The organism is Acinetobacter sp. UBA3106 (assembly GCA_002365595.1).
Classification (GTDB): domain Bacteria; phylum Pseudomonadota; class Gammaproteobacteria; order Pseudomonadales; family Moraxellaceae; genus Acinetobacter.
This window is the reverse complement of the sequence record DFAM01000009.1, coordinates 1-56,774: the sequence shown is the minus strand read 5'-3', so window position 1 is coordinate 56,774 and position 56,774 is coordinate 1. Positions and strand designations below refer to the sequence as shown.

Here is a 56,774-nt window from a genome sequence, read left to right as displayed (position 1 = left end):
CAGACTTTTCCTGTCCGCACTTATATGGCCTGCAGCTGGTTATTTGAAGACCGTACCGAAACCTGGCTGACCACTTCACGCAGCCGTATTGGTAATTTTCCTATCATTAATAACCGTAAGGGCATTCAGCAATATGGCTGGCGCCTGGTCAAAGGCATGCTGCAGTTGAAGACGGCTATTGCCAAGTTCTTTAAATCTAAAAACCAAGACATTACCTTGGCTGAATTCATTAATAATAATGATATTGAAGAAGTTTTCTGGCATGGCGCAGTGATGCCGGTGCTGTATACCATTTGTACCTGTCATCCCAAAACCATTGGCGAATGGCCGGCAAAACCCTTGCTGGTTTTCTTGCGTCAATTAACCGATGGCGATGCGTTATTGCGTCTACAGGGCGGTACACCGGCCTTGGTCGACAAGCTGGTTGAAGGCATTGAAATCCGTGGCGGTTCTGCCATTACCCATATTCAGCAACAAGAGCAGGGCGTACTGGTTGAAAATGCACAGGGCGAACAACATGTGTTTGACCGTGTGATTGTGGCTACCCCGACCAATAAAATTGAAACATTCCTCGATAATGAACAATTTGCTGATGATATTGCGCTGTTAAAGAAATTTAAATTTGAGCAGGGTCAGCTGGTGATTCATACCGATCAATCGGTGATGCCGCCAAAACGTAAAGATTGGGCTGTACTCAGCTACATGATGGACCGTAAATTTACCCGTCAGCAATTCACCGTCTGGCTGAATTCGGTTGAGCCAAGTTTAGTGGGTAAATCACCAGTATTCCAAACCTGGCAGCCGGTGACCGAAATTGATCCGAAAAAAATTATCTCATCGGTGACCTTAACCCGTGCTGTGGTGGATTCACAAACAGTGGCATTAAATAAAGAGCTGCAAGCCCGTCATAAAGATTTAAACCGTAAAGTGTTTTATTGCGGTTCTTGGTCTTGTGATGGCTTACCTGTACTTGAATCTGCCGTGACTTCAGCCATGCATATTGCAGAAATTTTAGGTGCGCCATTGCCGTTTGCCGGATTAAAACCTAAAGTTGAGGTTGCCCCACAACTCGGCTACTAAAATATGAAATGGCTTCAAGCGATTCGGCAAAAACTTCCTCAACATAAATATGCCATTAATGCAAAACAGTTAGGAGATGATGCCGTACTCGCCTGGAGCAATCTGGGCTATTGGGATGATGCAATGTCGTCCTATCCCACAGCTTGCCGTCAGTTGGCAAATCAATTGGCGCAAGCGGTAGCTTTAACTTCCAATGACCGCTTATTAGATCTGGGCTGCGGACAGGGTGCTAGTCTGCTGTACTGGCAACAGCACTATCGGGTTCAGCATATTGAAGCGGTGGAATTACAAGCCAGCTGTGTCATTCAAATTCAAAAATATTTTCCCCAAATTACGGCGATTTACCCGCAATCGTTTTTAAATTTAAAGCACATTCCTTTCAAGCAGCACTTTGATGTGGTGCTGTGTATCGATGCTGCCTATCATTCCAATCTAAATTCATTCCTAGATTCAGTGGACAATGTTTTAAATTCAAAAGGCCGGCTGGGTTTTCATTATTTAATGCTGTCCGAGCAATGGCTGAATTTGAACGCACTACAACAGCAGAAATATAAATGGCTGCTCAAGGCGGCTGATGTGAATCTGGAGCATTTGATGACGGCATCAATCTTAGAACAAACCTTGCAGCAACATGATTTTAGCGACATTGAAATTCGGGATATATCCAAAGCGGTTTTATACGGCTTTGCAAACTACTTTCAACATTTGCAGCAATTGCCAAAGCAGGGCACAGGCCTGGATACCTTTAAAATTCGCATGACCGCAAAACTCTGTCAGCAGCTTTATCAGGATGGCTTGGTCAATTATGTACAGATCAGTGCAAAGAAGAATGCCTGAGCATGGGAGAGTGTTCTAATTTTTAAAAGCAAAGGCTAAAAACAACAAAGCCTCACTAAAAAGCGAGGCTAAGTATAAAATGGTGCCGGCACACGGATTCGAACTGTGGACCTACTGATTACAAGTCAGTTGCTCTACCAACTGAGCTATGCCGGCAACGTGCAGAGAATAATAGCGAATTTTGTTGAAAACGCAAGCCAAAAAATGAGCGGTTGAAAGAGATGACTTGGTCTTGAGGGGTTCAATTTTTCCAGGTCATCTCGTCAATTCAATAAATGGTTCTCAATTTTAAAAAACTATTTACTCCTTAAAATCTGGTCCAGGTCTTGCGCACATTCTTCCAGGGTTAAAGCCATATCGATTTGCATTTGTGGTTTAAGTTCGCTGGCCAGTTTGCGCCATTGTTCGATCAGTCGGAGGGCTTTTTGAATTTTATGTTTATTAATATCCTTGGCAATTGTTGGAGTATAACCACCACGTTTAGCATTCTTGATTTGTTTGACATAATTATTGCTGGTATTCATATCTACTCCCGAATAGCAGTTTTTCTATGTGTTCAATGTGCTTTTATAGGTCGACTTAAGGCTCTGTTAGATGATTGTTATCATGGAAATATTGCATTTATATGATCATATTTCAATAGATTTATTGAGCTTCTGAACTTGCTAAATAATACCTTGCAGTAACTGTGCCATTTCTGTGGCATGTGAATACAACATCAGGCTTTGAAGGCTTTTGGTAAGCAATGTGAAGCGGATTTTATTGTAGTTGTTGCAGATCAATCATCTAGAGATATCACATTTACAATGATGGAAATTGACACATTGCTTGAGTTGGAAGATCAAATTTAAGGCGTAAATTAAAGCTGATGTAGTGCAAATGATCAATCGCAATGCACAGGACAGACAGCCCCATGACCGAACAAGATGACCAACAGCCAGACCAGCAAAAACAGCCAGTTCCTTTAATTCAAAATCCTGATCAGCAGGAACAACCCAATCCACCCCATCCTCAACCCGATCAACCCAAACCACCGACTCCTCAACCGGATCAACCAGATCAGCATATCGGGACATCCAATCCGCAAAGAAAGCCGAATGAAAATCCTGTCACGCGACAGAAATAAAGGATTTTTTTCCTTGAATCAGGAGCCCGGTTCTTATAACTTCATCCTGAGTGATAGATGATCGTTTTTGTAGCTTGAAGGTCGGAGGGGCTTAAGGGAAATAAGAAAATGATGACAAGACAGACCAAAATTATCAGTATGGTGGTGGTACTTATTCTTATCGCCATTGCGGCATTTTTGTATTTTCAGTCCATGAAAGAAGAGGAATTTGGAGGCTTCGAGGAGGGGACAGAGCAATACTATGGCTATCGCTATGCGCAAGACAATCTCAAATCTGTAGACCAATGCGATGATGATAAAGATGATCCTTCCATGAACTTCAATGAGGAATTTTTTCAGGGATGTCAGAAATATTTTGAAAATAAATAAGGTTTTAAAACCCGTTTAAATATAAAAAAACCTGTTTTGCTGAACTTGGCAGTTCGCTGTTGCCGCTTTTTTCTTCATTGCTTGCAGTGATTTTATTGATCGTTTCTACAACATTTAATCGCACAGGTTTCATCAGTAACTAAAAAATCTAATAATTGATGCACGATATCAAAGAATTTTAATCATTTTTTTAACAGGATAGAACAACAAAAAAGGCTTAAACCCTTTGGATCTAAGCCTTCTAAGACATCATGTGACTGCATGATTATGAGTCTTGGCGGTGAGAGAGGGATTCGAACCCTCGATACGCGCAAACGTATACACACTTTCCAGGCGTGCTCCTTCAGCCACTCGGACACCTCACCATTGCGTCGCGATAATAGCGAAAAAAACCCCCTCTGCCAAGTTGAAACAATTGATTTAGAGCAAAAGTTTTTGCTCAGTGATATGATTGCGAAAAAATAGTGTCTAAAACGAAGACGAAATATGCAAAGTACTGCACAAAAAGCCGCCTTGCCTGTGATTACCCTTGCAGCGCTTGGGGTGGTATTTGGAGACATTGGCACCAGTCCATTGTACGCCCTTCGACAATGTTTCCTCACTGCACATCTCGCCATTACTGAAGCCACTGTTCTTGGTATTTTGTCACTGATTTTTTGGTGCATCATGCTGACGATCAGTTTCAAATACGTCACCATCATTATGCGTGCAGACAACAATGGTGAAGGCGGGATCATGTCATTACTGGCATTGAACCTGCGCACCACACGTATTGCCGATAACAAGAAAATTTATCTGATTGCTCTGGGCTTTATTGGTGCTTCATTATTTTTTGGTGATGGTATTATTACCCCTGCCATTTCCGTACTATCAGCTATTGAAGGATTGAGCATTGCAACGCCGATGTTTAACCAGTGGCTGATGCCTCTGGCCATTGGTATTTTATCCGGATTGTTCCTGATCCAACGGCATGGTACAGCCACCATGGGGAAATTTTTTGGTCCTCTCACCTTGGTATGGTTTCTATCGATTGGTGCGGTGGGGATATGGAGCATTATCCAAACCCCTTTTGTCTTGACCATGATCAGTCCACACTGGGCTTTTAATTTTGTTGTGCATCAGCCTTATGTGGCTTTTCTGACTATGGGCGCGGTGATTCTGACCATGACCGGCGGGGAAGCTTTATATGCCGATATGGGGCATTTTGGTCGCTTACCGATTCGTCTGGCCTGGTTCATCATTGTTTTACCTTGTCTGCTTTTTAACTATGCAGGACAAGGGGCATTATTACTGCGTAACCCGGATGCGATTGCCAATCCATTCTATATGCTGGTGCCAGGCTGGGGCTTGTACCCGATGATTGGTCTGGCCACTGCAGCCGCAGTGATTGCCTCACAAGCCGTGATCACGGGCGTTTTTTCCATGACCAATCAGGCGATTCAGCTGCGCTATTTGCCACGTTTAACCGTGCATCACACGTCGGATGTTGAACAGGGTCAAATCTATTTACCCTTCATCAATTGGGTGTTGTATATTTCCGTCGTCATCCTGATTTTATTGTTTGAAAACAGTGCTAATTTAGCCAGTGCTTATGGTGTCGCCGTGACCATGACCATGCTCTGCGGAACCATTCTGATTTCATTTCTGGCTTATGGTTTTTGGCGCTGGTCAGTATGGAAAGTCTTATTATTTGCTGTGCCATTCTTGTTGATAGATCTGGTTTTTGTCGCATCGACCTCATTAAAAATTCTTTCTGGAGGATGGGTGCCAATTATGATTGGCGCTGCGGTATATACCATTTTAATGACCTGGAAAGCAGGCCGTGAAATTCTGCTGGCACGTTTGGAAAAAGATGCCTTGCCGATTGATCTGTTTATCAAAAGCATTGGCATGAGTGCTGAAACCCAATTTGTTCCAGGCACAGCCGTATTCCTGACCGGTACGCCGAATATTGTGCCGCATGCCATGTTGCACAATATTAAGCATAATAAGGTTCTGCATGAGCTGAATCTCATGGTGACTGTGAATACCCGTGATATTCCTTATGTGGCTCGGGAAGAGCGCTGTAAGATTGAAAAAATGGATAACCGTTTCTACCGTATTTCATTGTATTACGGTTTTAAAGATCAGCCGAACATTCCTGAAGCCTTAGAACAGGCCTATCAAGAGTTAGGTTTTGAATTCGACATGATGCAAATGAGCTTCTTTATTTCGCGAGATCGACTGATTCATACGGTCGGTGAAGGCTTATCACCATGGCGTGAAAAACTGTTTATTTCCATGCAGCGTAATACCAGTCCGGTCAGTGACTTTTACCAGATTCCTCCCAATCGTGTGGTTGAATTGGGCAGTCAAATTGAAATTTAACTAAATTTAATTTTTTTTTTGCGGACAATAAAAAACCAAGGTGGAAAATCCTTGGTTTTTTATTTGGAGGATGAAAGCCTGAAAAAGAGTGTGATTAGTTCTCTGTTGCTTCAGCCATTGGTGCTTCAGGAGCGGCATTTACTGGCGCATCTGTCACAACAGCTTCTGGTGCTGCTTGCACTGCATCATCTGGCTGTGTTGCTTCAGGAGTTGCTGCAAAGGCTTCCTGAGGTGCATTAGCTTCAGTCGTATCTGCCGGAGCTAAAGCAGCAGATTGATTGGTTGCACCTGCTTGAGACATATTCGCTGCATTCGCTTGTTGTACGTCAGCAGGAGACTCATTGACTGGTGCAGCTGCGATCTCTTGATCAGCAACTTGCTCTGCCTGTTGTGCGGCCAATTCAGTATTTGGTTGCATTGGATCTACATTTTCAGATGTAGCTTGAGCTGTTTGCTCAACAGCTGCCGTATTTGCTTGCGCTGTAGCCGGATCAACAGCTTGTGCCGCTGTATTCATCTCTGTACCTTGTACAGCAGTAGCATCAGAAACTGAGGTTGTCTGTACTTCGGTTTCAGATACAGCTTGAGTTGACTCAGCATTCTGTGCTGTTGTATTTAGGTCAGCATTTTGTGGGGCCGCTTGAGATGCAGTATTTTCTGCTACAGCACTGGTTTGCATTTCGGTCTCAGAACCAGCCGGATTAGCCGCAGCAGCAATTTGACCTGCATCCACAATACGGATTTGGCCACTGCTTACTAATTCTTCAATAGAACCCGCCTGACCATTTACCGTGGTGCTGAGTTTAACTTTAGATAAACTTTCTAAAGTATCGCCTGGTTGAATAGGCGGTTCTGCAAATGCCGTTGCACTCATCATTCCCGTCACTAGACTTAAACCTAAAAGCTTAAACTGCATAAAATACTCCGTAACAATCATTATTCAGATTTTTTGCGTATTTTTACCTTGTCATAAGCATCATCGGTTTTTCAATCAAACATACGTAAAGCTAGTAAGACTTGTTATAAAAGCTTTAGAAAATTAGACATACTGTTACAACAATTGTGCTTTTGTTGAACAATTTTAGCCTAAATGTTAAGCAAATAAAATTTGCTACATATACTTCATTTTCTCTGCTTGTTAAGCTCGTGAAAAATGGGGGTTGGTCTCAAAATGGCAATAAAGAAACGTAAAGCTGGTCAATCTTTGACGCAAATTCTAAAGCAGAATAGTTTAAAAATTATTTTGGGCGTAGTGGCGACTAGCAGTTTTGCAATTGCTTTTGGACAAGAAAAAATTCAACAGCTAGTTTCCTTGCCATCTTCATCCAACTCGGCATGTCTGGATCAGTTTTACCGCGATATTCCGCCTTATCTGTCCAAAGAAAGCCTGAATAAAAATGCCTTTCCGCTGTGCTTTAATGGCTTTAATGTCATGTATTCGGGAGTGTCTAAAACCCCTTTGTGGGTAGCAGAAGCTTTAACTCCGCAGCGCTTGAGCCAGAAAATTCCACGTGAAGACAACTTTCATGAAGAAACCGCTGTAAAAGCAGAATATCGCGCGACCTTGGCTGACTATAAAGCTTCAGGTTATGACCGTGGACATATGGCCCCGAATGCCGATATGCCAAATAAAAATGCGCAGTTTGACAGCTTCTCATTGGCCAACATGGTACCGCAGGCACCGAAGAATAATCAGCAGGTATGGCGAGAGCTGGAAGAGGCGACTCGTGCCATTGTCACCAAACAGAAGCAAGAGGTCTATATTGTCACGGGACCGGTGTATTCCGCTAAAAAGCTGAAGACAATTGGTAATGGGGTGATTGTCCCGACAGCCACCTATAAAGCCATCTACCTGCCAAAAACAGGCGCGGCAGGGGTGTACTATGCGGACAATACCCTGAAAGATACTGCGCCAAAAGTGCAGGTGATCAGTATTTGTGCCCTGGAAGATTTGACAGGAATTAATATTTTCCCGCAGTTAACTGAAGATCAAAAGCGCAATACTTATAATTTGCCGTTAAAGGCCAGTGCTGTGAAAGCAAGCCAGAAAATTGCCTATTCCCATTGGGATGCAGAAAGCCAATGTGCGGAAGAGGTCAGTGCAGATGAGCTTACTGCTTTGCAGAAAAAGTTTAAATCTTCATCTGTAAGTTCAACACCTTCCGCTGCTGCAGCATCGGGTGAGAATAAGGGCAGTGCGCCTACAATTGATCCAAACACTCAAGATGCGATAGTTAAGCAATTGATTGAAGGGTTGTTGCAGTACATTTTACAGTTGTTGAAATAAGCTCTTTTTAGGTAGGATGAGAATCATCATCCTACTTTTAAATAACAACAAAGATCAGTGAGAATACAATGTTTAAGCCTTTTGAAAATGGCACGGAATCGCATGCCATTCACGACCTCACCTTAGAGAACCAAGAAGACTGTGTCAGTATTTATGGCAATTTACAGCTCACCAAAGATCAGGCCGGACTGCAGGCTGCCAAAGCGTTGCAGACTTATATAAATGCCGTGGTCAGTGCTTTAGAAAATGAAGCTCATCTTCCGGAAAAAATTGATCGGCAAGATGAACAGGAAATTGAAAATCCATTTTTATAAGCCGTCGCATGTTCCATGTGGAACATAAAAAAGTTCACCGAGGTGAGCTTTTTTTATGGCGAGAATTTTTAGCTTTTTCCGAAGCCACTCCTTTATAAATGAGCGCGCCAAAAATGGCACCCAAAATCGGGACTACCTAGAGAATAGCCAGAGTTGACTTAAAGCTACAGTTTGTGCAAAAAAGGCCACTAAATTATTCTCCAGATGTAGTTATTCATTTTCTTTTTATCATTTAGGACATTTTCTATTAATCGATAAATTGAACATTTCTCAATTTCAACATAATCAGGAGAAATGACCTTTATACCAGCAGCTGGAAGCATTTTTATGCATATTGTTGTTGTCGCCATTGCTGCGGTGTCATGCTTGTCCACTGCTTAAATGCACGCTGGAATACACTTTGCTCGGAATAGCCCAGCAATAAGGCAATTTCTTGCAGGCTGAGATGTCGGTTCTTTAAATATTGCTCCGCCAATAAATGTCGTACTTCTTGCATGCGTTGCTGATAGGTGGTGTCTTGTTGTTGCAAATGGCGTTGTAGTTGGCGTACCGACATATGTAACTGTTTGGCAATAGGTTCGATTTGATACTGGTTTTTTTGCAGCCCGATAAGAATGGCTTGTTGCAGCCGATGATCCAGCTGGGTGGAATTGGGAAGCTTATCTAATAGCGCATGGGCTTGTTGCATCAGCAAATGCTGCAAAGTTTGGTCACCCTGACGTATAGGTTTAGTCAGCTGATGAATGGGGGCAATAAGTTGAGCCTTTGGTTGTGAAAATAGGACTTTGCAATTGAAGTATTGTTCATAGATGGCTACATTTTTGGGGGCAGGATGAATAAAGTGCACTTCATGTATATGAATATCTTTAAAATCCAGAAAATGTTTCAGAAACTGCACCATCAAGGCAATGGCGTTTTCATGCGTGATTTGTGTGGTCAAATGAAAGGGGATATATCCCCAGCCAATAGCAAGATAGTCATCCTGTATACTGAGTTCTAAGGTGCTGCCATCATAGATCAGTCGATGAAAATCATGATAACGGTATAGCGCTTCCCCCAAAGTGTTGCAGGACAGGGCAATATAGGCAATGATGCCTAAATGTTTAGGCTGAACATGTTCGGCAATATCCAGGCCTAATGCCGGAATTTGCAGATGCTGATCTACATCGGTCAGCAAATCACGCCAAAGACAGAAGTCAAAACGTTCTAGATTTTGAACTTGTTCAAGTTTTTCAGAAATAGCTAAGCCTTTGGCCTGACTATAGGCATATAGCAGATGCCCAAGTCCGCCATATACGGAGCCTGTGTAGTCTTTAGAATGTGGCATATAAATCTTTTTATTGTCGTAATTTATCAATTAAATTTTATTGTATATTTTATGGTCAATATTTAGCATATTTTATAACCTATATTCAATATAGGATAGGGAGAAATTAGATATGTGGAAAGGATTTTTGGTTGGGCTGGTGGTGGCCAATGGTTTTGAATGGGTAGCACACAAATATATTTTGCATGGTACACACCGCAGTGGGAAGCCGCGCTATAGCCCTGTGCCAGACAGTATGAAGTCGCATTGGGAACATCATCGTGAAGTCAGAAAAACGGCATTTCATGATCATGGCTATGTCGAAGGTCTTGCAAATTGGCGTACTAAGAATGAAGTTATTTCCCTGACTGTGGTTGCAGGTGTTTTTGGTGCGGTATTTTATCCGGTATCTAAAGGCATGGCTTTGTCTACGGTATATAGTGCCTGTAATTATTATTATATTCACCGTCGTGCTCATTTAGAGCCAGAGTGGGCGATGAAAAAAATTCCCTGGCATTATGATCATCATATGAACTCCAATCAGGATGCCAACTGGTGTGTGACCAAGCCGTGGTTTGATTACCTTTTGGGAACTCGAGTAATTTCATCACCAGATTTACAGGAAAAAAATCCATTAGGAATTATGCTTCCTCGCCCAGTATCAAATTTGTTGAACGGGATGGCTGATCGTTACTTTCCGGCAAAATGGGTGGACCAACAAGGTAGATAATTAATTTACTCAAAATGAAGTGTAAATTTTTTGAGCATGTATTCGTCACAAAAAATTAGCCAGAAGTCCCTGTTTTCAAGACCTTGTCGTAATTTGTCAATGTTTTCGGCACTAATCGTCAATGTATTGGTTATTTTTTTGTTATATATTTGTTTTCGTTATCAGGTCGGCCAAGTTAGCTTGATAAGTCACTGTATATGTCATTTTATTGTTGTTAATTTCAAGAAACCGCGCTGTAGTTTTCTTGGTTTATAGGGAGTCTTCAGGACTCCCTTTTTTTATCTGTAATTTTTATGCTGGTTTGATTGCAAAATTGCTCTATGAATAAAAAAGAGTGGGGGAACCACTCTTTTTTAGACCAACACGTATTTAGCCGGAGCACTTAGAGACGCATTTCAATCCCTTGTGCAGCCAGATATTGTTTGGCTTCCGGAATGCTGTATTGACCAAAGTGGAAAATAGAAGCCGCAAGGACAGCATCTGCGCCGCCTTTTAAAATACCATCGGCCAAATGCTGCAAGTTACCCACACCGCCAGAAGCAATGGTTGGAATAGTGACGCGGTCATTGATGTTGCGCATTAACGCCAGGTCATAACCGGCTTTGGTGCCATCGGCATCCATAGATGTAATTAAAAGTTCGCCCGCGCCGTAATCAGCCATTTTTACAGCCCATTCAATCGCATCAATCCCGGTCGGTTTACGGCCACCGTGGGTGAAAATTTCCCATTTGTTGTCGCCAGTTTTCTTGGCATCAATGGCGACCACAATACATTGTGCGCCAAAGCGCTGCGAAGCTTCCTGAACAAATTCCGGGTTAAATACCGCAGCCGAGTTAATGCTGACTTTATCTGCACCCGCATTCAGCAACAGGCGGATATCTTCCACCTTACGCACACCACCACCTACGGTGAGGGGAACAAAGACGCTTTCAGCCATGCGTTCAACAGTACGGTACGTGGTATCGCGGCCGCTTGAGGTTGCGGTAATGTCCAGGAAGGTAATTTCATCGGCACCTTGTTCATTATAACGGCGTGCTACTTCAACCGGATCGCCTGCATCACGAATATCAAGGAATTGTACACCTTTCACCACTCGACCATTATCTACGTCAAGGCAAGGAATAATACGTTTAGCAAGCATAATTTTTTCCAAAAATAACAGCCGATTATGAAACTTCGCCACGAAGGTGCTACACCTTGGTAGTTGTAGAAGGTATTCTATCAAAATTATGTAAGTTTTTTCGCAGGTTTTCTATGTCGGTTTATACCACTTTGACTTTACAGGAAGTTCAGGCTTTTGCAGCACCTTATGGATTAGAGGTGATTGACCTGATTCCGATTCAAGGAGGTATTCAAAATACAAACTATTTTTTAGTCTGTGAAAATGCAAAGCAGTATGTGTTGACCGTGTTTGAAGAGATGGATGAGCAAGGCGCAGGGGAGCTGGTTCCGGTACTTGAGCATTTGGGTCAACAGGGGGTAGCTGTACCTGTACCGTTAAATTATGCGGGTAAGGCCATTCATAGCCTTAAAAATAAGCCGGCGCAAATTGCACCACGTATGCTGGGTGAACATCCTATGCCATCAACCCTGGAACAAGCACAGGCCATTGCCGTGGCTCAGGCAAAAATTCATATTGCCTTACAGGATTTTCCCCTGGAGCGTGCCGAATATCGTAACCATGATTACTGGTTGCAAGTGGCCAAAGAATTAAAACCGACGTTAAATCCGGCAGATGCTATTTTGCTTAGTGAATTGTTGGGGCTGTATGATGCGCTCACTGCAGTCTATCCAAATCGTCCCAAGGGCTTTATTCATTCTGACTTGTTCCGTGACAATACCTTGTTTGACGGTAATGAGTTAAAAGGCATCCTGGATTTTTACGAGCTCAATAAAGACGAGTTCCTATTTGATATTGCGATTACCTTAAATGACTTCTGTACCGAATATCCGGAAGTATATTTAAATGAAGCGAAAGCCCAAGCCTTTTTAGAAGCCTATGAAACGGTGCGTCCACTGACCGAGGACGAAAAATCCTGTCTGGAAATCTACTTGGCCATGGCAGCAGCACGTTTTTGGTTGATGCGTTTACAAGTCGCACAAAAAAATGCACAACAAGGACGTACTGGAGATGATATTCTTCAGAAAAATCCTTTGGAAATGCGTAATATGCTGGTGGAACGACTAAAATTTGTGACGGCTTGAGATAGGACATAAAAATGCGTGATCAGGGGCGATTGGTCGAATGGTATGATGATAAAGGCTACGGCTTTATTCAGCCCAATGATGCCTCGAAAGATCGCGTGTTTTTACATATAAAGGATTTTATGCGTCAGGGACCACGTCCGATTGTAGGTTGTGCCCTTGAATATACCGTATTGCTGGATGGGGATGGACGTTATCGCGCCCAGCAGGTCATCTATCTGAAAGCCTCGCAAACTCAAAAAAAAGTAAACAAGCCGAAAAATTCCAATCAACCGGCACAAAAATTAAAACCGATGCAAATTGCCTGTGTTGGTTATATTTTGGCTTTGGCTGTGTTTACCATACTCGACTTATTAAGTGGCATGGTGCTGTTATTTATTAGCGTGATTAATGCCATAACTTACTGGATGTATGCCCAAGATAAAGAAGCTGCTTTACAGGGCAATCGCCGTGTACCTGAGCAAACTCTGCATCTGTTATCTTTTCTTGGTGGTTGGCCTACCGCATGGCTCGCGCAAGAAAAAATGCGACATAAAACACAAAAACAACCGTTTAGAAAAATTTATTTTTGTACCATAGCCTTAAACATACTTTTAATTTTATGGCTGATTTCTCCTTTAAATGTAATTAAATTTTAAAAGAGAATAATTACTTTAAAAGGTATAACAATGAATTATTCTATCGATCAAGATCCCAACCGTACCCTGACTCTAGTTCTGTATATACTTTATATTATTGCTATTTTTACCGGCGGTTTATTAGCAGTTATTGCGCTGATTATTAATTACATGAAACGTAACGATGTGCGCGGTTCCATTTTTGAAAGCCATTTTACCTGGCAAATTCGTACCTTCTGGTGGTATTTATTCTGGAATATTCTCGCTTTTATTCCTTTTATTTTTCTATTCTTTACCGGTGAAAACATGGATGTATTTACTGGAGTTGCCTTAGGCGCAAGTGCATTCTGCCTAGTGGTAATTGGTGTTGCCTGGATCTGGATTGTCTATCGGGCCATTCGTGGCATCATCCGTTTAAACGACAATCAGCCGATGTATCAATAATATAAATTGACCATAAAAAAGGCAGCAAAAGCTGCCTTTTTTTATGCACCTTAATGTACCACTTATTAAAAATTGTGCGTTACTTTAGCTACTTTATAAAAATCAACATTACCTTTTTAATTTTTATAACATACTTTTTTAATTAAAATATTTTACGTTTTTAATATTTATATTTTACATTTTTATTTTAATTATTATACGTTTTTAATATTTAAAAATTACTTTTTTAATAAAATAACTATACATTAATGTACATTTATTTTTATAAATTTAATTTCTGTTTTTATTTTGAATTTTGGTTAATTCTAGACTTAAGAATAAAAGCGACCGCGGCGACGACGTAGCCCTAAAATATGAATGGCACGTACCAGAACGGCATATGAAACTGCATAGCCAAAGCGTTGTTCAAACAAAGGTACAAGATCACTGATGTTTTGAAATTTTGTATTCTTTACAAATACTTGAAATTCATTCCAGTTCTTAATGTGGCTGGGAGCACCACGGTTTTTTGCTGGTTTTGGTAGTAAATCTCCTGTTTCTTCTTCCAGCTTAATCCAGGCATCTAAAGTCACACGAGAGATGTTGAATTCTTTACAAACTGCCACCTTGTAATCGGTTTTTTTATACATTTGAATGGCTGCTTTTCGAGTTTCTAAACTGTACTTTGGCATTTAATCTCGCCTGAGTTAAATATTTATATTTTTATTATATGGCATAGTCATTGCAAATGAACAAACAACTCAAATAAATAATGTTCAGGTGACATGCATGAAAAAAATGCAAGTTTCTTTCAAGAAAATGTCTTTATGGCAAGTGGTGATTATTGGTATCGCGTATATGACACCGATGGTGGTGTTTGATACTTTTGGTATTGTTTCAGGGATCACGGATGGACGTGTACCTCTGGCCTATATTTTAGCCTTGGCTGCAATGCTGCTGACTGCTTTTAGTTATGCACGTTTTAGTCGTATTAGTGATAAATCGGGTTCAGCCTATACTTATACAGCAGAATCTTGTGGTGCAAAGGCAGGATTTTTTGTGGGTTGGTGTTCCTTACTGGACTATATTTTACTGCCATTAGTCAATGCATTACTGGCAGGAATTTATTTGGAAGCAGTGATTCCAGATGTGCAATATTGGGTTTGGGTGAGTCTGTTTGCGGGACTTGTTACACTGATCAATTGTTTCCGTATTAATATCTTAGCCAATCTCAGCTTGATCTTTGTCTTGGCACCGCTGTTGTTGATGGGGCTATTTGTTTATCTGGTCATTCAAGGTGTTGGATCATCACAAGGTTATGAGCATGTGCTCACAGTTGCTCCGTTATTTAATGGTGATACATCAATTCTGCCATTGATTGCGGGTGCCTCCATTCTATGTTTCTCATTCTTGGGCTTTGATGCCGTGACCACCATGTCGCATGAAACCAAAGATCCAAAACGTACCATTCCGCGTGCAGTTATCTTGACCACTTTAATGGGTGGAACAATTTTCATCACTGCTTCGTGGTTTATCCAACTGTATTTTCCGAGTAACGTGCGTTTTAACAATCCGGATGAAGCATTACCGGAAATCGTGCTCTATGTCGGGGGAGCATTGTTCCAGTCGGTATTTCTGTGTGCACAAATTATGAATACCTTCGCTTCAGGTCTGGCAACCCATGCCAGTGCATCCCGTCTGATTCATATTATGGGTAAAGATGGTATTTTTCATAGAGAAACTTTTGGTCAACTGCACAGCAAATTAGGTACACCGCTGTATGCAGTCCTTACCATAGGCCTCATTTCCTTAACGGCGATTGTCCTCGATTTAGCCACTGTAGTCAGCATGATTAGCTTTGGCGCACTGATTGCTTTTACGGCAGTAAATTTCTCAGTTCTTATGAAATTCTATGTGCTAGAGAAACAACGCCAAGGCTTTAAAAATAAATTTATGAATCTGATTTTACCGCTGATCTCTGTGGCCGTAATCATGTGTTTATGGTTAAACCTGGAACGATCAGCCCTTCTTTTTGGCTGCGGATGGTTGTTTATCGGGGTAGTAATCTTCCTTTATAAAAAACTGAAAAAGCAAAATATTGTGATTGGTAACGCCTACTAAAAGATTGCCGCAAATTTTGAAATGAATTGAAGATGGGAAGAATGAACATGAATATACAAAAACCAGTATTTTTAAATGACGTAGAGTTTAAAGCCAGCGTAAACCAGCAAAGTGGCAAGGAATGGAACTGGATTAATCCAAAGCATGGTGCATTTGGGCATCCTGCGAATTACTATGAAAGTTCACTGGAACAATGGCGCCAGTTTGATAGCTTGAGTGCCGATATTGAATGTGATGTGGTGGTGATTGGCGGTGGTTTGTTAGGCGCTTCTACCGCTTTGCATTTATCCGAGCAGGGCGTAGAGGTTGTGCTGGTTGAGAAAAACCGGATTGGCAGCGCAGCTTCAGGTCGTAATGGTGGACAACTGACTCCCGGCTTGGCACGTTGGGAAGCTTCCGAGATGATTGAGCGTTTCAGTTATGCAGATGCCAAAAAACTCTGGCATTTCACCTCAACCGAAGCCATGGCTTTAATTGATTCGATTGCAGATCAATACGATCTGGATTTACAGCGTAAGCGTGGTCATATTACTGCCGCCGTGCATGAAGGGCATTTGGTGGGTTTGACTCAGGGGTCAGATGCCCGCAAATTTTTGGATGAATCGCATACTCAAGTGATGGGTAAACATGAATTGATGGGGCATATTAATTCTGACAACTACTGCGGCGGTTTACTGGATACATTGGGTGGACATATTCATCCACTAGCTTTAAACCGTGGTTTGGCTTATGGCTTCTGTAAAAATGGCGGCAAGATTTATGAGGAAACAGAAGTACTTTCTGTTGAAGAGCGGGAAGATGGGATTTATGTAACTACTTCTGGCGGTGTGATTAAAGCACGTAAAAGTGTGGTGATGGGCGTGCATCATGCGTCGTTTAAACTATTGAAAGAACATAACCAGACTACGATTCCATTCTATACCTATGTCTGTACCACCGCACCTTTGGAAGTTAATTTAAAAGAGTTGCTACCCAGCGATGCACCGGTGTATGACACACAATTCCAGATTGATTATTACCGTGGTGTATCTAAAAACCGTTTACTATTTGGTGGAGAAGGTACAGGTTCTTGTTGGAATCCTGAAAAAACCCATCAATATTTATTGGGTCGAATCAGACATGTGTTCCCACAGTTACAAAATGTAGAACTTGATTTTGTCTGGAGCGGCACAACTGATCTGACCATGAATGGTGCTGCGGACAGCCGTAAATTTGGCAATAAATTCCCGATCTATGCTGTGCAAGGATGGAGTGGTCATGGTGTGGCACAAACAGTGCGGATTGGGAAAGCTATTGCCGATGATTTCTGTGGAAAAGCCGATGATTTCAATATGCTGAGCAGTATTCAGCATCAAGATATTTTATTTGGTCGTGCTTTAGCACCTGTGGTGATTCCCATGGCAAAAAGTGCATATGGATTAGGGGCTTTAATTAATCCGGGGAAAATGGTGTCATTTTAAAGCTCTCTTTTTTACCAAAAACTAAGGGTTGATCTTCCTCTCCCAGTGGGAGAGGACTAGGATAAGGGTAGCAGAGAGCAATTAAACTTTTAGGAACTCACTTCTTTATTTTTCTTTAAAAACTTCGGTTTCCATTCACTCACAATCACACCTAACACGACTAAAGTTCCGCCAAGTATGGCCAGTAAAGGTAAACGTTCACCTGCGATACGGCCAATCAAGGCAGCCCAAACCGGCTCACCCGAATAGATAATTGCTGCTTGTGATGGGTCAACTTCACGCTGTGCCCAGTTCATCACTAATTGAATGGCTGCACTGGCAAACCCCAAGCCACATAGAATGCTCAGCAGAGGCCACGAAAACACCGGATTCCATGTTTCACCCGCCAGTGGCATCATGCAAAAGGCAAACAGCGAGGCAAAACCGAGTTGAATTACCGTGACACGGCGCACATTAACTTTACCGGCAAAAAAACCGATCAGAATAATTTCCAGGGCAATCGCGATTGAACCCAGAATGGTAATCAGCTGTCCAAAATTCAGCTGAATTTCCCCAAAGCCGTTGCCGGTTAAGAAGACCAGCCCTAAAAATGCCAAAGCAGCACCGCACCAAGTCATCATTTGCGGCGTTTTACGGAACAATAACCACAATAAAATTGGAACTAAGGGTACGTATAAAGCCGTTAAAAAAGCCGATTCACTGCTGCTGATCGTTTTCAGCCCAATGGTTTGTGTGCCATAACCCAGCGCAATGACCAATCCAATCAAAGCCCCTGCAGCAATTTCTTGAAGTCGGATTCCCGTTAAATCCTTCCAGGAAAAAAGACTGACAAACAGCATGGCCGCGGCAAATCGGCAGCCGACAAAAAACATCGGGCTGGCAAAGTTGAGTCCGTATTGCACGGTGATAAACGAACCACCCCAAATCACGGTAATCAAAATCAGGGCAAGTTGAGGAGCTCTAGATGTAATCCAGGATGGAGCATTTGACATAGCTATACGAGGGAGAAATTTATCTGATCATCTGAAAAATAAAAAAGAGGTCCGAAGACCTCTTAGAGATACTGCATGGAATTAAAGTGATTGTTCATCTAACAATAATTGCGCTTCACGAAGGTTCAGTGTGCCTTCGTAAATTGCACGACCCGTAATGGCGCCCAAAATACCCGGTTGATCTTTTAAGTTACGAACGTCATCCAGATTGGTTACACCACCAGAAGCAATGACAGGGAGACCTGAATATTGTGCAAGGTTTACCGTTTGCTCAATGTTTACGCCCTGCATCATGCCATCACGTGCAATGTCGGTATAAACAATGCTAGATACGCCAGCATCGGCAAAACGTTTTGCCAAATCGATTGCTTTGACATCAGTCACGTTTGCCCAGCCATCAGTTGCGACCATGCCGTTCATGGCATCAATACCGACAATAATGCGGCCTGCAAATTTCTTGCATGCTTCTTCAACAAACTCAGGATCTTGAACTGCTTTAGTGCCAATAATGACGAAAGAGACACCGGCATCCAAATAATGTTCAATGGTTTCAAGCGAGCGAATACCGCCACCAATTTGGATTGGAAGTTCAGGCTGTGCTTTGACAATGGCCTCAACCACAGGTTTGTGAATAGGTGTGCCAGCGAAAGCGCCGTTTAAATCCACTAAATGCAGGCGGCGTGCGCCTTCATTTACCCAATGCTGTGCAGTTGCAACTGGATCGTCAGAGAATACGGTATCGTCTTCCATACGGCCTTGTTTTAAACGGACACATTTGCCATCTTTCAGGTCAATTGCTGGGATGATCAGCATGCTTTCGCTCCTTGCCAAATCTTATTGAATTCATTGTGTTCCATCTTAACAAAGTATTGGCAAAACGCTAAGCATCAGTTTCAGCTTTTATTTTGTTTGGACGGAGGCGTAATTTTAATGAGGTATTGGGAATGTGTTTGGGTAATAAACCTAAGTGCAGCAATTTTTCAAACACTAAAACTGGAGCATAGGCATCGGCGGCTGCGTATTGAATTTGATGGGGTGTGAGGATTTTTCGTGCCCAGTTCGAGGTGCTTATTTTCTTGCTTTTGGGAAAATTGACCTGAAACAACAGTGCCATGGCATTTTTAAGTCCCATCGGATTGCTAAAGCCAAAGGCAGAGAAGCATTTAGACAATTCAATCACGCTGTTCAGCTCAATGCCTTTTTTACGGAAAAGATGGGCATCATTCTTTAAGCCAAAGCCGACTTTAATCTGGTCGCGATTTTCAAAAATGGGTTTCAGGAATTCTAATATCTGCGGGTTAATTTGAAATAAATAAGCGGTATCGTAAGTGGCTAACTGTATCAGATGCGGCCCGGTAGAGACTTCACCTTTGCTAAAGGTCGGTTTGGATTCGCTGTCAAAACCGAATAATGCACAGGCTTTTAACTCCTGTTCGAGGGCATGGCATTGTGCCAGGCTATGAATGACATGAATTTGCTGCATTGGAAGATTTTCAAATACAGGGAGTTGCTGAATCTGTTCTTTGCTCGGTAGCGTTTGCAGCAGAGGCTCTTCCATAATCATCAATAGGTTCCTGGGTCTGATCTCAGCTTAATCGCTTTTCAATGTTTAGGCAAAAATAAAGCCCGCATATTGCAGGCTCTAGTCATGTATATAGAGAAAACGGTTAGTTGTTTTGCCCGGTTTGCTGTTGTATGTCCATTTGTGCCACTTGCGCACGTTGCAGGTAATCCTGATAGGCAGGGATTGCAATAGCAGTCAGGATCGCAAGTGGAAAAACCAGTACATAGAACCATGCCAAAACTTTTTCCCAAGTTTTTGTGCTACGCGGTAGACCAAACTGATTTTCATGTTCATCACCTTTAGCAAAAGCTAAATACATTGTTAAACCCAAATTGATCAATGGGATCAGCGTCAGCAAGGACAGCCATCCGCTGTGATTGCGGTCATGTAGGCGTCGGATGGCGAAGATGAAAGAAAAATAAAGCACACCCATATATACAAAACTTAAAAATAGTATTGCTGAGGTAGGCAGTCTTTGATCTGGTGTTTGCAGTCCTGGAAGTCCAATAGCGACGAGGATGACGATAAGCATAATGAAGATACACAGCAGTCCGTTCCAGCCCAGATAGGATAATCGACCAAAACGCCCATCAGCAGTCAGTGCTGAGTCATTATTAATATTGTTCATTATTATTTTCCTATATTTTTAAATGGATATGTTTAATTATCAGTCAAATAATAATCAATTTTAACCCAAGTCCAAAGAGGAATCTTTCAGTTCAGCTCCCAAAATAAAAAAGCCCAACCAGAGTTGAGCTTTTAAAATATCTAAAAATAGATATTTAGATGTTCCATTCCACAAAGTTTTTCAGTAACTGTAAACCTGCGGTATGGCTCTTTTCCGGATGGAACTGGGTCGCAAACAGGTTTTCTTTATGCAATGCGGTGCAAAACTCTAGACCATAGTCACAGGTGGCAGCCACAATGCTTTTATCTTGAGGCTCAACATAGAAACTATGCACAAAATAGAAACGTGCATCCTGTTCAATATCTTTCCACATCGGATGGCTTGGGTCAGCCTGATGTACCTGGTTCCAGCCCATGTGCGGTACTTTTAAGCCTTCCATATCCGGGAAACGTTTCACTTCACCGGCAAATATACCCAGCGCATCTGTACCGCCATTTTCTTCCGAGCGCTGCATCAAAGCCTGCATACCGACACAAATGGCCAGTACAGGCTTGTTGAATACGGCATGGCGTACCACTTCATCAATCCCTGCTTCATGCATGCCCTGCATACAGTCACGCATTGCACCTACGCCGGGAAATACAATTTTATCGGCTTGCGCAATCAGTTTAGGATCATTGGTCACATCAACAGTTGCACCAACATGTTCTAAGGCTTTGGCTGCAGAGTGTAAATTTCCCATGCCATAGTCAAGAAGGGCGATACGGGTCATTACAAACTACCTTTGGTTGAAGCAACGGTATTTTCTGCACGTGGATCGACTTCACAAGCCATACGGAGTGCACGGGCAAATGCTTTAAATACGCTTTCGATCTGGTGATGGCTGTTTTTGCCTTTCAGGTTGTCGATATGCAGCGTCATTAAAGCGTGATTCACAAAACCTTGAAAAAATTCAGAGAATAGATCAACATCAAAGCTACCAATACGGGCACGAGTAAATGGAATATCCATCCATAAACCCGGACGGCCAGATAAATCAACCACAACACGGCTTAAAGATTCATCCAGTGGGGCATAGAAGTGACCATAACGGCGTAGACCCTTTTTATCACCCAACGCTTGGGCGAAAGCCTGACCGAGTGTGATACCACAGTCTTCTACGGTGTGATGATCATCAATTTCCAGGTCACCATCACAATGAATGTCTATGTCAAATAAACCGTGTCGCTTGATTTGATCAATCATATGATCTAAAAATGGAACACCTGTATTGAGAGTGCCTTGACCTGTACCATCAAGATTCACACGAACTCGGATTTTGGTTTCGTTAGTGTTTCTTACCACTTCACTGATACGTTGCGTCATAGACACGTTCCTCAAAAACGTCAAAAATGATGATGTAAACTGTTTTTCGCGATGACGAAATCATCGCATATTAGATTGCTCAGGAGGGTTAATCAATGCCTATTACCGTACATGCTTATACTTCATTAGAAAATGACGAAGTGCGCAGCCAGCTTGAGCGACTGTATGACACCAGCCCGGAATTTGGAGATGGGGCAGATGCCATTGAACAACTAGAGCAAAACTTGGCTCAGTATACATTAGTTTACACAGCAGAATTTAATACTAAACTGATTGGGGCAATTTGGTGTACCGGACAGGGGGAAAGCCGCATACTGGAAAATATTGTGGTCCATCCGGCCAACCGTGGACGCGGGGTTGCAGAACGACTGGTCAGTGAGGTCTGCCGGATCGAAGAAGAAAAAGGCGTGAAGACATTTGAACCGGGCTGTGGAGCAATTCATCGTTGCCTGGCGCATCTGGAAAAAATTTAACTCTATCGAGTACATAAAAAGCAGCCTCATGGCTGCTTTTTTATCGGTTAAAAATACTGACACTGCTGAATAATTATTTGAGTTTTAAATAAAAAATAAACAGATAAACGCCAATTTGCTGTAAAAATAAACGTTTGCTTTAAAAAGCCCAAAACTTGCTTGACTGAAAAACGCTGAGACTGTTTAATACGCGGCATCGGCGTGATAGCTCAGTAGGTAGAGCAACGGATTGAAAATCCGTGTGTCCCCAGTTCGATCCTGGGTCTCGCCACCATATTCAAAATCTGTTTCAAGATTTCAATCCCTGATCCCATCAGGGATTTTTTTTGGGTAAAAAATATTCGATCAAATAAAAATGTGATGAATTATATTGACTATTGAGAGCAGATACGGCTTAATACACGGCATTGGCGTGATAGCTCAGTAGGTAGAGCAACGGATTGAAAATCCGTGTGTCCCCAGTTCGATCCTGGGTCTCGCCACCATATTCAAAAAATCCTCAAACATTGTTTGAGGATTTTTTTTGTCTGTCTGTTGGGTATAGGCCTTATATCTGTATGCAAGCTGCGATAAAAGACTGATAAAAACCGAATATCATTAATAAATTGAGGATGAGTTAAAACACCGTTTATCTGAGTTAGGGTGAGCGAAAACGGAATTTTATGTAGGCTATAACCTATACGGTTGCAGTGAGAAGCATTTTCCTTGCATGGTGTAAAGCTGCATTGCCTTGAAATTATGTTACGAGTCAAGCTTATGAACCTTCTAAAAATCTCTGCTTTGGTGCTGATGTTCGGTGGTACAGGAAGCCTGATGGCCCACGCAGATGACACGGTGACCTTGCCAACCCTGCAAGTACTGGCTGAGCCAGAACTGCGTACAGAAACAGGGCTTGTGCCGTATCAGAATGATGAGATGAATCGCCGTGCTTTACAGCATCAAATGATTCGTAGTTCACGTGAAGCACAAAACTTTATGATTGATAGCCATATGGTTGCCAACCTTGAACTTCAGCCCCTACAATCACAGCCAGACCTAAACTCTTTAGCTCCCTTACTACAACAACATGTATTGAATATTGCTCAGGGTTTACAGTCGGGTGATCCTACGCAAGGCTTGTATATTATGTTGCAACCCTTTGGCATAGACCGGAGCAACAGTATGCAGCCCCTCGAACGTGGGACCCATATACAGATTGACCTGAACAGGATCAATATTGGTACGCTGGAACATTCTATAAATAACCCTCCTGCATCTGGGCTGATGACACCTAAAATGCAATAATTTTTCTTGTTTAATATCTCCATCGCTTGAGGTCTTTGTTTTTATAGAATCAAAGTAATAACAACTGGAGACTACGCAATGAAAACAATCGCTGTCCCCGTATTCACCTCTTTATCACTTTTACTCTCGGCTTGTGGTGGTAGCGGAAGCGGAGATTATTTTAACTCTTCTTATGAAAAAAGATTTATTTTCGGTAGCCAAACCTATATTTGCCGTAGCGAAAGAGCCGCCGATGCTTGTGGTGGCAGCAATCAGGACTGTTCAGCATGTGAACTGGAGTCACCTGCTTCAGTGGTCATTACCCAGTTATGTGTGCAGCCAGTCACCAATACCCATAAAGTAACCGTCAATGGCTGTGTAGTACAGCTGAGTAATGATACCCAAACCGGACTCTGTACTTCGGAAGGATTAAGACTGCTTTCAGGAACCAACCTGACTCGACAGCAAGTCAGTGCAGGGGCGTTATTTCCTAGTGGAAGCGTGAATATTCCTGTTGGAAGCCTGACAGAAACCATCACCTGTAACTAAGTGGTGGATTTAAGTCGCATGAAATTCTTTGCAGCACTGGTGATTGGCATATTCTGCTTTGGATTGGGTTATTTTATTGCCCGGTCCACGCCTGAATCTGAACCGACTGTTTCTGAGCCCAATCAGGATATTGCTGTGGAAAATTTCATCCAGACCATTCAGCAAAAAGCGCAGACTCAGCCTGAAGATCGTCCGGCATTGCAACAACAGCTTAAAAAACAGAAAACTCAGGTGAATAGCCTTATAGATCAAGCTACACCCGAGCAAATTAACAAGTATTTGCAGCAGGCCTTTCCGGATTATGATTTATCTAATATCCACGACAAGCACGCGTTTGCCAAACGCCTGGTCGAGGAATTTGTCGATGCAAAAAATGATCCGCATGAAAGCATGACTGGTCAGGCCAGCGTCACGGCGCAGCAACAATATATAGCGAATAACCTGCTGCCAAGACAGGTTTATGCCGGACAACAGTTATTCGCCCATTTTGATACGTTGGGAAAAACCCCAAATAACGAGCAGGTATTTGTGCGCTGGAGCAATCAGTCCACAGGCGAAGTGCTGTTTTTTATGCCGCAGCGCATCAGCGCCAATCGGGAACAGAACTGGGTTAGTTTTAAGCCCGCGAAAGGCTGGAAAGCAGGAAGCTATGATGTTAAATATTATCAATTGAATGATCAGCTGGTGCCGATTGCCCAGACCAGTTTCACAATTGATCAGGTGATTGATTAAATTGATTAATATTATGAGCATCGTTAAATGAAAGATCTTTTTTCCAGCAATAGTGTGCGTTATAAACAGGCCCGTCCTAGCTATTCCAGCCAAATAATCAAAGAAATTTTAAAGCATGTACCGGGACGAACTTTTGCCTGGGATTGTGCTGCGGGATCTGGTCAGTTTACTCAGCTTTTGGCACCGTATTTCGAGCAGGTACTGGCGACCGATATTAGCGAAGCACAGTTACAACAAGCGCCTTATTTTGAAAATGTCAGCTATCAGGTGCAGGCAGCAGAGCAGACTACCATTTCGGAACAGTCCGTAGATTTGGTTACCGTGGCACAAGCGATACACTGGTTTGACTTTAAGGCATTTTATAAAGAAGTCAAACGGGTGCTTAAACCTCAAGGGGTGCTGGCAGTCATTGGCTATGGCCTGATTCATGTTCAGGATGCGGCAATCAATAGTTTGGTCCAACAGCTGTATGCTGAAACCTTAAAAGATTATTGGGATAGTGAACGCCGTTATATTGATGAGCTGTATCAAAGCATTCCCTTTCCTTTTCATGAGCAGGCTGTTCCAGATTTGCAGTTGGAATATCACTGGACTCCGCAGCAGCTGCTCAGCTATTTACAGACCTGGTCTGCGCTCAAGCATTATCACGACCAAAACACCGATGATCCATTACAGCCCATTTCAGCGGCTTTACAAGCGGGACCTGAACACTTAGATGTAACATTTCCTGTACTTCTGCGCGTAGGAATACGAGAAAAATAGAGAGTATCGTGGAAATCTTGTATGGGTGGGACAATCAAGCCGAGGAATATAAAAAACTGATTTATAAAAATATGATCCAGAGTCAGGCTTTTTACAGCCACAGTTCTTGTATTTTTTAAGAGGTGAAAAGAGAGAATTTTTTAAAGAAAATTAGAATGTCCTGCAACACCACTGGTCCGGGTCAAGTGGCTGAAAGGCGCATAACCTATACAATTATAGCTGTCGACGGTTGTTTATTTACTTCAATTCATTGTTGAGTAGAACTGCCATGAAGCTCCTAAAAAATTTGTCCTGTGCAATTATAATGATTGCCGGAAGCTTTCCTATTTCCTCCACTTTTGCCGATATAGCGGATGCCCTTGGATTAAGCCCCTTAACTGAAGCCGAGTTAAGTGCTGAAGCCGAAACAGCACAGGTCATCTATTATCCACACGATTATCCAAGAGAGAGAGCCTTGCAGCATAGAATTATGCAGATCCAGATGGATACGCAAAACTTTGTGGTTGACCCGACTATTCTGATGACCATCGATCTGGTTCCTGAGGCCCCTATGCCAGATATCAACAGCTTGCCAGCGCCTTTGCAGCAATATGTTCTGGCCATTGCCCGAGGTTTACAGTCACCTGATCCGCGCGAAGGTTTGTATGTGCTGCTTGAACCTTTTGGTATAGACCGTAGTGCCACCAATGTGCAACTCGCTCGCGGACAAATTTCATTGGGTGTGCTGGATAGTAGTGCGCAGCGTGAAGCCATCAGACAGTTAGAAGGGCAGCAAAGAACTGCCTTGAGGAATGGTACTCCTTAGTTTGCCCTTTAAAATGGAAGATAAATATTTCCGGTATAACTAAAAAAGGATGCTCATGAATAGCATCCTTTTTTAAGGCTAACATACGTTAAAGCAGATTAAGCCGCAGATTTTTTAAACCAAGAAAAGAATGATTTTTTCTCAGCTTTTACTTCAGTTTTAGCAGCATCTGCCTTTACAGCAACTGCTTCTTTTAGGTCTGCAGTTTTTTCTACAGTAGCATCTTTAGCTTCAGTTGCTTGAGCAACAGTGGCATCTTTCACTTCAGCTGTTTTTTCTGCTACCGCATCTTTAGCAGCTACAGTTTTCGCAACAGTTGCATCTTTTGCTGCTACCACTTTTTCTAATACAGTATCTTTAGCAGCGACAGTGTTATGAGCTGCAGCTTCTTTTACTTGTTCAGCTTGAGCTACAGTTGCCTCTTTCGCTTCAACCGCTTTTGTAGCAGTTGCATCTTTAGTGGCTGCTGTTTTAGCTACTGCTACTTTTTTAGCAGCTACAGTTTTTTGAGTAGCTGTTTTAGAAACAGTAGCAGCTTGATCTTTAGTTGTTGCGGCGGCTGATTTAACCGTACTCGCAGCTTGAATGGTATCTGCTTTTACTTGTGCTTTTAATGCAGCAACTTTAGCAGCAGGTGTAGTTTGTACAGCAGTCGCAGCCATAGCAGAGGTAGTGCCTGCAACTACAGCGATAGCCAAGGCAGTTTTAATAGTATTCATGTGGATGACTCAATCGTGAGAATAAAGAGGGTTTTTGTACGGCTTATATTAACGCCAGAGATATTAATTTTTTGAAAGTAAATAAGTTAGCGAAGTTCAATTGTGTGAATATTCAACTAAATTTACATAGGTATAACATGATGTTGCAGATGAGTTACATTGCTTTTGGAGCCGGATGTTTGCATGAGTCTTTGTTAAGCAGCTTATTTCAATCTGAAGTTGAACGGGCTATGCTAAAACATAGTTAACAGATTGATTTCAGACAGACAATTGATGATTGGGAGCACAGCCTTTTATGCAACAGCTTATTTGTTATAAAGAACTTCCTGTCTGGACACAGCAGAGTATTCCGCAAGGTTTTAAAAATCCGCACAATACCAAAGCGGGGACCTGGGCAAAACTGACCGTATTCAAGGGTGAGCTGTATTTTGCCATGCTGGAAGAGTCGGGCGCGGTAAAGTCTGAGCATGTTTTTAGCCCAGAGCAGCAGCCTCCATTTATTGAACCGCAAGCGTGGCACAAAATTGTTTCCGCCAGTGATGATATTGAATGTCAGCTCCAATTTTACTGTCTGCCACAGGATTACTTTTATAAAAAGTATCAGCTTTCACCCACTCACTCGGAAATTTTGGCTGCTATGCCGTATTTACAAGGTGGCCGTGCCTTGGATGTTGGCTGCGGGCAGGGGCGTAATGCGCTGTATTTAAGTCAGCATGGTTTTGAGGTGGATGCCTGGGATGTCAATGAAAACAGCCTGCAAACCTTAAGACAGATCATTCAGTCTGAGCAGATTGATAACATTCATGTGCAACAACGTGATTTAAATGCAGACCCAAGCATTACCGGCCATTATGACTTTATTTGCTGTACCGTGGTGATGATGTTTTTACAAGCACCAACGGTGAAACCTCTTATTGCACAGATGCAACAAGCGACTCATGTGAATGGTTTTAACCTGATTGTCTGTGCGATGGATACCGATGATATTCCTGCGCAGTCTGACTTTCCGTTTACGTTTAAAGCCGGGGAATTAAGTGCTTTGTATGAGGGATGGAACATTGTGAAATACAATGAAAATGTCGGTGAGCTGCATCGGGTAGATGAGCAGGGTAATCGCATTAAGCAGCATTTCGCAACGTTGTTGGCGCAGAGAATCACTGAGGATATTTAAGTAACATTAAAATTTTTTCATTTAAAGTAGTAATGAAGTGACTTTTATTTTAAAAAAAATCATTTAATGAGTATAAAAAATTTTTAATTTTAATAACTTAAAGTTAAAATAAAATTAGAAAACAGAGAGAATAGCTATGTTTAAAGTTATTGGAAAAGCAAAGGACTTAAAAAGTGATACAGATGTTGTTTATTGCCAAGTTAGTCCTGAAAAATATCTAAAAATTATTGGAAATGACTTTGAAGATTTTGAACTTCAAAGAAAGAAGGAGAACCATAAGGGATATGGTCGTCTAAAACAGGATATAAAAGATGGAGCTTTATTACCTTCTATTACATTAGCAGTAAAGCATGAATTAGTTACTTCTATTATTAGTGATATTGAAGATCAAGATAAACTTGAGCAGAGTCTATCATCTGAAAATGGAATAGTAGATATTTTAGATGGATTACAAAGAACATATATTCTTAAAGAACTTAAAGATGAGGGGTTTGAATTTAGAGATAAGCAAACACTTCTCCTAGAATATTGGTTGGAATCTGATTTAAAAAATATTGTTTACCGTATGATTGTTTTGAATTCAGGCCAAAAGGCAATGTCAATGCGCCATCAAATTGATCTACTTTTTGCTACGACTAAGCAAACAATTCAAGAAAAAGTTAATGGTATTGAATTATTCACAGAGCGAGATGGAGCTAGAAGAACTTCTCCAAACAAATATCCTTTAAGTAATATTGCAGCTGCATATTATGCATTTTTAAAAGGTTCACCAGAGCAAGACAGTGAAAATATTGTCAACGATCAAATTCAAAATAACGAAATTTTCGAGTCCAATAAGGAAAAAATAAACGAAGATTTCGAGACGTTTATTGAAGCTTTAAACAAGTTTAAAGAAATTGATAGATTAGCTTGGAAATTATATCAAGATAATCCAGAGTTAATTGAAGATGGACATACGTGGTTTGGTTCAGACAACGTTATTGTAAGTTTCTTTGCTTCGATAGGCATTCTGGTTAAAAATAATATGCGAGGTAAAGTATTTAATACATTGGATAAAATGATTAATTCTTTGGAGGAGTATATACAAGATCAAAAAACGGTTGATTATTTCGAGCTACAGTCATATGAAAATTTAATTAAAGGTATTAATTCTAAGAAATTTAATATTGGTTCAGCACGTAGAAAATATATATTTCAGATGTTTAAAGAGTATTTGCGATCAGAGGGAGATTTCAACTTTAAAACTTGTTGGGGAATGGCTGCTATCTAATGGAAAATTTATTAGATATTTATAAAAGAGCATACCGAGATGCTTTAGATTTACCTTCAGATTATGAGCTGATGATAAGTGAAAAAATCATAAATGATGATCGATATGTCATAGTTGAAGGTAAAGTCATAGTTGAAATAGAAGAGTTAAATAACTTATTAGGACAAAGTAGATCTGAAGATGAAATTGATCTAATACTCGATGGTAACGTGATTGGTGAGTTAAATATTATTAATAAAAATAAATTGCTCAGTGCTACAAGTGAATTGAATGCCTCAAAGATATGTTATTGTATTGCTAAGGCTTATTTAGATGACGTTAATTTATCGTATCAATTCGAAAAGCATTTTTTACTAATTAATGAAGATTTTATTGAAGAATATATAAATGAGTATTCTGAAATTTCGATTTTTTGGGGTGGTTTTTCTCATACACCCAAAAACTTTGAATTCACACCTGAAATAGATTCAATAGAATTACCGAAGAAATTTACATTTCCGACCACACATAATAAAGATATAGCTTTCTCTAGTCTATTTTGCACCTCTCCTTTAGAAAAATATCTTCGTGATTATCATCAGTTAGAGCTACTGTTCAATTTAGTATTAATTAAAAAGTTACAATCTATAACTATTGCTGATATGAGTGGAGTAAATAGTATATATAAAGAGTTAAGAAAAAGTGAAATGGAATCTATCTTATATATTATTGAAAATTTTATAGATAATGATGAAATGTATTTAAAAATAATAGTAGATACATTTGTAAATAATGAAGATTTATGTGAGGAAATTTTTCAGAAATATACGAAGGATTCCAACCCTGTAAATGATCAGAAATGGGAAAAATTTAAGTTATTTATTCATAAATCTTATCAAGATTCTTGCTCCTCAATGGATGATTTTTTTAATGTAGCTATTCATAAGGAGGTTGCTTTTGCACAAAGTGGAAAAATGGATGATTTTATAAAAATGATAAAGAAAATTAATGCATATTGGATATATCGAATCCGTTGCAGTATTGCGCATACAAAACTAGGTGAATTTATCTTTGAATATAACCATGATAGTTATGAATTTATTCATAAGTATGCTATTCCACTAATAAAAACAACGATTCTTAATGTTTTCTCAAATAATAATTTTAAGACACTTTTTTAGAATAAAAAACCCCGCAATAAGCGGGGTTTCTTTTTATCTCAGTATTTAAATCTTAAACACGTTCGATAATAGTCGCGATACCTTGACCTAGACCAATACACATAGTCGCAAGACCGATTTGTGTATCTTGCTGTTCCATAACGTTCAGCAATGTAGTCGTGATACGCGCACCAGAACAACCCAATGGGTGACCAAGCGCAATTGCACCACCGTTCAAGTTCACACGGTCTTGCTGGTCATAAATGCCTAAGCCTTTAAGAACCGACAAACCTTGTGCAGCAAACGCTTCGTTCAATTCAAAAGTTTGAATGTCAGCAATCGACAAGCCAGCACGTTTAAGCGCTTTTTGAGTTGCTGGAACTGGACCGTAACCCATGATCGCAGCATCACAGCCTGCAACCGCCATAGAGCGGATCACAGCACGTGGCTTAAGACCAAGCGCTTGAGCACGTTCAGCAGACATCAATAACATTGCAGATGCACCGTCAGACAAGGCTGAAGAGGTAGCCGCAGTTACCGAACCGCCTTTAGGGTCGAATACTGGACGTAACGCTTTGAACGCTTCAAGGTTGGCATCTGGACGAATCACTTCATCGATGTCGCACAGGATTTTGAAACCATTGGCATCATGGCCTTCAACACCCACGATTTCGTTTTTGAAACGGCCTTCCTGAGTTGCAGCCCAAGCGCGGCGGTGAGATTCAACACCAAACGCATCCTGTTCTTCACGGGTAATGCCGTTCATGCGACCCAACATTTCAGCGGTTAAGCCCATCATGTTAGATGCTTTTGCATAATGCTTAGACGCTTCCGGGTTCAGGTCGATGCCGTGCATCATACCTACGTGACCCATGTGCTCTACACCACCGATGATAAAGATATCACCTTGATTCGTTGCAATTTGCGCAGCCGCAGTGTGGATTGCCTGCATAGAAGAACCACAAAGACGGTTCACGGTTTGACCTGCAACAGTCTTCGGAAGATCAGCCAATAACGCAATGTTACGGCCAATGTTCATACCTTGTTCTAGAGTCTGGTTTACACAGCCCCAGATCAGGTCTTCAACTTCGTTGACATCAAACTGGTTACGAGCAACCAATGCACGAACCAGTTCAGCAGACAAGCTGTCAGCACGTACATTGCGGAACATACCGTTTTTGGTTTTACCCATTGCTGAACGTACACCATCAACGATGACAACGTCACGCGGATTTAAAGTAGCCATTCACGTTGCTCCTTAACCGTAGAATTTTTTGTTGTTAGCAGCCATGTCACGCAACATTTGTGGCGCTTCATAAGCCTTACCTAAGTGAGCGTACTTGTCGCAAAGCGCAACGTATTCAGCAACGCCAGTCTGGTCGATGTAACGGCATGGACCACCGCGGAATGGAGGGAAACCTACACCCATAATCATCGCCATATCTGCTTCAGAAGCAGTTGCAACAATGTTGTCTTCCAGGCAACGAACAGTTTCGTTACAGAAAGCCAGCATCATGCGGTCAATGATTTCTTGAGCATCAAATTCGCGTTTCTCGGCAGTTGCAACAGAAGCTACAAACTCATACGCAGTTGGATCAACCACTTTGGCTTTTTTGCCTTTACGGTCTAATTCATACTTGTAGAAACCAACGTCGTTCTTTTGACCCAAACGTTTTGCTTCGTACATGGTTTGAATCGAACCTTTGAAGTCCGGTTTCATACGGTCAGGGAAGCCTTCAGCCATCACTTCTGCACCGTGAACGCCAGTGTCGATACCAACCACGTCCATCAAGTAAGCAGGACCCATCGGCCAGCCGAAGCGTTCCATGACTTTATCGATTTGCTGGAAGTCAGCACCATCTTTAAGTAATAGGTCAAACGCACCGAAGTAAGGGAACAATACACGGTTTACCAGGAAGCCCGGGCAGTCGTTTACAACGATAGGTGTTTTACCCATTTTCTGAGCAAGAACCACAGTGGTCGCGATTGCTTCAGCAGAAGTTTTCTCACCACGGATCACTTCTACAAGTGGCATCATGTGCACCGGGTTGAAGAAGTGCATGCCGACGAAGTTTTCAGGGCGTTGCAGGTTTTCAGCCAAACGTGTGATTGAAATGGTTGAAGTGTTAGAAGCAATGATCGTGTTTTCACGAACGTTCTTCTCGGTTTCAGCCAATACAATGCCTTTTACTTTCGGGTTTTCAGTCACCGCTTCAATCACGATATCCACTTCTTTAAACTCGTCATAGCTTAAAGTCGGACGGATACGGGCAAGGGTTTCACCCATTTGCGCAGGTTTCATTTTCTTGCGTTCAACTTGCTTGGTCAGCAAGCCATTCGCTTCTTTCATCCCTAGTGCAAGTTGTGGATTACCAATGTCTTTCATGATGATTGGTGTGCCTTTGCTTGCCGCTTGGTAAGCAATACCACCACCCATGATGCCCGCGCCAAGCACAGCTGCCTGGTTTACAGGATGAGCACCTTTTTCATATTTTTTAGAGGTTTTCTTCACCACCTGGTCGTTGATGAATAAACCGATCAACGCGCCAGCTTGTGGAGTCACCGCAGCTTTAGCAAAACCTTCAGCTTCTACTTTTAAAGCTTCGTTACGTGGAAGGCTTGCACCTGCTTGTAATGAGTCAAGAAGAAGTTTAGGCGCAGGGTATTGAGCAGGATTTGCTTTTGCAAGAACCGCACCTTTCGCCGAATTGAACGCCATCATTTGTTCGATTGGGTTCAATTTAACTGGGTCAAGTTTTTCCTGGCGTTTTGCTTTCCAGTCTACACGGCCAGCAAGTGCCTGTTTAACCAGGTCAATCGCAGCGTCTTGCAATTTGTCCGCAGCCACAACCGCATCAACAGCACCGTCTTTTAGTGCAGCAGCAGGTTTTTTAGGATTAGCCATCGCCATCCATTCAACCGCATTGTCGATACCAATCAAACGGCTTAAACGAACCGTACCACCGAAACCCGGGTAGATGCCGAGTTTAATTTCAGGAAGACCGACTTGAGCAGCTTCTGACATCACACGGTAGTCACACACCAGACACATTTCAAAACCGCCGCCCAATGCCATACCATTGATTGCAGCAACTTTAGGAATCTCTAAATCTTCAAATGCATTAAAGATGTCGTGAACAGGCAATGCCCAATCCACAATCGCTTTTTCGCCTTGTGCGAAGTTTTCACCGAATTCAGTGATGTCAGCACCAACGATAAATGTTGATTTAGCTGAAGTAACGATTAAACCTTTCACTTCGCTATTTGCTTTAACCGCTTCAATTGCAGCTTTAAAATCTTCAATTGTTGCACGGTTAAATTTGTTGACCGACTCACCTTGTAAGTCAAAGCGGAATTCTGCAATTCCGTCCGAAAGCATTTGGACGGTAATGGCATTGCCAGCGTGGATCATGCCTGATCTCCTTTATTTTGGAGGACTTCTAAGTTGATGTTGTGAAGCGTGTACACATTTCCAGCGTACATTTATGCTTCGCCAATCTTACGATAACTATATCCAAAAAGAACATAACAAGTTGTATCAAGCCGTGACGCTAGGGTCATCAATTTTTTTTCAACAAACCCGGGTGACTGGCAGCCTTATTTTTACTTTACCTGTTAAAAATATGATGAACTTTTTGTTTAGATTAAGGTTTTCTAATAATTTCGTGCTTATTTATATCGGGTATAACTGGGCGATTTCAAGTTTTTTATGGGCTTGTTTTGGTCAAAAAAGTCAATCCAACAAAAATTTCAGCGAAACAAAGTGCGTTTTAAACTGAAATTTTCAACTAAACACCCTAGTTCAACAGCTTTGCAGAGAATCTGGGGTTTATAAAAGTGAGGCAAGTGGGCAGTCAAATCCTCGTTTCAACATTTGACTGCAAGTCTCATGCTAAGCAAGATTATTCAGGCTGAATGATCAGTTGACCTTCTGCATAGTTCAAAATGAGCTGGGTTTTTTCCGGATCATTTAAAAAATACAGCGCCAGAACCGGTTCCAGTTCAGTCCGCATTTTGCGGGCTAAATGACGTGCGCCAAAACGGATATCATGCCCTGTATAAAAATGCGCTTTGGCGGCATCGGTCAAAACCACCTGACGTTTTTGATGCTGCAAGCGCTGATTCAGTTTCTGTAGTTCAATTTCCACCAGCTTCGGCAGAGCATTTTCCTGAACTGCCTGATAATGCAAGGTGCGGTCAATCCGGTTTAAAAATTCAGGATCGAATTTTTTAAACATCACTTTTTCAATAATGGTCTTGGTCGGTATTTTTTTCAGGCAAATCGCCTGCATTTTTTTCGGCAAAAAATTCAGTTTATCTAGATATTGCTGAGCTGCCTGTGCACCGACATTACTGGTCATGAAAATCATACAGTTACGAAAGTCGATAGTTTTGGTGCCGGAGGTCAGGGTCAGCTTGCCGGTGTCCAGTATATTCATTAAGCCACGGATCACTTCGGTCGAGGCTTTCTCCAGCTCATCAAACAGCACAATTCCGGGACGGGTGTGAGAGCCGGCGATAGCAGTTTCATCAAACAGGCTATGACCTTCTTTGGAGCCGACATAGCCGGGAGGGGCACCGGTAATGGCTGCGGCATAATGTTCTTGCGCCAAGGTGTTCATATCAATCCGGCAAAAAGCATCCGGGCGGCCATAGATGGCTTCAGCGATCAAACGTACCGTTTCGGTTTTACCGACACCGGTAGGGCCGAGCATTAAAGTCACCGATAGCGGGCGTTCGGGACTGGAAAAATCGGCTTTGACCACATGCAGCATTTTTTCAATTTCTTGCAGTGCTGCGTCTTGTCCAATAATGCGCTGCTTCAACAGCTGCATGACCTCAAGCGGTTCAAAATGAAAACGCGGCTTGCCAATCAGTTTATCTTTTTCAGATGTGCTATGCGTTGCAGTGACTGGTTTGACTATATGCATGGCGTGATTGGTGGTCGTCATTCCGTTTGATCCAAATTTTTTCAGATGGCTTGAGCATAGCAAAATAAGCGCAATTGACTTATAGCTTTTAGCAATCATGTGATTGTTGGAACTTTGTATGATTGCGATAAAAACAGGACATTGGCTTGAAAATGGCGTGAAAACCATCACATCATGTAGCAAAGCTTATCCAATTTAAATCAGGCTGAATGTGAACGAAAACGCACGTGACAATATTGAAAAGATTCTGGCCCATATGACGACTTTACCGGGCGTATACCGCATGTTGGGCAAAGACGGCGAATTGTTGTATGTCGGCAAAGCCAAGAATTTAAAAAACCGTGTGTCCAGCTATTTTGTCAAAACCATCGAGCATCCGAAAACACAGGCGCTGGTGGCGCGTATTTATGATATTCAAACGCTGGTGGTGCGCTCGGAAACCGAAGCGTTATTGCTGGAACAGAACCTGATCAAGCTGCATCGTCCGCCGTATAACATCATGCTGCGTGACGACAAATCTTATGTCTATATTTTTGTCTCCAGTGACAAGCCTTATCCGCGTATTGCCGCGGGTCGTGGCAAGGGCAAGCATCAGGTGGGCAAGTTTTTTGGACCTTATCCGAGTGCCTATAATGCCCGGGATACGCTGGTGGTGCTGCAAAAACTGTTTAATGTGCGACAGTGTGAAAACAGCTATTTCGCCCAACGTAAACGTCCGTGTTTGCAGTATCAAATCAAACGCTGTACCGCGCCTTGTGTTGGTCTCATTTCGCCTGAAGATTATCAGGAAGATGTTAGAAGTTCGATTCGCTTTTTACAGGGTGATACCAAAGAGCTGAATCAGGAACTGATTGCCAAAATGGAAGCGGCGGCGGAAGCGCTGGAATTTGAAAAAGCGGTGTTTTACCGTGACCGGATGGCGCTGCTGCGTGATGTGCAGTCACAACAGGCGATTTATAAGGTCAAAGGTGAAGCGGATATATTGGCCATTGCCTATCATGCCGGGGTGACCTGCGTGCAGATCATGCATGTGCGTAATGGCAAAATGCTCGGCGGTAAAAGTTATTTCCCGGATATGCTGGGCGATGATCTGGGACAGATGTTATCGGATTTCATGGCGAACTTTTATTTTCAGGTCGCCGATGAAGTGCCTGTCGAGCTGATTGTGAATGTCGAGCTTCCAGATCGCAAAGAGCTGGAACAGGCATTACAACAGGAATTCGCCAAGAAAGTGCAGATCAAGCACAATGTCCGGGAAACCCGTGCCGAATGGCTGGAACTTGCCAATATGAATGTGCAGCACGCCATTAAAGGCCAGCTGGCCAATCATTTTGAACTCAATGAGCGTTTTCATCAGCTCGAACAGGTGGTCGGGCGTCCGGTTGACCGGATTGAATGTTTTGACATCTCACATACCATGGGTGAAGCAACGGTTGCATCCTGTGTGGTGTTTGATTCGGGCGGTGCGCGCAAACGCGATTACCGCCAGTTTGCCATTGATGATATTACCGGCGGGGATGATTATGCGGCTATGCGCCAGGCACTGACCCGCCGTTATAAAAAAGCCATGTTGCCCGATTTACTGCTGATTGATGGCGGTAAAGGACAGCTGCACATGGCGATGGAAGTGATGCAGGAGCTGGGACTGGATGCCTTTATAGTTGGGGTCTCCAAAGGCGAGGGGCGTAAACCGGGCTTGGAAACCTTGCATTTTACTGATGGTACAAAAATTCAGTTGCCTGAAGACCATAAAGCGCTGCATCTGATTCAACAGGTGCGTGATGAAGCGCACCGTTTTGCCATTACCAAACACCGGGCCAAACGCGACAAGAAACGTGGCTCATCGGTACTGGAAGTAATTCCCGGACTGGGTCCGAAACGCCGCCGTGATTTACTGACCCATTTTGGCGGCATTCAAGGGGTGCTCAAGGCTTCGGAAAATGACTTGAAACTGGTTCCCGGTTTGGGTGATGTCATGGCTCGTACCATTTACAAGGTATTGCATGAATAAATTCGGGCAGATTGGCCAAAGCGCTCACTGACGCAGCAGTCATTGATCATTCACAACAGTTCAAAATAAGTGAAAGATAGAACAAATTAAAAACTCTAAAGGACGAAGGATGTCACTGCGCCAATTATTTACCGCAATTGAACAGCATGAATGGGTCGATATTCCAGAAGGCTGGTTACAGGGCCGGACCATTTATGGCGGACTGGTGGCCGGGATGATGATGCAAAAAGCCGTGATCGCTGTTGCAGATGCGGAAAAACAGCTGTTAAGTACCAGTGTCACTTTTGTCGGACCAGTCCAGCTAGCGCCAGTGCGGTTGAGTGCTGAAATCTTGCGTCAAGGCAAGTCCGTGACCACGGTTGAAGTGCGACTCTGGCAGGATGATGTGGTGCAAAGTATTTTGATTGCCAGTTTTGGTACGCAGCGCCAGTCGGCTATTTCTGTGCAACAGGAACGAGCTGCACCTGAATTTCCACTGCCTGAACAGTTGAAAATTGCCGAGCATCATCCTTTAGCGCCGGAATGTTTTGGACAGATGGACCTGGTTTGGGTAGACGGGCAGTATCCATGTAGTGCAAGTGTGAAACCTGACTTTAGTGGCTGGATGCGTTTTAATCCGGATCGGCATGACAACCGGGAAATGACCGTCGCCGATTTAATGGTGGCCTTCGATATGTGGCCGCCCGGCGTTTTGCCCATGTTCAAGACATTCGCACCGGCCAGTTCCCTGACCTGGCATGTGACTTATGTACATCCTTTGAAAAATCATCTGCATGATTGGTTTAAATATAAAGTATTTACCGATTATGCCGCAGATGGTTATTCGACCGAATATGCTCATCTTTGGGATGCAGAGAATCGACTGATTGCGATTTCCAGACAGACAGTTACCGTGTTTGCCTAGTGACACTTTCTAGCAATTCGTATAAAGTGACTCTCATTAACGATGAATCAATCCTCAAAATATGTGTGGTTTTTCATTGTACATAGAGGGAAAAAATTGGCGGTGTCTATGACTACAGGTCGCATCCTGAATATTCCGAATATCTTGACTTTGGCGCGTATCGCTTTAATTCCTGTTTTCTTGCTGGTGGCTTACTGGCCACCTGCAGTTGGTGTTGCAAGTCATGATACAAATATGACTCGTCACATTATTTTAACGGCCATTTTTGTCATTGCTGCGATAACTGACTGGTTTGATGGCTATTTGGCCCGTTCACTCAATCAAACCTCCGCATTTGGACGTTTTTTGGATCCTGTCGCAGATAAGCTCATGGTTGCGGCTGCATTAATTGTTTTGGTGCAATGGCAACCGAGCATTTCTATGGCCTTTGCGGCAATTGTGATTATTTCACGTGAAATTACGGTTTCTGCCCTGCGTGAATGGATGGCAGAGTTGGGAGCGCGTACCAGTGTTGCCGTATCGACTGTAGGTAAATATAAAACTGCTTTCCAGATGATTGCGATTTCAGTATTTTTGCTGAATTGGCAGCCGTTTGAAACGTTGGCTTATGCCTTGCTTTACACGGCGGTCATTCTGACATTATGGTCAATGTTTATTTATTTAAAAGCCGCATGGCCTTATTTAAAACAGCCTTAAGCCCCGATTTAAAAAAATCCAAAAACGTCCTAAAGGGGCGTTTTTTTATATCTGCCCTAATTTTTTGGAAAATCCTCCTCAAAAATAGCAGACAAAAAAAATCCTAGATTTTGGGGGAAACCTAGGATTGAAATCGGGGATATTTATAATAGTTATAAGATGGATAATCATCTACTTGAGACTAAGTATAGGAGGAGAAATCTAACTAATCATGTAGGTTATTGTATTCTAATGTATAGTTTTATTGAATAATGTATTTTTGGTTTACAGTTATTTCTAAATGTTAAGAACTAAATCTATTGATAAGAAGTAATAAACATAGAGCATAGAAAAGCCCAAGCGTGGCTTTTAAGCTTTATAGAATAAAAAAGGAGCCTTTTAAAGACTCCTTTATGACAGGAGAAGCTACGAACTTCGTTTGCCTTGCTTAAAATTTAAAGCAGCGCTCTATCTAATTACGCTCAGGCACAGCCTTCGCCTTGTGTTCGGGTGGAGCAGTGCTCCTAAGCTAAAAAAGGGAATCTTTTCAGATTCCCTTTTGACAATCAAAACTACGCGCTTCGCTTGTCTTGCCACCTAAAGCCTAGCTTTAGGTCTTGCGGCGTGGCGGAGCAGTGCTCCTAAGCTAAAAAAGGGAATCTTTTCAGATTCCCTTTTGACAATCAAAACTACGCGCTTCGCTTGTCTTGCAGAAAAATAAGGCAGCGCCTTATTTTTCTTCAGGCTTCAGCCCTTCAGCTTTTTCTAAGGTTTCATCATTGCTAAAGAATTTTTCGCGTTGTTCTTCAAGAAACTTTTTCGCATCCGGCTCAAACACGTTCAAACGTTTTTCATTGATCAAGGTGGTCTGATGTTTAAGCCATTCCTGCCAGGCCTGTTTAGATACGGTATCAAATAATTCCTGACCCTTTGCACCCGGGAACGGTGCAAAGTCTAAACCTTCCATTTCTGTTTGATACTTACGGCAAAAAACTTGTCGAGACATATCAGCTTTCCTTAAACGTAGAGTTTTTCTAAACGAGCATAAGCACGCGCAATTGCAGCTTCCACCTGTGCAGGTGCAGTACCACCAATGTGGTTACGTGCATTCACAGACGCTTCAAGCGTCAAGGCTTTTTCAAATACATCTGCTTGAATCAGGTCAGAGAACTGTTGCAGTTGTTCAAGTGTCAATTCAGACAGGTCTTTACCTTCTTGAACGCCAAGCGCTACGGCTTTACCCACGATTTCATGTGCATCACGGAATGCCACACCATTTTTTACTAAGTAATCTGCAAGGTCAGTTGCAGTCGAGAAACCACGTAACGCAGCTTCACGCATGATGTCAATGTTTGGCACCAAGGCAGGGATCATGTCAGCAAATGCCATCAATGAACCGCGAACCGTATCGATTGCGTCAAATAATGGTTCTTTGTCTTCCTGATTGTCTTTGTTATACGCCAATGGCTGACCTTTCATCAGCGTTAACAGGCTCATCAGGTCACCATAGACACGGCCAGTTTTACCACGGATTAATTCAGGCACATCCGGGTTTTTCTTCTGCGGCATAATTGAAGAACCGGTACAGAAACGGTCAGGAATGTTGACAAACTTGAACTGAGCAGAAGTCCACAGAATCATTTCTTCAGACATACGCGATAAATGCATCATGATTAAAGATGCAGCTGCGTTAAATTCAATACCGAAGTCACGGTCAGACACCGCATCTAACGAGTTTTCACATACCGCTTCAAAACCTAAAAGCTGTGCTGTGTATTCACGCTCGATGGGATAAGTGGTACCTGCAAGTGCAGCAGAACCAAGTGGTAGACGATTCACACGTTTACGGCAGTCGATTAAACGCTCTGAGTCACGTACTAGCATTTCAAACCAGGCCATCAAGTGGTGACCAAAAGTCACCGGTTGAGCCGTTTGCAGATGGGTAAAACCAGGCATAATGGTATTAGTGTTTTTTGCCGCTAAGCCCAAAATACCTTTTTGTAATTTTTGTAATAGTTCTAAAATGGCATCAATTTCATCACGTACATATAAACGAATGTCTGTGGCAACCTGGTCATTACGGCTGCGGCCGGTATGTAGTTTTTTACCGGTGATGCCAATACGCTGAGTCAAACGCGACTCAATGTTCATGTGCACATCTTCTAGATCAATGCGCCATTCAAAATCACCTGCTTCAATTTCAGCTTTAATGGTGTTTAAACCGTTAATGATGTCATCACGTTCCTGTTCGGTTAAAACCCCTACTTTGGCAAGCATGGTTGCATGCGCAATAGAGCCTGCAATATCTTGTTTATAAAAGCGTTGGTCAAATTGAACAGATGCTGTAAATTCAGCAACAAATGCGTCAGTAGCTTCAGAGAAACGACCGCCCCACATACCCGAAGTTTGGGTTTGTGACGGATTTGAGGAATTAGAAGATGTGGTCATATCGGCTCAATAAAATAAAAAGCAGTAATTTGAACAAGAGTATAGCAAATTCAGAATCACTTGCCGAAAAACAAGTCGATCCAACTTCGACGTATACAGATGGTAGGAAAAATAATAACGCCTATTTTTTTACGAAAATGGGCCATTGGCAACATTTAATTGAATTATTTATTGCCAGCAATATTTTGGCCGTCATCTTGGCGCTGGCAGAAGCACAATCCTGGACGGCTTTGCATATCGATCGCCTGCTGCAATATATATTGTTCATTGATTGGGTATTGCTGGCTTTTGTGGCGTTAATGGAACGCCTGCAGAAAAAGATTCAGCACTTTAGTTTTGGCCAGACTCTGGTCGTGGGCTTCGTTTTAGTGCAGATTATCGTGTTAATCACCACGGTGGTACTCAACGTTTTTATTTTCTTTGGACAAAACTTTCAATTCCAGCATTTGACGCTACAGGTTTTATTCGATGGCGTGGGATTAAATCTCAGTTTTGGGGTACTGATAGGAAGCTTTTGTTTTCGTTATTTGTATATGCGGGAACAATGGGCACGGCAGCAGAACAGTGAATTGAATGCACGAATTCAAGCCATGCAAGCGCGAATTCATCCGCATTTTTTATTTAATAGTCTCAATACTGTAATTAGTTTAATTAGCATTGATCCAGATAAAGCAGAACAAATGTTACTGAATTTATCACAACTATTTCGTGCAAGTTTTAAAGAACTTAAACTGGTCCGATTAAAAGATGAAATTGAATTGTGCCAGCGTTATCTGGCGATTGAGCAGATTCGTTTAGGTGATCGCTTGCACGTAGAATGGAAATATGACGATGAAGTTCTCTTTTCTGAGATACAAATTCCTTTATTAACTTTACAACCTTTAGTGGAAAATAGTATTTTTCATGGAGTTGAAAAATTTCTAACAAAGAGTACGATAAGCATATTGATTGAAATATTGCAAAATCAAGTCAATATAGTCATTACTAACCCTTATACACAGGATAAAATAAATTTACGACAGGGACATGGTATTGCAGTTGAAAATGTGAAGCAGCGGCTTGAGGCTTATTATGGTCGCTCTGCAACTTTTCAGACATACGCGGGGAAGGGAATTTTTACCACTGTTGTGCAATATCGATATAAATAAAAGATCATAGTTAACCTATAAAAAAAATGATGTTGACTGTGAAGGAGGAGAAATGGACATCCTGATTTGCGATGATGAACCTCTCGCTGTAGAGCGCTTGTCACGTTTAGTTACACAGCTGGGACACCAGGTGGTTGCTACTGCAAGTTATGGGCAGCAGGCAATTGAAATGACTCAATTCTATGAGCCGGATGTAGTACTTTTAGATATTCAAATGCCTGAAATGGATGGCTTGAGCTGCGCCGAACAACTGCGCCAGCTTGATCCTATGCCCGCCATCGTTTTCTGTACTGCCTATGATGAACATGCTTTGGAGGCATTTAAGTCGCATGCAGAAGGCTATTTACTGAAACCAGTAATGCAGCAGGAATTGCAACAGGTATTAGATCATTTAACAAAACTGACTCAAGCACAAATGAGCACTTTAAAACAAAAAGAAGATATGGACGAACTTAATATAAAACGCCACCAGATTGTGGCAAAAACCTACCGTGGTGTGGAACTGGTTCCTGTAGAAAATATTTATTATTTTTTAGCAGATCAAAAATATGTCACGGTACGGCATAAAAATGGCAGTGTACTGATCGATGAAACTTTAAAAGATCTGGAAAATGAATTTGGCGACCAGTTTATTCGAATTCATCGTAATGCTTTGGTTTCAGTACATTTTCTGGATGGTCTTGAAGTGATTAGCTCGGGGCAGTATCAGGTGCGTTGCCGTGAACTGGAAGAGCGTTTGGCCGTCAGCCGACGTCATCTGCCTAATTTAAGAGAACGCATCCAAAAGATGTAAATCTGCTTTCATGAGTCTAGATGAAAACGATAGTGCAAATTTACTTGCATTTTCTAGTCAGCGCGTTAAGTTTACACTAACGCACTTATTGACTGTTTCTTAGATTTATGAAGATTTTGAAGATTGCAACTCGACAAAGCCCACTTGCTTTATGGCAGGCGGAACATATTCGTGCCCGTTTAGAGGCATTGCATTCCGATCTTAAAGTTGAGTTAGTGACCTTCGTCACCCAGGGTGACAAAATTTTGGATACGCCTTTGGCCAAGATTGGTGGCAAAGGACTCTTTGTTAAAGAATTAGAAGCAGCTCTGCTTGATGGCCGTGCAGATTTGGCAGTGCATTCTATGAAAGATGTGCCGATGAAATTACCTGCCGGTTTATCACTTGCTGTGATTTGTGAGCGCGAAGATCCGCTGGATGCCTTTGTGTCGAATACATATGCAAGTTTTGAACAGTTGCCGCAAGGTGCGAAGGTTGGAACATCAAGCCTGCGTCGCAAAAGCCAGATTTTAAAAGCCCGCCCAGATTTAGACATTATTGATTTACGTGGCAATGTGGGAACGCGTTTATCCAAATTGGATGCAGGCCTTTATGATGCCATTATTCTGGCAAGTGCAGGTTTAAAACGTTTGGGGTTGGCTGAACGGATTCGTCATACGCTGCCCGCGGAAGTGAGTCTGCCAGCAGTTGGACAAGGGGCACTGGGTCTGGAATGTCGTGCGGAAGACCAGGCGGTGCTGGACCTTATTTTACCGCTGCTACATAGCGAAACCGATGTGTGCGTGCGTACAGAACGTGCCTTTAATGCCTATTTGGAAGGCGGTTGCCAAGTCCCGATTGCAGGTTATGCCATCCTTGAACAGGGTCAAATCCATATGCAAGGTCGTGTGGGTAGTGTAGATGGGAAAACTTTACTGAAAGCAGAACAAGTCGGTGATATTAATCAAGCCGAAAAAATCGGGGTCGCTTTGGCGCAAGAATTGTTAGCCCAAGGCGCGGGTGATTTGCTCAAAGCTCTCTATTAATATGCTGTTTATCAATACACGTCCGCAAGACCGTGCACAAGAATTGAGTCATGCATTGCGCATGGCTCACATTGAGGTGCTGGATTTACCTTTACTTGAATTACTGCCACAGGCCTGGTCAGCGGACTTGTCTGAGCTTTATCAGCAGTTGCCGAATGCTCAGGTAATTGTGGTGGTCAGTCCCACGGCCGTGCAAATCGGTATGGAGTATTTAAAATTATCAGGCATCACTTTGGATCAACTTGCGCATGTTCAGTGGATTGCTGTCGGTGAGCGTACTGCTCAGGCTTTGGCGCAATATGGTATTTCTGCTGAAGTGCCTCAAGTCGAAACATCAGAAGGGATGTTGCAACTTCCTGTTTTAAAAACGCTCAAGGCCGGCCAGTGTTTGGCTTTTTGGCGTGGAGAAGGGGGGCGTCTGTTTATGATGGACCAGTTAAAACAGCAAGGCATGCGCATTTTAAATTTTATTTTATATGAGCGTCGCTGTCCCGTATTTGCGCAGCAATATTTAGATAACATATTATATTTATTAGAAAAACAAGAACAGTATGCTATGGTGGTCAGTAGCGAAGCAAGTTGGTTGAATTGGATTCAGCTGATGCAGAATCAAAAACAGATGATTGCTAAAGGGCATTATCTGGTTTTAGGGGAGCGCTTGTATCAAGTTGTTTCGAATTATAAAAAAAATCAGTCCACATGTTTTAATATCACGCGGCTACCTGATTTAAATACAGATTCAATTTTGCAGAAGCTTGTTGTTGTGCAAGGGAACACATGAAGAAAATACTGATTTTATTGTCTATTTTAAGTCTACTCTGGATTGCTAAATTAAGTTATGACTTATTTAATCTTACTGCACAACAAACAGAATTAAACACGAGTCTGCATCGCCTTGAACAGAATAATGCAAATTTAAATGATCAACTGGTGGCTTTACAGCGCAAAGTCATGCTAAAAGATGAGTCTGTACCGACAAATTCACAGGCAGCACAAGAGTTAAAAGACCTGCAAGATGCAAGTATTGATCCCGTAGTTTTGATTAAACAACAATTAGAATTGATTGAATTTATGTTGCAGCAAAAACAATTTACTGCAGCTTTAGATAAGTTAACCAGTTTAGATCGCAATCTTGAGCAATATGCTCTGGCAGTGCCATTAAAGCAAAGCCTGCATCAGGTGATTGCCAAAGATCATCAGGTGATTCAACACTTTGTCAGTGAGCGAATGGCTCAGCAAGTCAAAGTAGATACGCTGCTTCAGCAACTTGATGTTGCCTTGGCTCAGGAAATAAAGATGCCACAATTAAGCACGAGCCAAGCAACAGATAAAAATTTCTGGCAACGTTGGCTGGTGATTGAACCTGCCAAACAACCTGCTACGGCGCTCATGCAGCGTCCGTTAATTCTAAAAGAAGCACAGCTCAGATTATTAATTGCTCAACAAGCCTTAAAACAAGGTCAATATTTAGAGTATCAAAAATCATTGAATGAAATTATTCAATTGTTAAATCAAATTCCTGATGATAAATCGCGACAACTGATTCAAAACATCCAGAAGATCAAAGGATTTACGGTCTTGCCTACGCCTAGTTTAAATACGCGTGCATTATTGGGGTAATGAATCAATGAAGCAGATTTTACTGGCCTATGCGTTTATTAGCTTAATCATTATCGCAGTCTTAAGTCTTTTAAGTTATGGTTATGGCGCGGGTTATGTTTATTTATATTGGCGTGAATGGCAAATTCAGACCAATATCTGGATGATGTTTATTATTCTGGCCAGTTTAAGTCTATTTATTCAGTTGCTATGGTTATTAATTAAGCGTTACTTAACCCGGGAACAACGCAAATTAGAAACGGTTTTTAATTTTAAAAACTTACATCCTTATGAACAGTTAGCAGTGGTTTGGTTATTAGAAGCAGCACAAGACCAACACCAATTTATTCAAAACGTATTTTCTCAATCAGGTTTATTAAAGGGCATTATAGGTTCACGTTTATATTGGATGCAGCAGCGATATCCACAAGCTCTGGCAATCTTGAATCAAAGTAATGCCATGGCATTTGAATTGGCGGAGATCCAACGCATAGAAATTTACCTGTCGCAAAATGATGGTGAACAGGCCTTAACCCATCTGGAGTTCTTAAATCAGCACGAGCTTTCACCCTGGTTAAATGAGGTAAAAAGTGCTTATGATTTAAGATTAACCGGTTTATGGGAAAAGTTTGCCGTTCAGTTCCCTTGGATGTATTTACGCTCGACGAAATATGGACATTTAGGTTCAGAAAATAAACGCGAATGGTTAAAACAGTTATTGGTGAATTTTGATCAGGCCAATATCGAGAGTTTGCAAAATTTGCAACAACGCTATTTAGACTTGCAAGACCAAATTTATAGCCGTGATTATGATATTAAAGTGTTATGGTTAAAGTTATTATCGCGTATGCCGGAAATGAGCCAGCAACATGAAGCTCTGGTATTACATTTACTCGATGAACAGTTTAATCAAGACGTTTTTTATTTGTGGTTCCAGCAGCAATTATTAAAGCAAAATCCAGATTATTTAATGCTTGAGCAACGAATTGACTATTGGGAAAATAAATATCCTTCTTTGCCTGTCTTTACCTTTGCCAAATGGCACGTATATAGCGCGACGGCAAGAACGGCTGAAGCTGATCAATTACTTGAATTATACCCCGATAATGTGATGATGAATTATTTAAGAATTAAGTCTACTTTAAAAGGTCAGGATGATTTGATTAAACAGTTAAATTTAATTTTTGAAAATAATTCAAATTTTGTCGAAATAAAAATATAAGGGAATAAATATGCTTACCCTGTCCGATTATCCAGTCATTTATGATCAGTCTGTTGCCTGGGGCGATATGGATGCCTTTGGGCATGTCAATAATGTGATGTATTACCGTTATATCGAAAGTGCCCGTATTTTTTATATGGATGCGCTGAATATTTTTGACCAGGATGTATATACAGTGGTGGCTTCTAACCAATGTAAATATATCAGTCCAGTATTTTATCCAGATCGGCTTAAAATTGGTGTACGTGTTGAGGAAATTCGTAATAGTGCGTTTCGTATGAGTTATTTATTATGGAGCGAGACACAGCAAAGAAATGTTGCCTTGGCAGAGGCGGTTATAGTCTGTGTAAATAAGGAAACCATGCTTAAAACGGAAATACCTGAAATTATCCGTCATAAAATTTCAGAAATTGAATTAAAGGTAAAGCATTTTATTTAAAATAAGTCCTTTATAAAAAGTAAGCTGTAAAATCTGTTTGGCTAATTGTTATTTATTTAAAAAATTCTATTGAATGTTTTAAATAATAAAAATATTATGAGCTTGTTTTAAATAAAAAAATATAAAACCTGCTGTGGAGTTAATATGATGCCGGACATTAGTAATTTATCTGTTGAAGAGTTAAAGCGTTTACAAGTTGAAGCAGAAGCATTAATTGCTTCTAAAAAAGATCAAGCAGTTGAAGATGCTTATCAGCAAATTTTAGATATTGCCGATAATGTAGGTTTAACCATTGAACAAATCTTGGAATTCGGTTCAACTAAACGTAAGAAAAGTACACGCAAATCTGTAGAGCCGCGTTACCGTAGCAAAAAGAATTCAGCTGATACCTGGACGGGTCGTGGTAAACAACCTCGCTGGTTAGTTGCAGAACTTGAAAGCGGTGCAAAACTGGAAGATTTTCTCATCTGATTTAAATCTGCATGAGATAGTCATCTAATCAGATGAGATTAAAAAACCAAGCTTATAAGCTTGGTTTTTTTATATCTTTGAATTGGCGTTGAGAAAAAAGTGTGCATAATGGAGGTAGAAATATAATATTAGTGTTTAGGGAAGAATAATTGATATGTGGGTCGCGGTGGGATGATTAATAAACCCAAATATATCACGTGGTGGATTTTCGCCATCAGTGTCTTTTTCATGTTCGTATTACTCCAAATTCCTGCGGCCTGGCTTATTTCAAAATTTTATAAAAACAATCAGGTCTTGCAAAATGTCAGTGGCAATATTTGGCAGGGACAAGCGGACTGGCATACAGGTCAGTTAAAGGGTTCATTGAGCTGGAAAACACGGCCCCTCGATCTTTTTTTGTTGCGTTTAGGGGCGAAGGTGGAAATCCATAGTGGACACACCCAGCTTGATGCGATTGCCGGATATGGATTTGGCAAAAAAATAACGATTCATGGCTTAAATGGTCAAATCGCTCCTGAAACTCTGAAAAATCTGGTGGAATGGCAGTGGCCTGCTAATGCTATCCAGCTTCAGGATGTAAATTTTAATTTTAAAAAACAACAAGGCTTTAATCAGGCTGAAGGACAATTGCAATGGGTGGGTGGAGAGTTGATTTATACCTATGCCCAGCGTCAGGATCGAATGAATATCCCTTCCTTGAAAGGAAAATTGTCAGATGAAAATAATAAGCTGATCTTTGATATCCGGGACCAGCGTGATCAAAAGCTGATGGCCCTGGAGCTGGATCAAAACTTGATGCTTGATGTACAACTGACTCAGCGTCTGCTGCTAAATATGCCTTCTTATAATGGTAAAGCTGGTTTAGATACCTATGTCATTAGTTCGCGTCAACCTTTGTTTAAAGGTGGCTTCTAATGAATCAATGGATGGAAAAAATTCAACATTTAAACTGGAAGCAGGCGGACCGGCTTGCTCCCTTATTATTGATCCTGCTGATCTTATATTTATGCTGGAAATTGGCGAACATTTTCTGGCTGCTGGTAGCACCGCCACAGGTCATGCAGCTGGAACGTGTTGAGCTGGGTTCACAGCAGCCACAGGTCCCCAATATTTCTTCATTTGTGCTGTTTCAGGAAACTGGCAGGACGGCAGCGGCAGAAGACAATGTTAACTTGATTTTGCAAGGTGTCGTGGTCGGTTATCCAAGTCAGTTTTCTTCCGCTGTGATTAAAGTCAATGATCAGTCTGATCGCTATCAGGTGGGTGAGAATATTGCACCGACCTCTTATCAGCTGGCTGAAGTGTATTGGGATCGGGTGGTGTTGCGTCAAAGCAATGGCACGACGCGAGAACTACAATTCAAGGGTATTGAAAATGGTCTGGATCAAAGCATTGTTCCGCCTGTAGCAACGACTAGTTTGGCTACAAGTAATCAGAACACTAATCAGCCTACGCCAGCCATGCCCAGCCAGGAGCAAAATGCGTTAGGACAGGCAGTGCAAAAGATACAGGAAGATCGTGATCAATATTTAAAAGATATGGGGGTCAATGCAGCAGGTGGGGGGTATGAAGTTACCACAAGAACGCCAGCGGCATTGCGCAGTAAGTTGGGACTACAACCCGGTGACCGGATCATGTCTTTAAATGGACAGGCTGTGGGTCAGGGGCAAAGTGATGCCCAGCTGCTGGAACAGGCTCGACGTGAAGGTCAGGTCAAAATAGAAATAAAGCGTGGTGATCAAGTGATGACCATTCAACAAAATTTTTAAGTGATGCATCGTCACCTTACAGGATTAGGAAGCACGGAACTTTATGGCTTTATTTAATCATCGTCCAGTTTGGGCTTTATTCGCGGCTGCACCTCTTATTGCTATGGTGAGTACCTCTACTCATGCGCAAACATGGAAAATCAACTTAAGAGATGCTGATTTAACGGCATTTATTAATGAAGTGGCCGATATTACCGGGAAAAATTTTGCTGTTGATCCACGTGTACGCGGCAATGTCACGGTCATTTCCAATAAACCTTTAAATAAAGCCGAAGTCTATGATTTATTTCTAGGCGTATTGAACGTGAATGGTGTAGTCGCCATTCCTTCCGGCAATACCATCAAACTGGTTCCAGATAGCAATGTCAAAAGCTCCGGTGTGCCTTTTGACAGTAAGCACCGCGCGACGGGTGATCAAATTGTCACGCGGGTGATTTGGCTGGAAAATACCAATCCAAATGACCTGATCCCTGCAATCCGTCCATTGATGCCGCAATTCGCGCATTTGTCGGCAGTGGCGGGAACCAATGCACTGATTGTGTCAGACCGTGCCAGCAACATTTATCAGCTAGAAACCATTATCCGTAACCTGGACGGTACCGGACAAAACGATATTGAAGCAGTGACGCTGCAATCCAGTCAGGCTGAAGAAATGATTGGTCTGTTGGAATCCATGAGCTCTACCGGCGCAGCTAGAGATTTAAAAGGTTCACGGATCCGAATCATTGCCGATACCCGTACCAACCGGATTGTGCTGAAAGGTGATACTGCAACCCGTAAACGTATCCGCCAGATGATTGAAATGCTGGATGTGCCGGCAGCAGATCGTTTGGGTGGACTCAAGGTGTTTCGCTTAAAATATGCCAGTGCCAAAAATCTGGCAGAAATCTTACAGGGTCTGGTGACTGGTCAGGCGGTATCTGGTTCAGCTGGTTCAAATGGTTCATCCAACAATACTGGGATGAATAGTTTAAACACTAACAGTTCTGGCAGTAGTTCATCCAGTAGCAGTTCTTCCAGTATCTCGACCCCAAGTATTAATTTAGGTGGCGGATCAAACAGTAATAATCAAAATAGCATTACCAGTTTTAATGGCAATGGCGTCAGTATTATTGCCGATGACAGTCAAAATTCTTTGGTGGTGAAAGCAGATCCACAGTTGATGCGTGAAATTGAATCGGCCATTCAGCAGCTGGATATCCGTCGTCAGCAGGTGCTGATTGAGGCTGCCATCATTGAAGTTGAAGGTAATGATGCCGATCAGCTGGGTGTGCAATGGGCTCTAGGTGATCTGAACAGCGGCATTGGCTTAATCAACTTTAGCAATGCCGGGGCGAGTATTGCCGAGCTTGCTGCCGGATATGTAGCAGGTGGTGCAGCAGGGGCAGCTGCCAAATTGGGAACCGGTACTTCCTTGGTCCTTGGGGATTATAAAGAAGGCGATAATGGTTCACGTAAACTGTATGGTGCTTTAATTCAGGCTTTAAAAAGCAAGACCAAGTCCAATTTGCTGTCTACGCCATCCATCGTGACCATGGATAATGAAGAAGCTTATATTGTGGTAGGTCAAAACGTGCCGTTTGTTACCGGTTCCGCAACCACGACTTCAGCAGGGTTAAATCCTTATACTACGGTTGAACGTAAAGATGTCGGTGTCACTTTAAAGGTGATTCCGCATATTGGAGAAGGTGGCTCGGTTCGCCTCGAAGTCGAGCAGGAAGTTTCTGCGGTGCAGGATAAAGGTCAAGCACAGGATTTGGTCACCAGTAAGCGTGCGATTAAAACCTCGATTCTGGCTGAACATGGTCAGACCATTGTTTTGGGTGGCTTGATTTCCGATAACTCGATTCATTCACGTCAGGCTGTACCGGGCCTGGGGGCTATTCCAGGTTTAGGGCGTCTCTTCCGTGCAGATGGTAAATCCAATGAAAAACGCAACTTACTGGTGTTCATTCACCCGACTATTGTGGGAGATAGTAATGATGTACGCCGTTTGTCGCAGCAGCGTTACAGCCAGTTGTACAGCTTACAGTTAGCCATGGATCAGGATGGCAGTTTTGCCAAATTACCGGAAAATGTAGAAGATATTTATCAGCAGCGAATTCCGGTTACACCATCGGCCCCCAAAGTTCCTCAATATCAAACCCTGCCATCGGCAACCCAGAATCAACCGAAGGCCACTACTTTTAGTACACCGGTTGCAATTGAACCAGTCGTGCAAAGGCAAAAGGTAGCTACGCCTGTTACTGAGGTTGAAAAAACCAAAAATACCGTGACGACGACCACGATTCGTTCTGGTTCTTAACAGAGTGGGTAAAGAATTGAATATTTGCCATGATATGATAATTAAAAATCACAAAGAGAAGTGCATTTCATGACTTGGAAAATACAAGCAATTACCGGTGAATTAACGGGACAGGAAATCAGCATCGACCGTGATATGTTGGTCGGTCGCCATCAGAGTGCAGATATCGTATTGCAGGCAGGGGAAATTTCACGCAAGCATGCGGCTTTCTTGCTCAAAGACCAGGCTTTATGGGTACAAGACTTAAACTCGTCAAATGGCACCTTCGTCAATGACTTGCGTATTGAACATGAAACCTTGTTGAAAGAAGGGGATATCGTTCAGTTTGCAGGCTTGAAATTTTCCGTGCTTGCACCGCCTAAAGACATTACGCCTGCGTTGACTGAAACTGAAATTATGCCGGCCAGCGAGCAGCCTTCAGAAGCAGTGGCAGTTTCTGAAACGGCGGCAACCGTGTCCGTTGAACCAGAAACAAAGACTGTGGCCCAGCAAATGAATGATCAGGGTATGCCTGAACTGACTGAGCGTGATAGCAGCGTCAACGTCACACGTGATGGTATGCCACAAGGGGTAGCTATTCCGAAACCTGCGCCAATTCCAGAAGATGTGGACTTGAGTGCCATTCCCGAGAAGCAGGCACCCATCGCAGTGGAAACACCAGTGTCACGTGTAGAGCAAGCCAAAGAAGAGCAGAAAAATGCATCAGTAGGCTTAATCTCCATTATTGTATTAATTATCCTTGCAATCATGGCTTGGTTATTCTTTAAATAAGCCTGTACGCGAAATACAATGAAGGCATGCAATCGCATGCCTTCATTGTATGAGTATGGGTTAAATAAATTGTGAGAGGGAAATGATGTCTGTAGCAAAATTGGCCAGCCGGGAACTGATTTTATTTGATCTGGATGGCACCCTGGTAGATTCGGCATCGGACTTATACCGTGCCATGAACATGAGCCTGACTGCCTTGCAATTACCGACAGTGACTGAAGCGCAGGTGCGTACCTGGATAGGTAAGGGAACCTCTCTTTTTTGCCAAAGCACTCTGCAATATCTCACCGGAAAGGTTGATCCCGAGCAACATCAACAATTGCTGGCGACTTTTTTAAGTATTTATAATGCCGATCCCTGTGTGGATACCCAGCCTTTTAATGGGGTAGTTGAGTTTCTCGATTGGGGTCTAGCCAACAATAAACAAATGATTTGTGTCACCAACAAACCTGAGCAGCCGGCACGTGCAATCGTCGAAGCGCTGGGCTTGGGTCATTATTTTGTTGACGTGATTGGCGGGGACCGTTTTGAAGAGCGTAAGCCTCATCCACGGCAGTTGTTGTTTTGTGTGGATCAATATGATGTCACTGCAGCACAAACGCTCATGATCGGTGATTCCAGTAATGATGTAGAAGCGGCAAGACGTGCAGGAGTTGATTGTATTGTGGTGAGCTATGGCTATAATCATGGTGAAGATATTCATGATTGCCAGCCGCAACAAGTGGTTGATGATTTAACAGAATTACTTGCGCAATAAGTGAAAAATTAAGGATAGCGGAATGAGAAAGTGTATGGATTTTCGATGGCGAAACTAAGTCAGACTACAGCAAAGCAAACTTAAACCAGCCATATCGAAAACATATAGAGAATACTCATGACTACTCAAACTCAGTTCGAGCAATTAAAATCTGATGGTTACAACCTAATTCCTGTTTATCGTCAGCGTTTGGCCGATACCGAAACACCATTATCCGTATTTGCGCGTTTGAAAGACCACAGCCAGGCCTATTTATTTGAATCGGTTGAGGGTGGAGAGAACTGGGCGCGTTATTCCATTATCGGTTTGGGTGAATCTACTGTTTTTTCATGCAATCGTGGTGTTCTAACCATTCAGCAGGTGGATGGCTCTATTGAGACTCAGTCGTGTAGCGATCCATTCCAGTATATCCGTGATTTTCAGGCCCAGTTTCAGGTGCCGACGCAACAGGATTTGCCTGATTTACCAAGTTTCACCGGTGGTCTGGTCGGTTATTTTGGCTATGATTCGGTGCGCTATATTGAACCGCGCTTAAAAAACGTGCCTGAGGCTGATCCGGTCGGTTTGCCTGATATCTGGATGATGCTGTCTAAAACCGTGATTGTGTTTGATAACCTAAAAGATACTTTGTTCCTGATTGTGCATGCAGATGTCAATGATCCTGATGCCTATGTCAAGGCTCAAGCGCAGTTAGATCAATTGGAAGCTACCCTGGCAACACCAATTAGCCTGCAAGCCAAAAAACATACAGCACCCCATTTTGAGTCTTTAACCGGGCATGACAAGTTTATTGAGTCTATTGCCAAGGTGAAAGAATATATTAAAGCGGGCGATGTAATGCAGGTCGTGCCAGGGCATCGTATGGTTTCAGACTTCGATGGTGAACCTTTACAGGTTTATCGTGCACTGCGTCATCTCAATCCATCGCCGTATTTGTTCCTGGTGCAGGGGCAAACGCTGGATAATCAGAAGCCTTTCCATATTGTCGGATCTTCACCTGAAATTCTGTCACGTCTGGAAAATGGTATTGCCACAGTACGTCCTTTGGCAGGTACACGCCCGCGTGGCAAAACCAAAGAAGAAGATTTGGCACTTGAGCAAGACTTGCTGTCTGATGAAAAAGAGATTGCTGAGCATTTGATGCTGATTGACCTGGGTCGTAACGATGTTGGTCGTGTATCAAAAATCGGTAAAGTGCAGGTCACGGATAAAATGGTGATCGAACGTTATTCCCATGTCATGCATATTGTCTCGAATGTCCAAGGCGAGGTGCGTGATGATGTCGATGCGCTGGATGTGTTCAAGGCAACTTTCCCAGCAGGTACACTTTCAGGCGCACCTAAAATCCGTGCCATGGAAATTATTGACGAAGTCGAGCCGGTTAAACGCGGAATTTTTGGCGGAGCTGTGGGTTATTTAGGCTGGCATGGTGAAATGGACATGTCGATTGCCATCCGAACCTGTGTGATTCGCGAAAATAAGGTCTATGTTCAGGCGGGCGCAGGTCTGGTTTATGACTCAAATCCTGAATCTGAATGGAATGAAACCCAGATAAAAGCTCGCGCAGTGATCAAAGCGGTTGAATTATCATCAAACGGGTTGATTTTATGAGTTTTTGACGGTTTTTTTGAAAAAAACACTTGCAAGGATTCAGAGTTTTGCTAAACTGCACACCGTTCCGATACGAAACGTACGAAACACTAAGAAACGCCGGCATAGCTCAGTTGGTAGAGCAACTGACTTGTAATCAGTAGGTCCACAGTTCGAATCCGTGTGCCGGCACCATCTTAGAAAGTTTGTAGTGGGGTAAAAGAACGACACTGAAGTAAGTGTAAAATGGTGAGATTCCCGAGCGGTCAAAGGGAACAGACTGTAACTCTGTCGCGTAAGCTTCGAAGGTTCGAATCCTTCTCTCACCACCAATTTTAAGGCTTCAATAAGTGGTTTGTACCAACATCGTGCGGGAGTAGCTCAGTTGGTAGAGCGGTAGCCTTCCAAGCTACATGTCGCGAGTTCGACCCTCGTCTCCCGCTCCATTGAAGTTTTTATTTGCTCTTATAGCTCAGTGGTAGAGCACTCCCTTGGTAAGGGAGAGGTCTCGAGTTCAAATCTCGATAAGAGCTCCAGATACAGTTTGGCAACTTTGTTGCAAAGATTTTAAAAAGCAGGCTTATTAGTCTGCTTTTCAAGTATTGGGTGTTTGGTTTTTTAAAGCGATAAGTCGATGCTGGGTTTTACTCAGAATTGTGTTCGACGTAAACGAGGAATATAAACATGGCTAAGGCTAAGTTTGAACGTAACAAACCACACGTTAACGTGGGTACAATTGGTCACGTCGACCATGGTAAAACAACTTTAACTGCTGCGATTGCAACTATTTGTGCAAAAACTTACGGCGGTGAAGCGAAAGATTACGCAGCAATTGACTCTGCACCAGAAGAAAAAGCACGTGGTATTACCATTAATACTTCACACGTAGAATACGATTCTCCAACTCGTCACTACGCTCACGTAGACTGCCCGGGACACGCCGATTATGTTAAAAACATGATCACTGGTGCTGCTCAGATGGACGGCGCGATCCTTGTATGTGCTGCGACTGATGGTCCTATGCCACAAACTCGTGAACACATCCTTTTGTCTCGCCAAGTAGGTGTACCTTACATCCTTGTGTTCTTGAACAAATGTGACCTTGTAGACGACGAAGAATTACTTGAATTGGTAGAAATGGAAGTTCGTGAACTTCTTTCTACTTATGACTTCCCAGGTGATGACACTCCAATCATCCGTGGTTCAGCTCTTGCTGCACTTAATGGTGACCAAGGTCAATAT

At 42.3% G+C, this 56,774-nt stretch carries 57 protein-coding genes and 8 tRNA genes (1 of these 65 running past the window's edge); 46 read left to right on the top strand and 19 right to left on the bottom strand.

The genetic code is table 11. The annotated features are described in order from the left end of the window. Together B4C48_RS02960 and B4C48_RS02955 are read left to right on the top strand one after the other, a co-directional pair. Window positions 1-1,080, top strand: the 3' portion of a protein-coding gene (locus B4C48_RS02960; protein ID WP_291354098.1) for an FAD-dependent oxidoreductase. It extends 219 nt beyond the left edge of the window; only the last 1,080 of its 1,299 coding nucleotides appear in the window; its start codon lies off the left edge, out of view; the stop codon is at window positions 1,078-1,080. A 3-nt stretch (window positions 1,081-1,083) separates the two neighbouring features. Continuing rightward, window positions 1,084-1,917, top strand: a complete 834-nt coding sequence (locus B4C48_RS02955; protein ID WP_291354096.1) for an SAM-dependent methyltransferase — start codon at window positions 1,084-1,086, stop codon at window positions 1,915-1,917. Window positions 1,918-1,997: 80 nt separating this feature from the next. Here the strand turns inward: B4C48_RS02955 and B4C48_RS02950 are convergent. Together B4C48_RS02950 and B4C48_RS02945 are read right to left on the bottom strand one after the other, a co-directional pair. Then, window positions 1,998-2,073 (bottom strand) — tRNA-Thr (locus B4C48_RS02950). Window positions 2,074-2,213: 140 nt separating this feature from the next. Then, window positions 2,214-2,441, bottom strand: a complete 228-nt coding sequence (locus B4C48_RS02945) for a hypothetical protein (RefSeq protein WP_291354094.1) — start codon at window positions 2,439-2,441, stop codon at window positions 2,214-2,216. A gap of 389 nt (window positions 2,442-2,830) precedes the next feature. Between B4C48_RS02945 and B4C48_RS02940 the strand changes: the two genes are divergently transcribed. Then, window positions 2,831-3,043 (top strand): hypothetical protein, encoded by a 213-nt coding sequence (locus tag B4C48_RS02940; RefSeq protein WP_291354092.1) that lies wholly within the window; start codon window positions 2,831-2,833, stop codon window positions 3,041-3,043. Between the two features lie 108 nt (window positions 3,044-3,151). Then, window positions 3,152-3,412, top strand: a complete 261-nt coding sequence (locus B4C48_RS02935) for a hypothetical protein (RefSeq protein WP_291354090.1) — start codon at window positions 3,152-3,154, stop codon at window positions 3,410-3,412. A gap of 275 nt (window positions 3,413-3,687) precedes the next feature. Here the strand turns inward: B4C48_RS02935 and B4C48_RS02930 are convergent. Further along, window positions 3,688-3,777, bottom strand: a tRNA-Ser gene (locus tag B4C48_RS02930). Window positions 3,778-3,898: 121 nt separating this feature from the next. On the opposite strand from B4C48_RS02930, the gene B4C48_RS02925 reads away from it, so the two are divergent. Further along, entirely contained in the window at window positions 3,899-5,779 is a 1,881-nt protein-coding gene (locus B4C48_RS02925; RefSeq protein ID WP_291354088.1) for a potassium transporter Kup, read from the top strand. 94 nt (window positions 5,780-5,873) lie between these two features. Here B4C48_RS02925 and B4C48_RS02920 read toward each other — a convergent pair whose 3' ends face one another. Continuing rightward, entirely contained in the window at window positions 5,874-6,695 is an 822-nt protein-coding gene (locus tag B4C48_RS02920) for a hypothetical protein (RefSeq protein ID WP_291354086.1), read from the bottom strand. Between the two features lie 255 nt (window positions 6,696-6,950). Here B4C48_RS02920 and B4C48_RS02915 point away from each other — a divergent pair, with 255 nt between their 5' ends. Beyond that, on the top strand, window positions 6,951-8,066 hold the full coding sequence (locus B4C48_RS02915; RefSeq protein WP_291354084.1) for a DNA/RNA non-specific endonuclease: 1,116 nt from the start codon (window positions 6,951-6,953) through the stop codon (window positions 8,064-8,066). A 68-nt stretch (window positions 8,067-8,134) separates the two neighbouring features. After that, window positions 8,135-8,380, top strand: a complete 246-nt coding sequence (locus B4C48_RS02910) for a hypothetical protein (RefSeq protein WP_291354082.1) — start codon at window positions 8,135-8,137, stop codon at window positions 8,378-8,380. A gap of 325 nt (window positions 8,381-8,705) precedes the next feature. Here the strand turns inward: B4C48_RS02910 and B4C48_RS02905 are convergent, their stop codons facing one another. Beyond that, window positions 8,706-9,707 (bottom strand): AraC family transcriptional regulator, encoded by a 1,002-nt coding sequence (locus tag B4C48_RS02905; RefSeq protein ID WP_291354080.1) that lies wholly within the window; start codon window positions 9,705-9,707, stop codon window positions 8,706-8,708. Window positions 9,708-9,819: 112 nt separating this feature from the next. Here B4C48_RS02905 and B4C48_RS02900 point away from each other — a divergent pair, with 112 nt between their 5' ends. Continuing rightward, window positions 9,820-10,416: a hypothetical protein gene (locus tag B4C48_RS02900; RefSeq protein WP_291354078.1), complete on the top strand. Its 597-nt coding sequence runs from the start codon at window positions 9,820-9,822 to the stop codon at window positions 10,414-10,416. Window positions 10,417-10,798: 382 nt separating this feature from the next. On the opposite strand, the gene hisF is transcribed toward B4C48_RS02900, so the two are convergent. Continuing rightward, entirely contained in the window at window positions 10,799-11,560 is a 762-nt protein-coding gene (gene hisF, locus B4C48_RS02895) for an imidazole glycerol phosphate synthase subunit HisF (RefSeq protein ID WP_312159069.1), read from the bottom strand. A gap of 110 nt (window positions 11,561-11,670) precedes the next feature. On the opposite strand from hisF, the gene B4C48_RS02890 reads away from it, so the two are divergent. Genes B4C48_RS02890 through B4C48_RS02880 form a run of 3 tightly spaced genes read left to right on the top strand, consistent with a single transcriptional unit; the run spans window position 11,671 to window position 13,682 of the window. After that, on the top strand, window positions 11,671-12,621 hold the full coding sequence (locus tag B4C48_RS02890; protein ID WP_291354074.1) for a homoserine kinase: 951 nt from the start codon (window positions 11,671-11,673) through the stop codon (window positions 12,619-12,621). 14 nt (window positions 12,622-12,635) lie between these two features. Continuing rightward, window positions 12,636-13,259 (top strand): DUF1294 domain-containing protein, encoded by a 624-nt coding sequence (locus tag B4C48_RS02885; RefSeq protein WP_291354072.1) that lies wholly within the window; start codon window positions 12,636-12,638, stop codon window positions 13,257-13,259. Window positions 13,260-13,289: 30 nt separating this feature from the next. Continuing rightward, window positions 13,290-13,682, top strand: coding sequence for a DUF4870 family protein (locus tag B4C48_RS02880; protein WP_291354070.1), 393 nt, complete (start codon window positions 13,290-13,292; stop codon window positions 13,680-13,682). 311 nt (window positions 13,683-13,993) lie between these two features. Here B4C48_RS02880 and B4C48_RS02875 read toward each other — a convergent pair whose 3' ends face one another. Continuing rightward, window positions 13,994-14,353, bottom strand: coding sequence for a helix-turn-helix domain-containing protein (locus B4C48_RS02875; protein ID WP_291354068.1), 360 nt, complete (start codon window positions 14,351-14,353; stop codon window positions 13,994-13,996). 97 nt (window positions 14,354-14,450) lie between these two features. On the opposite strand from B4C48_RS02875, the gene B4C48_RS02870 reads away from it, so the two are divergent. Together B4C48_RS02870 and B4C48_RS02865 are read left to right on the top strand one after the other, a co-directional pair. Next, window positions 14,451-15,782: an APC family permease gene (locus B4C48_RS02870; protein ID WP_291354066.1), complete on the top strand. Its 1,332-nt coding sequence runs from the start codon at window positions 14,451-14,453 to the stop codon at window positions 15,780-15,782. Window positions 15,783-15,829: 47 nt separating this feature from the next. Further along, on the top strand, window positions 15,830-17,242 hold the full coding sequence (locus B4C48_RS02865) for an NAD(P)/FAD-dependent oxidoreductase (RefSeq protein WP_409514808.1): 1,413 nt from the start codon (window positions 15,830-15,832) through the stop codon (window positions 17,240-17,242). Between the two features lie 89 nt (window positions 17,243-17,331). Here the strand turns inward: B4C48_RS02865 and B4C48_RS02860 are convergent, their stop codons facing one another. The 6 genes from B4C48_RS02860 to hisB form a co-directional block, all read right to left on the bottom strand. Beyond that, window positions 17,332-18,234 (bottom strand): DMT family transporter, encoded by a 903-nt coding sequence (locus B4C48_RS02860; RefSeq protein ID WP_291354062.1) that lies wholly within the window; start codon window positions 18,232-18,234, stop codon window positions 17,332-17,334. A gap of 81 nt (window positions 18,235-18,315) precedes the next feature. Then, complete coding sequence (hisA, locus tag B4C48_RS02855; RefSeq protein WP_291354060.1) at window positions 18,316-19,047, bottom strand: 1-(5-phosphoribosyl)-5-[(5-phosphoribosylamino)methylideneamino]imidazole-4-carboxamide isomerase; 732 nt, start codon at window positions 19,045-19,047, stop codon at window positions 18,316-18,318. A 67-nt stretch (window positions 19,048-19,114) separates the two neighbouring features. Further along, window positions 19,115-19,792, bottom strand: coding sequence for a 3'-5' exonuclease (locus B4C48_RS02850; RefSeq protein WP_291354259.1), 678 nt, complete (start codon window positions 19,790-19,792; stop codon window positions 19,115-19,117). A 109-nt stretch (window positions 19,793-19,901) separates the two neighbouring features. Continuing rightward, window positions 19,902-20,426 (bottom strand): DUF805 domain-containing protein, encoded by a 525-nt coding sequence (locus B4C48_RS02845; protein WP_291354058.1) that lies wholly within the window; start codon window positions 20,424-20,426, stop codon window positions 19,902-19,904. Between the two features lie 154 nt (window positions 20,427-20,580). Beyond that, window positions 20,581-21,198 (bottom strand): imidazole glycerol phosphate synthase subunit HisH, encoded by a 618-nt coding sequence (gene hisH / locus B4C48_RS02840; protein ID WP_291354056.1) that lies wholly within the window; start codon window positions 21,196-21,198, stop codon window positions 20,581-20,583. After that, complete coding sequence (hisB, locus tag B4C48_RS02835) at window positions 21,198-21,791, bottom strand: imidazoleglycerol-phosphate dehydratase HisB (protein WP_291354054.1); 594 nt, start codon at window positions 21,789-21,791, stop codon at window positions 21,198-21,200. Before hisB ends, hisH begins: the two co-directional genes overlap by 1 nt. 95 nt (window positions 21,792-21,886) lie before the next feature. On the opposite strand from hisB, the gene B4C48_RS02830 reads away from it, so the two are divergent. From B4C48_RS02830 to B4C48_RS02795, 8 genes are all read left to right on the top strand, one after another. Continuing rightward, window positions 21,887-22,264, top strand: coding sequence for a GNAT family N-acetyltransferase (locus B4C48_RS02830; RefSeq protein WP_291354052.1), 378 nt, complete (start codon window positions 21,887-21,889; stop codon window positions 22,262-22,264). A 198-nt stretch (window positions 22,265-22,462) separates the two neighbouring features. Continuing rightward, window positions 22,463-22,538: transfer RNA gene (locus B4C48_RS02825), tRNA-Phe, on the top strand. 135 nt (window positions 22,539-22,673) lie between these two features. Next, window positions 22,674-22,749, top strand: a tRNA-Phe gene (locus B4C48_RS02820). A 271-nt stretch (window positions 22,750-23,020) separates the two neighbouring features. Next, the gene (locus B4C48_RS02815; protein ID WP_291354050.1) at window positions 23,021-23,548 is read left to right on the top strand and encodes a hypothetical protein; all 528 of its coding nucleotides are present in this window, start codon (window positions 23,021-23,023) and stop codon (window positions 23,546-23,548) included. Window positions 23,549-23,626: 78 nt separating this feature from the next. Further along, window positions 23,627-24,076 (top strand): hypothetical protein, encoded by a 450-nt coding sequence (locus B4C48_RS02810; RefSeq protein ID WP_291354048.1) that lies wholly within the window; start codon window positions 23,627-23,629, stop codon window positions 24,074-24,076. An 18-nt stretch (window positions 24,077-24,094) separates the two neighbouring features. After that, complete coding sequence (locus B4C48_RS02805; RefSeq protein WP_291354046.1) at window positions 24,095-24,808, top strand: hypothetical protein; 714 nt, start codon at window positions 24,095-24,097, stop codon at window positions 24,806-24,808. A 27-nt stretch (window positions 24,809-24,835) separates the two neighbouring features. Beyond that, a complete protein-coding gene (locus B4C48_RS02800) occupies window positions 24,836-25,570 on the top strand; it encodes a class I SAM-dependent methyltransferase (protein ID WP_291354044.1) in 735 nt (244 codons plus the stop codon). Between the two features lie 304 nt (window positions 25,571-25,874). After that, complete coding sequence (locus B4C48_RS02795) at window positions 25,875-26,375, top strand: hypothetical protein (protein WP_291354042.1); 501 nt, start codon at window positions 25,875-25,877, stop codon at window positions 26,373-26,375. 98 nt (window positions 26,376-26,473) lie between these two features. Here B4C48_RS02795 and B4C48_RS02790 read toward each other — a convergent pair whose 3' ends face one another. Next, on the bottom strand, window positions 26,474-27,094 hold the full coding sequence (locus B4C48_RS02790) for a hypothetical protein (protein WP_291354040.1): 621 nt from the start codon (window positions 27,092-27,094) through the stop codon (window positions 26,474-26,476). 295 nt (window positions 27,095-27,389) lie between these two features. Between B4C48_RS02790 and tehB the strand changes: the two genes are divergently transcribed. From tehB to B4C48_RS02775, 3 genes are all read left to right on the top strand, one after another. Further along, window positions 27,390-28,265 carry an SAM-dependent methyltransferase TehB gene (gene tehB / locus B4C48_RS02785; protein WP_291354038.1) on the top strand — a complete coding sequence of 292 codons (876 nt, stop codon included), beginning with the start codon at window positions 27,390-27,392 and terminating at the stop codon, window positions 28,263-28,265. 136 nt (window positions 28,266-28,401) lie between these two features. Next, on the top strand, window positions 28,402-29,535 hold the full coding sequence (locus B4C48_RS02780) for a hypothetical protein (protein WP_291354036.1): 1,134 nt from the start codon (window positions 28,402-28,404) through the stop codon (window positions 29,533-29,535). Next, complete coding sequence (locus tag B4C48_RS02775) at window positions 29,535-30,695, top strand: hypothetical protein (protein ID WP_291354034.1); 1,161 nt, start codon at window positions 29,535-29,537, stop codon at window positions 30,693-30,695. Before B4C48_RS02780 ends, B4C48_RS02775 begins: the two co-directional genes overlap by 1 nt. A gap of 52 nt (window positions 30,696-30,747) precedes the next feature. Here the strand turns inward: B4C48_RS02775 and fadA are convergent, their stop codons facing one another. From fadA to B4C48_RS02760, 3 genes are all read right to left on the bottom strand, one after another. After that, a complete protein-coding gene (gene fadA / locus B4C48_RS02770; protein ID WP_291354032.1) occupies window positions 30,748-31,920 on the bottom strand; it encodes an acetyl-CoA C-acyltransferase FadA in 1,173 nt (390 codons plus the stop codon). Between the two features lie 12 nt (window positions 31,921-31,932). Beyond that, window positions 31,933-34,086, bottom strand: a complete 2,154-nt coding sequence (gene fadB, locus B4C48_RS02765) for a fatty acid oxidation complex subunit alpha FadB (RefSeq protein WP_291354030.1) — start codon at window positions 34,084-34,086, stop codon at window positions 31,933-31,935. 490 nt (window positions 34,087-34,576) lie between these two features. Continuing rightward, on the bottom strand, window positions 34,577-35,626 hold the full coding sequence (locus tag B4C48_RS02760; RefSeq protein WP_291354028.1) for an AAA family ATPase: 1,050 nt from the start codon (window positions 35,624-35,626) through the stop codon (window positions 34,577-34,579). 190 nt (window positions 35,627-35,816) lie between these two features. On the opposite strand from B4C48_RS02760, the gene uvrC reads away from it, so the two are divergent. The 3 genes from uvrC (at window position 35,817) to pgsA (ending at window position 39,216) form a co-directional block, all read left to right on the top strand. Next, entirely contained in the window at window positions 35,817-37,616 is a 1,800-nt protein-coding gene (gene uvrC, locus B4C48_RS02755) for an excinuclease ABC subunit UvrC (RefSeq protein ID WP_291354027.1), read from the top strand. A 109-nt stretch (window positions 37,617-37,725) separates the two neighbouring features. Continuing rightward, the gene (locus B4C48_RS02750; RefSeq protein ID WP_291354025.1) at window positions 37,726-38,520 is read left to right on the top strand and encodes a thioesterase family protein; all 795 of its coding nucleotides are present in this window, start codon (window positions 37,726-37,728) and stop codon (window positions 38,518-38,520) included. Window positions 38,521-38,628: 108 nt separating this feature from the next. Continuing rightward, window positions 38,629-39,216 carry a CDP-diacylglycerol--glycerol-3-phosphate 3-phosphatidyltransferase gene (gene pgsA, locus B4C48_RS02745; RefSeq protein WP_291354023.1) on the top strand — a complete coding sequence of 196 codons (588 nt, stop codon included), beginning with the start codon at window positions 38,629-38,631 and terminating at the stop codon, window positions 39,214-39,216. 709 nt (window positions 39,217-39,925) lie between these two features. Here the strand turns inward: pgsA and B4C48_RS02740 are convergent. Together B4C48_RS02740 and argH are read right to left on the bottom strand one after the other, a co-directional pair. Then, entirely contained in the window at window positions 39,926-40,201 is a 276-nt protein-coding gene (locus tag B4C48_RS02740; RefSeq protein ID WP_291354021.1) for an oxidative damage protection protein, read from the bottom strand. 11 nt (window positions 40,202-40,212) lie between these two features. Next, window positions 40,213-41,643, bottom strand: coding sequence for an argininosuccinate lyase (argH, locus tag B4C48_RS02735; RefSeq protein ID WP_291354019.1), 1,431 nt, complete (start codon window positions 41,641-41,643; stop codon window positions 40,213-40,215). Between argH and B4C48_RS02730 the strand changes: the two genes are divergently transcribed. The 19 genes from B4C48_RS02730 to B4C48_RS02640 form a co-directional block, all read left to right on the top strand. After that, window positions 41,634-42,791 carry a sensor histidine kinase gene (locus B4C48_RS02730; protein ID WP_291354017.1) on the top strand — a complete coding sequence of 386 codons (1,158 nt, stop codon included), beginning with the start codon at window positions 41,634-41,636 and terminating at the stop codon, window positions 42,789-42,791. The two genes, argH and B4C48_RS02730, sit on opposite strands and share 10 nt — an antisense overlap. A gap of 52 nt (window positions 42,792-42,843) precedes the next feature. Further along, on the top strand, window positions 42,844-43,584 hold the full coding sequence (locus tag B4C48_RS02725) for a LytR/AlgR family response regulator transcription factor (RefSeq protein WP_291354016.1): 741 nt from the start codon (window positions 42,844-42,846) through the stop codon (window positions 43,582-43,584). Between the two features lie 107 nt (window positions 43,585-43,691). Beyond that, entirely contained in the window at window positions 43,692-44,609 is a 918-nt protein-coding gene (hemC, locus tag B4C48_RS02720) for a hydroxymethylbilane synthase (protein ID WP_291354013.1), read from the top strand. 1 nt (window position 44,610) lies between these two features. Beyond that, a complete protein-coding gene (locus B4C48_RS02715; RefSeq protein ID WP_291354012.1) occupies window positions 44,611-45,390 on the top strand; it encodes a uroporphyrinogen-III synthase in 780 nt (259 codons plus the stop codon). After that, window positions 45,387-46,229 carry a hypothetical protein gene (locus tag B4C48_RS02710; RefSeq protein WP_291354010.1) on the top strand — a complete coding sequence of 281 codons (843 nt, stop codon included), beginning with the start codon at window positions 45,387-45,389 and terminating at the stop codon, window positions 46,227-46,229. Before B4C48_RS02715 ends, B4C48_RS02710 begins: the two co-directional genes overlap by 4 nt. Before the next feature lie 7 nt (window positions 46,230-46,236). Beyond that, window positions 46,237-47,430 (top strand): heme biosynthesis protein HemY, encoded by a 1,194-nt coding sequence (locus B4C48_RS02705; protein ID WP_291354008.1) that lies wholly within the window; start codon window positions 46,237-46,239, stop codon window positions 47,428-47,430. A 10-nt stretch (window positions 47,431-47,440) separates the two neighbouring features. Next, window positions 47,441-47,869, top strand: a complete 429-nt coding sequence (locus B4C48_RS02700) for an acyl-CoA thioesterase (protein WP_291354006.1) — start codon at window positions 47,441-47,443, stop codon at window positions 47,867-47,869. 144 nt (window positions 47,870-48,013) lie between these two features. After that, the gene (locus B4C48_RS02695; protein WP_291354004.1) at window positions 48,014-48,340 is read left to right on the top strand and encodes an H-NS histone family protein; all 327 of its coding nucleotides are present in this window, start codon (window positions 48,014-48,016) and stop codon (window positions 48,338-48,340) included. Window positions 48,341-48,511: 171 nt separating this feature from the next. Continuing rightward, on the top strand, window positions 48,512-49,255 hold the full coding sequence (gene gspN / locus B4C48_RS02690) for a type II secretion system protein N (RefSeq protein WP_291354002.1): 744 nt from the start codon (window positions 48,512-48,514) through the stop codon (window positions 49,253-49,255). Beyond that, complete coding sequence (locus B4C48_RS02685) at window positions 49,255-50,109, top strand: type II secretion system protein N (RefSeq protein WP_291354000.1); 855 nt, start codon at window positions 49,255-49,257, stop codon at window positions 50,107-50,109. Before gspN ends, B4C48_RS02685 begins: the two co-directional genes overlap by 1 nt. Window positions 50,110-50,152: 43 nt before the next feature. Then, window positions 50,153-52,414, top strand: coding sequence for a type II secretion system secretin GspD (gspD, locus tag B4C48_RS02680; RefSeq protein ID WP_291353998.1), 2,262 nt, complete (start codon window positions 50,153-50,155; stop codon window positions 52,412-52,414). A 69-nt stretch (window positions 52,415-52,483) separates the two neighbouring features. Continuing rightward, window positions 52,484-53,185 carry an FHA domain-containing protein gene (locus tag B4C48_RS02675; protein WP_291353996.1) on the top strand — a complete coding sequence of 234 codons (702 nt, stop codon included), beginning with the start codon at window positions 52,484-52,486 and terminating at the stop codon, window positions 53,183-53,185. A gap of 85 nt (window positions 53,186-53,270) precedes the next feature. Continuing rightward, window positions 53,271-53,942, top strand: coding sequence for a phosphoglycolate phosphatase (locus tag B4C48_RS02670; RefSeq protein ID WP_291354258.1), 672 nt, complete (start codon window positions 53,271-53,273; stop codon window positions 53,940-53,942). Window positions 53,943-54,059: 117 nt separating this feature from the next. Further along, window positions 54,060-55,553 (top strand): anthranilate synthase component I, encoded by a 1,494-nt coding sequence (gene trpE / locus B4C48_RS02665; protein WP_291353994.1) that lies wholly within the window; start codon window positions 54,060-54,062, stop codon window positions 55,551-55,553. A 98-nt stretch (window positions 55,554-55,651) separates the two neighbouring features. Further along, a tRNA-Thr gene (locus tag B4C48_RS02660) sits at window positions 55,652-55,727 on the top strand. A 53-nt stretch (window positions 55,728-55,780) separates the two neighbouring features. Continuing rightward, window positions 55,781-55,864: transfer RNA gene (locus B4C48_RS02655), tRNA-Tyr, on the top strand. Window positions 55,865-55,902: 38 nt separating this feature from the next. After that, window positions 55,903-55,978 (top strand) — tRNA-Gly (locus B4C48_RS02650). Window positions 55,979-55,993: 15 nt separating this feature from the next. Beyond that, window positions 55,994-56,068 (top strand) — tRNA-Thr (locus B4C48_RS02645). Between the two features lie 148 nt (window positions 56,069-56,216). Then, window positions 56,217-56,774, top strand: a 558-nt coding sequence (locus B4C48_RS02640; RefSeq protein ID WP_291353992.1) for a GTP-binding protein, incomplete at its 3' end; no start/stop codon positions are given.

What these genes read in the sequence shown, in the direction of transcription:
- trpE (WP_291353994.1), top strand. Translation starts at nt 54,060, where the DNA reads ATGACTACTCAAACTCAGTTCGAGCAATTAAAATCTGATGGTTACAAC.
- B4C48_RS02870 (WP_291354066.1), top strand. Translation starts at nt 14,451, where the DNA reads ATGAAAAAAATGCAAGTTTCTTTCAAGAAAATGTCTTTATGGCAAGTG.
- B4C48_RS02800 (WP_291354044.1), top strand. Translation starts at nt 24,836, where the DNA reads ATGAAAGATCTTTTTTCCAGCAATAGTGTGCGTTATAAACAGGCCCGT.
- gspN (WP_291354002.1), top strand. Translation starts at nt 48,512, where the DNA reads ATGATTAATAAACCCAAATATATCACGTGGTGGATTTTCGCCATCAGT.
- fadA (WP_291354032.1), bottom strand. Translation starts at nt 31,920, where the DNA reads ATGGCTACTTTAAATCCGCGTGACGTTGTCATCGTTGATGGTGTACGT.
- hisH (WP_291354056.1), bottom strand. Translation starts at nt 21,198, where the DNA reads ATGACCCGTATCGCCCTTCTTGACTATGGCATGGGAAATTTACACTCT.
- B4C48_RS02955 (WP_291354096.1), top strand. Translation starts at nt 1,084, where the DNA reads ATGAAATGGCTTCAAGCGATTCGGCAAAAACTTCCTCAACATAAATAT.
- B4C48_RS02710 (WP_291354010.1), top strand. Translation starts at nt 45,387, where the DNA reads ATGAAGAAAATACTGATTTTATTGTCTATTTTAAGTCTACTCTGGATT.
- hisA (WP_291354060.1), bottom strand. Translation starts at nt 19,047, where the DNA reads ATGCTGATCATCCCAGCAATTGACCTGAAAGATGGCAAATGTGTCCGT.
- B4C48_RS02850 (WP_291354259.1), bottom strand. Translation starts at nt 19,792, where the DNA reads ATGGAAGAGCCTCTGCTGCAAACGCTACCGAGCAAAGAACAGATTCAG.
- B4C48_RS02780 (WP_291354036.1), top strand. Translation starts at nt 28,402, where the DNA reads ATGTTTAAAGTTATTGGAAAAGCAAAGGACTTAAAAAGTGATACAGAT.
- B4C48_RS02830 (WP_291354052.1), top strand. Translation starts at nt 21,887, where the DNA reads ATGCCTATTACCGTACATGCTTATACTTCATTAGAAAATGACGAAGTG.
- B4C48_RS02695 (WP_291354004.1), top strand. Translation starts at nt 48,014, where the DNA reads ATGATGCCGGACATTAGTAATTTATCTGTTGAAGAGTTAAAGCGTTTA.
- hemC (WP_291354013.1), top strand. Translation starts at nt 43,692, where the DNA reads ATGAAGATTTTGAAGATTGCAACTCGACAAAGCCCACTTGCTTTATGG.
- B4C48_RS02815 (WP_291354050.1), top strand. Translation starts at nt 23,021, where the DNA reads ATGAACCTTCTAAAAATCTCTGCTTTGGTGCTGATGTTCGGTGGTACA.
- B4C48_RS02715 (WP_291354012.1), top strand. Translation starts at nt 44,611, where the DNA reads ATGCTGTTTATCAATACACGTCCGCAAGACCGTGCACAAGAATTGAGT.
- B4C48_RS02875 (WP_291354068.1), bottom strand. Translation starts at nt 14,353, where the DNA reads ATGCCAAAGTACAGTTTAGAAACTCGAAAAGCAGCCATTCAAATGTAT.
- B4C48_RS02790 (WP_291354040.1), bottom strand. Translation starts at nt 27,094, where the DNA reads ATGAATACTATTAAAACTGCCTTGGCTATCGCTGTAGTTGCAGGCACT.
- B4C48_RS02775 (WP_291354034.1), top strand. Translation starts at nt 29,535, where the DNA reads ATGGAAAATTTATTAGATATTTATAAAAGAGCATACCGAGATGCTTTA.
- B4C48_RS02805 (WP_291354046.1), top strand. Translation starts at nt 24,095, where the DNA reads ATGAAATTCTTTGCAGCACTGGTGATTGGCATATTCTGCTTTGGATTG.
- B4C48_RS02675 (WP_291353996.1), top strand. Translation starts at nt 52,484, where the DNA reads ATGACTTGGAAAATACAAGCAATTACCGGTGAATTAACGGGACAGGAA.
- B4C48_RS02700 (WP_291354006.1), top strand. Translation starts at nt 47,441, where the DNA reads ATGCTTACCCTGTCCGATTATCCAGTCATTTATGATCAGTCTGTTGCC.
- argH (WP_291354019.1), bottom strand. Translation starts at nt 41,643, where the DNA reads ATGACCACATCTTCTAATTCCTCAAATCCGTCACAAACCCAAACTTCG.
- B4C48_RS02905 (WP_291354080.1), bottom strand. Translation starts at nt 9,707, where the DNA reads ATGCCACATTCTAAAGACTACACAGGCTCCGTATATGGCGGACTTGGG.
- B4C48_RS02860 (WP_291354062.1), bottom strand. Translation starts at nt 18,234, where the DNA reads ATGTCAAATGCTCCATCCTGGATTACATCTAGAGCTCCTCAACTTGCC.
- B4C48_RS02705 (WP_291354008.1), top strand. Translation starts at nt 46,237, where the DNA reads ATGAAGCAGATTTTACTGGCCTATGCGTTTATTAGCTTAATCATTATC.
- B4C48_RS02760 (WP_291354028.1), bottom strand. Translation starts at nt 35,626, where the DNA reads ATGACGACCACCAATCACGCCATGCATATAGTCAAACCAGTCACTGCA.
- B4C48_RS02880 (WP_291354070.1), top strand. Translation starts at nt 13,290, where the DNA reads ATGAATTATTCTATCGATCAAGATCCCAACCGTACCCTGACTCTAGTT.
- B4C48_RS02935 (WP_291354090.1), top strand. Translation starts at nt 3,152, where the DNA reads ATGATGACAAGACAGACCAAAATTATCAGTATGGTGGTGGTACTTATT.
- pgsA (WP_291354023.1), top strand. Translation starts at nt 38,629, where the DNA reads ATGACTACAGGTCGCATCCTGAATATTCCGAATATCTTGACTTTGGCG.
- gspD (WP_291353998.1), top strand. Translation starts at nt 50,153, where the DNA reads ATGGCTTTATTTAATCATCGTCCAGTTTGGGCTTTATTCGCGGCTGCA.
- B4C48_RS02750 (WP_291354025.1), top strand. Translation starts at nt 37,726, where the DNA reads ATGTCACTGCGCCAATTATTTACCGCAATTGAACAGCATGAATGGGTC.
- tehB (WP_291354038.1), top strand. Translation starts at nt 27,390, where the DNA reads ATGCAACAGCTTATTTGTTATAAAGAACTTCCTGTCTGGACACAGCAG.
- B4C48_RS02670 (WP_291354258.1), top strand. Translation starts at nt 53,271, where the DNA reads ATGTCTGTAGCAAAATTGGCCAGCCGGGAACTGATTTTATTTGATCTG.
- B4C48_RS02940 (WP_291354092.1), top strand. Translation starts at nt 2,831, where the DNA reads ATGACCGAACAAGATGACCAACAGCCAGACCAGCAAAAACAGCCAGTT.
- B4C48_RS02730 (WP_291354017.1), top strand. Translation starts at nt 41,634, where the DNA reads ATGTGGTCATATCGGCTCAATAAAATAAAAAGCAGTAATTTGAACAAG.
- B4C48_RS02865 (WP_409514808.1), top strand. Translation starts at nt 15,830, where the DNA reads ATGAATATACAAAAACCAGTATTTTTAAATGACGTAGAGTTTAAAGCC.
- B4C48_RS02890 (WP_291354074.1), top strand. Translation starts at nt 11,671, where the DNA reads ATGTCGGTTTATACCACTTTGACTTTACAGGAAGTTCAGGCTTTTGCA.
- B4C48_RS02810 (WP_291354048.1), top strand. Translation starts at nt 23,627, where the DNA reads ATGAAAACAATCGCTGTCCCCGTATTCACCTCTTTATCACTTTTACTC.
- B4C48_RS02915 (WP_291354084.1), top strand. Translation starts at nt 6,951, where the DNA reads ATGGCAATAAAGAAACGTAAAGCTGGTCAATCTTTGACGCAAATTCTA.
- B4C48_RS02900 (WP_291354078.1), top strand. Translation starts at nt 9,820, where the DNA reads ATGTGGAAAGGATTTTTGGTTGGGCTGGTGGTGGCCAATGGTTTTGAA.
- B4C48_RS02685 (WP_291354000.1), top strand. Translation starts at nt 49,255, where the DNA reads ATGAATCAATGGATGGAAAAAATTCAACATTTAAACTGGAAGCAGGCG.
- hisB (WP_291354054.1), bottom strand. Translation starts at nt 21,791, where the DNA reads ATGACGCAACGTATCAGTGAAGTGGTAAGAAACACTAACGAAACCAAA.
- B4C48_RS02945 (WP_291354094.1), bottom strand. Translation starts at nt 2,441, where the DNA reads ATGAATACCAGCAATAATTATGTCAAACAAATCAAGAATGCTAAACGT.
- B4C48_RS02740 (WP_291354021.1), bottom strand. Translation starts at nt 40,201, where the DNA reads ATGTCTCGACAAGTTTTTTGCCGTAAGTATCAAACAGAAATGGAAGGT.
- B4C48_RS02725 (WP_291354016.1), top strand. Translation starts at nt 42,844, where the DNA reads ATGGACATCCTGATTTGCGATGATGAACCTCTCGCTGTAGAGCGCTTG.
- B4C48_RS02925 (WP_291354088.1), top strand. Translation starts at nt 3,899, where the DNA reads ATGCAAAGTACTGCACAAAAAGCCGCCTTGCCTGTGATTACCCTTGCA.
- B4C48_RS02845 (WP_291354058.1), bottom strand. Translation starts at nt 20,426, where the DNA reads ATGAACAATATTAATAATGACTCAGCACTGACTGCTGATGGGCGTTTT.
- B4C48_RS02885 (WP_291354072.1), top strand. Translation starts at nt 12,636, where the DNA reads ATGCGTGATCAGGGGCGATTGGTCGAATGGTATGATGATAAAGGCTAC.
- B4C48_RS02910 (WP_291354082.1), top strand. Translation starts at nt 8,135, where the DNA reads ATGTTTAAGCCTTTTGAAAATGGCACGGAATCGCATGCCATTCACGAC.
- B4C48_RS02920 (WP_291354086.1), bottom strand. Translation starts at nt 6,695, where the DNA reads ATGCAGTTTAAGCTTTTAGGTTTAAGTCTAGTGACGGGAATGATGAGT.
- fadB (WP_291354030.1), bottom strand. Translation starts at nt 34,086, where the DNA reads ATGATCCACGCTGGCAATGCCATTACCGTCCAAATGCTTTCGGACGGA.
- B4C48_RS02795 (WP_291354042.1), top strand. Translation starts at nt 25,875, where the DNA reads ATGATTGCCGGAAGCTTTCCTATTTCCTCCACTTTTGCCGATATAGCG.